The 43,908-nt window shown below is 50.9% G+C and carries 45 protein-coding genes, 2 tRNA genes and 1 other RNA gene; 22 read left to right on the forward strand and 26 right to left on the reverse strand.

Annotated elements, in window-relative coordinates; genetic code table 11:
- From ACG0Z5_RS19510 to ACG0Z5_RS19520, 3 genes are all read left to right on the forward strand, one after another.
- The coding region (locus tag ACG0Z5_RS19510) for a beta strand repeat-containing protein (RefSeq protein ID WP_394450335.1) at nucleotides 1-5,172 on the forward strand (5,172 nt) is incomplete at its 5' end.
- Nucleotides 5,173-5,317: 145 nt separating this feature from the next.
- Complete coding sequence (mdtG, locus tag ACG0Z5_RS19515; protein WP_394450337.1) at nucleotides 5,318-6,574, forward strand: multidrug efflux MFS transporter MdtG; 1,257 nt, start codon at nucleotides 5,318-5,320, stop codon at nucleotides 6,572-6,574.
- 94 nt (nucleotides 6,575-6,668) lie between these two features.
- The gene (locus tag ACG0Z5_RS19520; protein ID WP_319629932.1) at nucleotides 6,669-7,043 is read left to right on the forward strand and encodes a MysB family protein; all 375 of its coding nucleotides are present in this window, start codon (nucleotides 6,669-6,671) and stop codon (nucleotides 7,041-7,043) included.
- On the opposite strand, the gene ACG0Z5_RS19525 is transcribed toward ACG0Z5_RS19520, so the two are convergent.
- The 3 genes from ACG0Z5_RS19525 to mdoG form a co-directional block, all read right to left on the reverse strand.
- The gene (locus ACG0Z5_RS19525) at nucleotides 7,044-7,262 is read right to left on the reverse strand and encodes a YceK/YidQ family lipoprotein (RefSeq protein ID WP_394450415.1); all 219 of its coding nucleotides are present in this window, start codon (nucleotides 7,260-7,262) and stop codon (nucleotides 7,044-7,046) included.
- A gap of 93 nt (nucleotides 7,263-7,355) precedes the next feature.
- Nucleotides 7,356-9,884 carry a glucans biosynthesis glucosyltransferase MdoH gene (gene mdoH / locus ACG0Z5_RS19530; RefSeq protein WP_394450339.1) on the reverse strand — a complete coding sequence of 843 codons (2,529 nt, stop codon included), beginning with the start codon at nucleotides 9,882-9,884 and terminating at the stop codon, nucleotides 7,356-7,358.
- The gene (gene mdoG / locus ACG0Z5_RS19535) at nucleotides 9,877-11,430 is read right to left on the reverse strand and encodes a glucans biosynthesis protein MdoG (protein WP_394450341.1); all 1,554 of its coding nucleotides are present in this window, start codon (nucleotides 11,428-11,430) and stop codon (nucleotides 9,877-9,879) included. Before mdoG ends, mdoH begins: the two co-directional genes overlap by 8 nt.
- A gap of 251 nt (nucleotides 11,431-11,681) precedes the next feature.
- On the opposite strand from mdoG, the gene mdoC reads away from it, so the two are divergent.
- Nucleotides 11,682-12,842 (forward strand): glucans biosynthesis protein MdoC, encoded by a 1,161-nt coding sequence (mdoC, locus tag ACG0Z5_RS19540; protein ID WP_394450343.1) that lies wholly within the window; start codon nucleotides 11,682-11,684, stop codon nucleotides 12,840-12,842.
- A gap of 51 nt (nucleotides 12,843-12,893) precedes the next feature.
- Here mdoC and ACG0Z5_RS19545 read toward each other — a convergent pair whose 3' ends face one another.
- From ACG0Z5_RS19545 to csgB, 6 genes are all read right to left on the reverse strand, one after another.
- On the reverse strand, nucleotides 12,894-14,345 hold the full coding sequence (locus ACG0Z5_RS19545) for a phospholipase D family protein (RefSeq protein WP_394450345.1): 1,452 nt from the start codon (nucleotides 14,343-14,345) through the stop codon (nucleotides 12,894-12,896).
- A complete protein-coding gene (ymdB, locus tag ACG0Z5_RS19550) occupies nucleotides 14,314-14,844 on the reverse strand; it encodes an O-acetyl-ADP-ribose deacetylase (RefSeq protein ID WP_394450347.1) in 531 nt (176 codons plus the stop codon). The genes ACG0Z5_RS19545 and ymdB overlap by 32 nt, the downstream gene beginning before the upstream one ends.
- Before the next feature lie 73 nt (nucleotides 14,845-14,917).
- The gene (locus ACG0Z5_RS19555; protein ID WP_394450349.1) at nucleotides 14,918-15,241 is read right to left on the reverse strand and encodes a type 1 fimbrial protein; all 324 of its coding nucleotides are present in this window, start codon (nucleotides 15,239-15,241) and stop codon (nucleotides 14,918-14,920) included.
- Nucleotides 15,242-15,406: 165 nt separating this feature from the next.
- A complete protein-coding gene (gene csgC, locus ACG0Z5_RS19560; RefSeq protein WP_394450351.1) occupies nucleotides 15,407-15,736 on the reverse strand; it encodes a curli assembly chaperone CsgC in 330 nt (109 codons plus the stop codon).
- A gap of 60 nt (nucleotides 15,737-15,796) precedes the next feature.
- Nucleotides 15,797-16,273 (reverse strand): curlin, encoded by a 477-nt coding sequence (locus tag ACG0Z5_RS19565; RefSeq protein ID WP_394450353.1) that lies wholly within the window; start codon nucleotides 16,271-16,273, stop codon nucleotides 15,797-15,799.
- A gap of 39 nt (nucleotides 16,274-16,312) precedes the next feature.
- Nucleotides 16,313-16,771 (reverse strand): curli minor subunit CsgB, encoded by a 459-nt coding sequence (gene csgB, locus ACG0Z5_RS19570; RefSeq protein WP_394450355.1) that lies wholly within the window; start codon nucleotides 16,769-16,771, stop codon nucleotides 16,313-16,315.
- A gap of 716 nt (nucleotides 16,772-17,487) precedes the next feature.
- On the opposite strand from csgB, the gene csgD reads away from it, so the two are divergent.
- The 4 genes from csgD to csgG are packed head-to-tail and all read left to right on the forward strand — an operon-like array spanning nucleotide 17,488 to nucleotide 19,843.
- Complete coding sequence (gene csgD, locus ACG0Z5_RS19575; protein ID WP_394450357.1) at nucleotides 17,488-18,135, forward strand: biofilm master transcriptional regulator CsgD; 648 nt, start codon at nucleotides 17,488-17,490, stop codon at nucleotides 18,133-18,135.
- 17 nt (nucleotides 18,136-18,152) lie between these two features.
- On the forward strand, nucleotides 18,153-18,542 hold the full coding sequence (csgE, locus tag ACG0Z5_RS19580; RefSeq protein WP_394450359.1) for a curli production assembly/transport protein CsgE: 390 nt from the start codon (nucleotides 18,153-18,155) through the stop codon (nucleotides 18,540-18,542).
- 21 nt (nucleotides 18,543-18,563) lie between these two features.
- Entirely contained in the window at nucleotides 18,564-18,983 is a 420-nt protein-coding gene (csgF, locus tag ACG0Z5_RS19585; protein WP_394450361.1) for a curli production assembly/transport protein CsgF, read from the forward strand.
- Between the two features lie 26 nt (nucleotides 18,984-19,009).
- A complete protein-coding gene (gene csgG / locus ACG0Z5_RS19590) occupies nucleotides 19,010-19,843 on the forward strand; it encodes a curli production assembly/transport protein CsgG (protein ID WP_394450363.1) in 834 nt (277 codons plus the stop codon).
- 55 nt (nucleotides 19,844-19,898) lie between these two features.
- On the opposite strand, the gene ACG0Z5_RS19595 is transcribed toward csgG, so the two are convergent.
- The 4 genes from ACG0Z5_RS19595 to ghrA form a co-directional block, all read right to left on the reverse strand.
- Complete coding sequence (locus ACG0Z5_RS19595) at nucleotides 19,899-20,396, reverse strand: DUF1097 domain-containing protein (protein WP_394450365.1); 498 nt, start codon at nucleotides 20,394-20,396, stop codon at nucleotides 19,899-19,901.
- A 103-nt stretch (nucleotides 20,397-20,499) separates the two neighbouring features.
- Complete coding sequence (locus ACG0Z5_RS19600) at nucleotides 20,500-21,054, reverse strand: molecular chaperone (protein ID WP_394450367.1); 555 nt, start codon at nucleotides 21,052-21,054, stop codon at nucleotides 20,500-20,502.
- Nucleotides 21,055-21,075: 21 nt separating this feature from the next.
- Nucleotides 21,076-21,813 (reverse strand): phosphatase, encoded by a 738-nt coding sequence (locus ACG0Z5_RS19605; protein WP_394450369.1) that lies wholly within the window; start codon nucleotides 21,811-21,813, stop codon nucleotides 21,076-21,078.
- A gap of 85 nt (nucleotides 21,814-21,898) precedes the next feature.
- On the reverse strand, nucleotides 21,899-22,837 hold the full coding sequence (gene ghrA / locus ACG0Z5_RS19610; protein WP_394450371.1) for a glyoxylate/hydroxypyruvate reductase GhrA: 939 nt from the start codon (nucleotides 22,835-22,837) through the stop codon (nucleotides 21,899-21,901).
- 268 nt (nucleotides 22,838-23,105) lie between these two features.
- Here ghrA and ACG0Z5_RS19615 point away from each other — a divergent pair.
- Nucleotides 23,106-23,193, forward strand: a tRNA-Ser gene (locus ACG0Z5_RS19615).
- A gap of 137 nt (nucleotides 23,194-23,330) precedes the next feature.
- On the opposite strand, the gene ACG0Z5_RS19620 is transcribed toward ACG0Z5_RS19615, so the two are convergent.
- From ACG0Z5_RS19620 to ACG0Z5_RS19630, 3 genes are read right to left on the reverse strand one after another with little or no spacing between them, the layout of a single operon-like run.
- Nucleotides 23,331-24,638 carry a lactonase family protein gene (locus tag ACG0Z5_RS19620; RefSeq protein WP_394450373.1) on the reverse strand — a complete coding sequence of 436 codons (1,308 nt, stop codon included), beginning with the start codon at nucleotides 24,636-24,638 and terminating at the stop codon, nucleotides 23,331-23,333.
- 47 nt (nucleotides 24,639-24,685) lie between these two features.
- Nucleotides 24,686-25,246, reverse strand: a complete 561-nt coding sequence (locus ACG0Z5_RS19625; protein WP_394450375.1) for a carboxymuconolactone decarboxylase family protein — start codon at nucleotides 25,244-25,246, stop codon at nucleotides 24,686-24,688.
- A 29-nt stretch (nucleotides 25,247-25,275) separates the two neighbouring features.
- Nucleotides 25,276-26,700, reverse strand: a complete 1,425-nt coding sequence (locus ACG0Z5_RS19630) for a gamma-aminobutyraldehyde dehydrogenase (protein WP_394450377.1) — start codon at nucleotides 26,698-26,700, stop codon at nucleotides 25,276-25,278.
- A gap of 525 nt (nucleotides 26,701-27,225) precedes the next feature.
- Here ACG0Z5_RS19630 and ACG0Z5_RS19635 point away from each other — a divergent pair.
- A complete protein-coding gene (locus tag ACG0Z5_RS19635) occupies nucleotides 27,226-28,455 on the forward strand; it encodes a mechanosensitive ion channel family protein (RefSeq protein ID WP_394450379.1) in 1,230 nt (409 codons plus the stop codon).
- Nucleotides 28,456-28,493: 38 nt separating this feature from the next.
- Here the strand turns inward: ACG0Z5_RS19635 and ACG0Z5_RS19640 are convergent, their stop codons facing one another.
- The 10 genes from ACG0Z5_RS19640 to ccmA form a co-directional block, all read right to left on the reverse strand.
- Nucleotides 28,494-29,153, reverse strand: a complete 660-nt coding sequence (locus tag ACG0Z5_RS19640; protein ID WP_394450381.1) for a MarC family NAAT transporter — start codon at nucleotides 29,151-29,153, stop codon at nucleotides 28,494-28,496.
- A 65-nt stretch (nucleotides 29,154-29,218) separates the two neighbouring features.
- On the reverse strand, nucleotides 29,219-29,890 hold the full coding sequence (locus tag ACG0Z5_RS19645) for a tetratricopeptide repeat protein (protein ID WP_394450383.1): 672 nt from the start codon (nucleotides 29,888-29,890) through the stop codon (nucleotides 29,219-29,221).
- Nucleotides 29,887-30,357, reverse strand: coding sequence for a cytochrome c-type biogenesis protein CcmH (locus ACG0Z5_RS19650; RefSeq protein ID WP_394450385.1), 471 nt, complete (start codon nucleotides 30,355-30,357; stop codon nucleotides 29,887-29,889). Before ACG0Z5_RS19650 ends, ACG0Z5_RS19645 begins: the two co-directional genes overlap by 4 nt.
- Nucleotides 30,324-30,881, reverse strand: a complete 558-nt coding sequence (locus ACG0Z5_RS19655; protein WP_394450387.1) for a DsbE family thiol:disulfide interchange protein — start codon at nucleotides 30,879-30,881, stop codon at nucleotides 30,324-30,326. Before ACG0Z5_RS19655 ends, ACG0Z5_RS19650 begins: the two co-directional genes overlap by 34 nt.
- Nucleotides 30,871-32,814, reverse strand: coding sequence for a heme lyase CcmF/NrfE family subunit (locus ACG0Z5_RS19660; RefSeq protein WP_394450389.1), 1,944 nt, complete (start codon nucleotides 32,812-32,814; stop codon nucleotides 30,871-30,873). Before ACG0Z5_RS19660 ends, ACG0Z5_RS19655 begins: the two co-directional genes overlap by 11 nt.
- Nucleotides 32,811-33,287 carry a cytochrome c maturation protein CcmE gene (gene ccmE / locus ACG0Z5_RS19665; RefSeq protein ID WP_394450391.1) on the reverse strand — a complete coding sequence of 159 codons (477 nt, stop codon included), beginning with the start codon at nucleotides 33,285-33,287 and terminating at the stop codon, nucleotides 32,811-32,813. Before ccmE ends, ACG0Z5_RS19660 begins: the two co-directional genes overlap by 4 nt.
- Nucleotides 33,271-33,501: a heme exporter protein CcmD gene (ccmD, locus tag ACG0Z5_RS19670; protein WP_394450394.1), complete on the reverse strand. Its 231-nt coding sequence runs from the start codon at nucleotides 33,499-33,501 to the stop codon at nucleotides 33,271-33,273. Before ccmD ends, ccmE begins: the two co-directional genes overlap by 17 nt.
- The gene (locus ACG0Z5_RS19675; protein WP_394450396.1) at nucleotides 33,485-34,237 is read right to left on the reverse strand and encodes a heme ABC transporter permease; all 753 of its coding nucleotides are present in this window, start codon (nucleotides 34,235-34,237) and stop codon (nucleotides 33,485-33,487) included. The genes ccmD and ACG0Z5_RS19675 overlap by 17 nt, the downstream gene beginning before the upstream one ends.
- A 30-nt stretch (nucleotides 34,238-34,267) precedes the next feature.
- A complete protein-coding gene (ccmB, locus tag ACG0Z5_RS19680; protein WP_394450417.1) occupies nucleotides 34,268-34,927 on the reverse strand; it encodes a heme exporter protein CcmB in 660 nt (219 codons plus the stop codon).
- Entirely contained in the window at nucleotides 34,924-35,535 is a 612-nt protein-coding gene (gene ccmA, locus ACG0Z5_RS19685) for a cytochrome c biogenesis heme-transporting ATPase CcmA (protein WP_394450398.1), read from the reverse strand. Before ccmA ends, ccmB begins: the two co-directional genes overlap by 4 nt.
- Before the next feature lie 326 nt (nucleotides 35,536-35,861).
- Here ccmA and ACG0Z5_RS19690 point away from each other — a divergent pair, with 326 nt between their 5' ends.
- From ACG0Z5_RS19690 to ACG0Z5_RS19745, 12 genes are all read left to right on the forward strand, one after another.
- Nucleotides 35,862-36,581 carry a gluconate 2-dehydrogenase subunit 3 family protein gene (locus ACG0Z5_RS19690; RefSeq protein WP_394450400.1) on the forward strand — a complete coding sequence of 240 codons (720 nt, stop codon included), beginning with the start codon at nucleotides 35,862-35,864 and terminating at the stop codon, nucleotides 36,579-36,581.
- On the forward strand, nucleotides 36,582-38,360 hold the full coding sequence (locus ACG0Z5_RS19695) for a GMC family oxidoreductase (RefSeq protein WP_394450402.1): 1,779 nt from the start codon (nucleotides 36,582-36,584) through the stop codon (nucleotides 38,358-38,360).
- A gap of 20 nt (nucleotides 38,361-38,380) precedes the next feature.
- Nucleotides 38,381-39,643: a c-type cytochrome gene (locus tag ACG0Z5_RS19700; RefSeq protein ID WP_394450404.1), complete on the forward strand. Its 1,263-nt coding sequence runs from the start codon at nucleotides 38,381-38,383 to the stop codon at nucleotides 39,641-39,643.
- A gap of 74 nt (nucleotides 39,644-39,717) precedes the next feature.
- Nucleotides 39,718-40,356, forward strand: a complete 639-nt coding sequence (locus ACG0Z5_RS19705; protein ID WP_394450407.1) for a cytochrome P460 family protein — start codon at nucleotides 39,718-39,720, stop codon at nucleotides 40,354-40,356.
- A 48-nt stretch (nucleotides 40,357-40,404) separates the two neighbouring features.
- Nucleotides 40,405-40,755: a RidA family protein gene (locus ACG0Z5_RS19710; RefSeq protein WP_394450409.1), complete on the forward strand. Its 351-nt coding sequence runs from the start codon at nucleotides 40,405-40,407 to the stop codon at nucleotides 40,753-40,755.
- A 32-nt stretch (nucleotides 40,756-40,787) separates the two neighbouring features.
- Complete coding sequence (locus ACG0Z5_RS19715) at nucleotides 40,788-41,195, forward strand: cupin domain-containing protein (RefSeq protein ID WP_394450410.1); 408 nt, start codon at nucleotides 40,788-40,790, stop codon at nucleotides 41,193-41,195.
- Between the two features lie 319 nt (nucleotides 41,196-41,514).
- Nucleotides 41,515-41,658, forward strand: a complete 144-nt coding sequence (locus ACG0Z5_RS19720) for a DUF1471 domain-containing protein (RefSeq protein ID WP_394450420.1) — start codon at nucleotides 41,515-41,517, stop codon at nucleotides 41,656-41,658.
- Between the two features lie 74 nt (nucleotides 41,659-41,732).
- Entirely contained in the window at nucleotides 41,733-42,194 is a 462-nt protein-coding gene (gene msrB / locus ACG0Z5_RS19725; RefSeq protein WP_394450411.1) for a peptide-methionine (R)-S-oxide reductase MsrB, read from the forward strand.
- Nucleotides 42,184-42,678, forward strand: coding sequence for a peptide-methionine (S)-S-oxide reductase MsrA (msrA, locus tag ACG0Z5_RS19730; RefSeq protein WP_394450412.1), 495 nt, complete (start codon nucleotides 42,184-42,186; stop codon nucleotides 42,676-42,678). The genes msrB and msrA overlap by 11 nt, the downstream gene beginning before the upstream one ends.
- A gap of 97 nt (nucleotides 42,679-42,775) precedes the next feature.
- Nucleotides 42,776-43,336 (forward strand): TetR/AcrR family transcriptional regulator, encoded by a 561-nt coding sequence (locus ACG0Z5_RS19735; RefSeq protein WP_394450414.1) that lies wholly within the window; start codon nucleotides 42,776-42,778, stop codon nucleotides 43,334-43,336.
- A gap of 154 nt (nucleotides 43,337-43,490) precedes the next feature.
- Nucleotides 43,491-43,578, forward strand: a tRNA-Ser gene (locus ACG0Z5_RS19740).
- 45 nt (nucleotides 43,579-43,623) lie between these two features.
- A non-coding RNA gene (locus ACG0Z5_RS19745) (RtT sRNA) lies at nucleotides 43,624-43,836 on the forward strand.
- The last annotated feature ends 72 nt before the right edge of the window (nucleotides 43,837-43,908 follow it).

Below are 43,908 nucleotides of genomic sequence, written 5' to 3' on the forward strand. Positions count from 1 at the left end.
AGCAACGGCCTGGTTACCGTCGGCCTCAGCAGCCTTAAAGCCGGTGACAGCCTGGTCACCGCCACCATTAACGGCAGCAGCCAGACGGTTAACACCACCTTTATCGCCGACGCCTCCACCGCTCAGGGCACCCTGACCGTGACGGCAGACGGCGCAGTGGCAAATGGCACGGCAACCAACAGCGTCGAACTGACGGTGACCGATGCCAACGGTAACCCACTGGAAAATGTGGTGGCTACCTTCGCGGCGGATAACAGTGCCAGCGTTACCGACAGTGTGACCACCAATGCGAGCGGTGTCGCTAAGGCTACGCTGACCAGCCTCCGGGCTGGCACCGCCACGGTAACGGCCAGCGCGCAAGGTTTGATACAAACCGTACCGACCACCTTTATCGCTGATGCCGCAACCGCACAAATCGCCAGTGGCGCCATGACGGTGGTGGCGAACCACGCTGCGACAGATGGCGTGGCGACAAACAGTGTCCAGGTGGTGGTGACCGATGCTAATGGCAACCGCCTGAACGGGCAGTCGGTCAGCTTTAAAGCTGACAATGGTGCCACTATTGCAGCGAGCGGAATGAGCGACGGCAACGGCGAAATTACTCTGCCGATAACCAGTACCACTGCCGGTGACAGCCTGGTAACGGCCACAATTAACGGCAGCAGTCAGAGTGTCACTGTCAGCTTTGAAGCGGATGGTAATACGGCACGAATCGCTGATGGAGCGCTGGTGATGGTCGACAACGACGCACTGGCCAATGGCAGTGATACCAACACCGTGCGTGCAACCGTCACCGATGCTGCAGGTAACCCGGTTAGCGGGATATCGGTAAGCTTCAGTGCAACTCATAGTGCCACCATCACGGCAAGTGGCGTAACAGATGCAAATGGTGAGGTGACTGCCACCCTGATGAGCACCACGGCTGGCACCAGCACCATCACGGCGACGGTCAACGGTGTCAGTCAGCATGTTGATGCGCGCTTTGTGGCAGATGCCAGCACGGCACAGCTTGCTGCGGGTGATTTCACGGTGGCAAGTGATGGTGCGGTGGCTAACAACGTCTCGGCAAACCAGGTTAAGGTGCGGGTGACGGATACCAATGGCAATGCACTGGCAGCGCAGACGGTCAGTTTCAGCGCCGGAAATAGTGCGAAGATCGCCGCCAGCGGTCAGACCGGAACAGATGGCACTCTGATCCTCCCGGTCACCAGCACAGTGGCGGGTGACAGCCTGATCACGGCATCAATAAATGGCAGCAATCTGAGTGTCACGGTGCACTTTGTTTATGACAGAACCACGGCGAATGTTTTCGAGCTGACGGCGCAGAGTGACAACGCCCTCGCCAATGGCAGTGCCGCAAACACCGTGAAAGTGGTGGTGAAAGATGCGTACGGCAACCTGGCCACGGGGATGGATGTGACGATGAGCGCCAGCAATGGTGCATCCGTGACCCCGGGAGGCGTCACCGATGAGAACGGGGAATACCTGGCATCGGTAACCAGTCTGGTGGCTGGAGCCAGTGTCATTACCGCGCAGACCAACGGGCAGAGTAAATCACTCTCCGTGACCTTCATCCCGGATAACGGCACCGCGCAGATTGTCGCGGGCAGCATGACCGTCACCAAAGACAACGCGCCGGCGAATGGCACCGACAACAACAGCGTGCAACTGACCGTCACGGATGCCAATGGCAATCCGCTGTCAGGGCAGACCGTGAGCTTTATGGCGGATAACGGGGCCACCATTGCGGCCACCGCTGACACCGGGCCTGACGGCACCCTGACCCTGCCGATCACCAGTAAGGTCGCAGGCAGCAGTAAGATCACCGCCTCGATCAACGGCAGCAGCCAGAGTGTGACCGTCACCTTCCACGCTGACGCAGCCACGGCGACAGTGAGCGCGCTGACGGTGGATGCGGACAGCGCCCTCGCCAACGGCACGGCCACTAACTCGGTGAAAGCGAGGGTGCTGGATGCCCAAGGGAACCCGGTGCCGGATATGACCGTGACGTTCAGTGCCGATAACGGCGCGACCATCGCGGCCACCGGCGTGACAGGGCCTGATGGCACCGTCACGGTAAGTCTGACTAACGTGACCGCTGGCGTCAGTCATGTGACGGCCACCGTGAATGGCAACAGCCAGAGCGTGCCGGTCACCTTTGTGGCGGATGCCAGCACCGCGCAGATTGTCGCGGGCAGCATGACCGTCACCAAAGACAACGCGCCGGCGAATGGCACCGACAACAACAGCGTGCAACTGACCGTCACGGATGCCAATGGCAATCCGCTGTCAGGGCAGACCGTGAGCTTTACGGCGGATAACGGGGCCACCATTGCGGCCACCGCTGACACCGGGTCTGACGGCACCCTGACCCTGCCGATCACCAGTAAGGTCGCAGGCAGCAGTAAGATCACCGCCTCGATCAACGGCAGCAGCCAGAGTGTGACCGTCACCTTCCGCGCTGACACAGCCACGGCGACAGTGAGCGCGCTGACGGTGGACGGGGACAACGCCCTCGCCAACGGCACGGCCACTAACTCGGTGAAAGCGGGGGTGCAGGATGCCCAGGGGAACCCGGTGCCGGATATGACCGTGACGTTCAGTGCCGATAACGGCGCGACCATGGCGGCAACCGGCGTGACAGGGCCTGATGGCACCGTCACGGTAAGTCTGACCAACGTGACCGCTGGCGTCAGTCATGTGACGGCCACCGTGAATGGCAACAGCCAGAGCGTATCGGTCACCTTTGTGGCGGATAACGGCACCGCGCAGATTGTCGCGGGCAGCATGACCGTCACCAAAGACAACGCGCCGGCGAATGGCACCGACAACAACAGCGTGCAGCTGACCGTCACGGATGCCAATGGCAATCCGCTGTCAGGGCAGACCGTGAGCTTTACGGCGGATAACGGGGCCACCATTGCGGCCACCGCTGACACCGGGTCTGACGGCACCCTGACCCTGCCGATCACCAGTAAGATCGCAGGCAGCAGTAAGATCACCGCCTCGATCAACGGCAGCAGCCAGGGTGTGACCGTCACCTTCCACGCTGACGCGGCCACGGCGACAGTGAGCGCGCTGACGGTGGACGGGGACAACGCCCTCGCCAACGGCACGGCCACTAACTCGGTGAAAGCGATGGTGCAGGATGCCCAGGGTAACCCGGTGCCGGATATGACCGTGACGTTCAGTGCCGATAACGGCGCAACCATCGCGGCCACCGGCGTGACAGGACCTGATGGCACCGTCACAGTAAGTCTGACCAACGTGACCGCAGGCGTCAGTAATGTGACGGCGACCGTGAATGGCAACAGCCAGAGCGTATCGGTCACCTTTGTGGCGGATGCCAGCACCGCGCAGATTGTCGCGGGCAGCATGACCGTCACCAAAGACAACGCGCCGGCGAATGGCACCGACAACAACAGCGTGCAGCTGACCGTCACGGATGCCAATGGCAATCCGCTGTCAGGGCAGACCGTGAGCTTTACGGCGGATAACGGAGCCACCATTGCGGCCACCGCTGACACCGGGCCTGACGGCACCCTGACCCTGCCGATCACCAGTAAGGTCGCAGGCAGCAGTCAAATCACCGCCTCGATCAACGGCAGCAGCCAGAGTGTGACCGTCACTTTCCACGCTGACGCGGCCACGGCGACAGTGAGCGCGCTGACGGTGGACGCGGACAGCGCCCTCGCCAACGGCACGGCCACTAACTCGGTGAAAGCGGGGGTGCAGGATGTCCAGGGTAACCCGGTGCCGGATATGACCGTGACGTTCAGTGCCGATAACGGCGCGACCATCGCGGCAACCGGCGTTACCGGGCCTGATGGCACCGTCACAGTAAGTCTGACCAACGTGACCGCTGGCGTCAGTAATGTGACGGCGACCGTGAATGGCAACAGCCAGAGCGTATCGGTTACCTTTGTGGCGGATAACGGCACCGCGCAGATTGCCGCGGGCAGCATGACCGTCACCAAAGACAACGCCCCGGCGAATGGCACCGACAACAACAGCGTGCAACTGACCGTCACGGATGCCAATGGCAATCCGGTGCCTGATATGACCGTGACGTTCAGCGCTGATAACGGCGCGACCATTCCGGCAACCGGCGTGACAGGGCTTGATGGCACAGTTACGGTAAGTCTGACTAACGTGACCGCTGGCGTCAGTAATGTCACGGCCACCGTGAAGGGTAACAGCCAGAGTGTGCCAGCCACCTTTGTGGCTGATGCCAGCACGGCTATCATTGTTGACGGGGCGATGAGCGTTGTCGCTGACGGCGCCATCACCGATGGTACAGCCAGCAACAGCGTAAATGTGACTGTTACCGATGCTAACGGTAACCTGGTCCCGGGTGTGAAGGTCAACTTTGCGGCAGATAATGACGCGGTGATTGCAGCCAGCGGGGTGACAGATGCCAATGGTTCATTAACCATGACCCTGACCAGCACCCATGCTGGCGGTGGGGTGAGCAACGTCACTGCATCGCTGGACAGTGGTACACCCGCGCAGACCGTGCAGGTGAACTTTGTGGGTAAAATCGCCCTCCGGTCATTTGGTTTCGATAATGGTACGGTTAATCAGCCGGGAGGTCAGCCAACGGGCGGCTTAACCGCAGCGGTGATCGATAGCTATAATGGCAATCCTGTTGCGAACGAGTCTGTTGAATTTACGCTGACTAACGGGGCCACATTCACGGATGGGGAAGGAACGACGCAGACTATCACCAGTGATGCTGACGGGTTGGCAAAAGTAGCAGGTGTCATCCTGCCCAACGTAAGTAATTCAACTTCGTCGTTCAAATATGATATTTCAGCAAACATTGACCAGGTCAGCGCTACGATCACCGCCCAGGCTACCGGGCTGGTCATGTACCCACTAAAAAATAATCAACCGGCAGGAGCAACAGGTACCGATAGGGATCAAATTTATATGAAATATATTGATACTAATGGTAATTTTTTAAGGGGTATAAAGACATATGCATCTGTTAATACAGATACTGCCATCTTGCAATATACAAGCAATGGAACATCAGATTTTACGAAAACGAATGGAGGTGGGGTAGTGTCTGTTTATGTAGGCTCTTCTGTTCCAGGTGATGTTGTTATCACGGGTTCTCTTAATGCAGATTTTAGCGATCCGCTAAAACTAACTTTGACATTTCAATAACATTGACTGACCAAAAGCCCCGGATAAAACCGGGGCTTTTACTTTTGTATCGCCGTCGCGGATTGCAGTCATGAAGTAGCAGGCGCATAATTAGCCTGCTTACGACTTCATTTTGAACATCCCTTACGCCATTACGCGGAACCCTATGCACGCCTCAGATGCCCCCATAAACTGGAAACGGAATCTCACTATTGCCTGGATTGGCTGCTTTCTCACCGGTGCGGCATTCAGCCTGGTGATGCCCTTCCTGCCGCTGTACGTCGAACAGCTTGGTGTCACCGGTCACAGCGCGCTGAATATGTGGTCCGGGCTGGTGTTCAGCATTACCTTTCTTTTTTCCGCCGTTGCGTCGCCATTCTGGGGCGGTCTGGCCGATCGCAAAGGGCGAAAAATCATGCTGCTGCGCTCTGCGCTGGGCATGTCGATTGTGATGGTGTTGATGGGCATGGCGCAGGACATCTGGCAATTTTTGGTGCTGCGCGCCGTGCTGGGGTTACTCGGCGGCTTTGTGCCTAACGCTAACGCGCTGATTGCCACCCAAATTCCACGCCATAAAAGCGGCTGGGCACTCGGGACGCTTTCGACCGGTGCGGTCAGCGGGGCGCTGTTAGGTCCGCTGGCGGGCGGCCTGTTGGCTGACAGCTACGGCCTGCGCCCGGTGTTCTTTATCACTGCCAGCGTGCTGTTTCTGTGCTTCCTGCTGACGCTGCTGCTGATCCGCGAACAGTTCGTGCCGGTGCCAAAAAAAGAGATGTTGCATGCTAAAGACGTTTTCTCGTCGCTGAAAAGCCCGAAGCTGGTGCTGTGCCTGTTTGTAACCTCGATGATTATTCAGGTCGCCACCGGCTCGATTGCGCCGATCCTGACGCTGTACGTGCGTGAGCTGGCGGGTAACGTCAGTAACATCGCCTTTATCAGTGGGATGATTGCCTCAGTGCCCGGCGTGGCTGCCCTGCTTAGCGCCCCACGGCTTGGCAAGTTAGGCGACAGAATTGGCCCGGAAAAAATCCTGATCGTCGCGCTGATTGTCTCAGTGTTACTGCTGGTGCCGATGGCGTTTGTTCAAACCCCGTGGCAGCTTGGCGTCCTGCGTTTCCTGCTGGGTGCCGCGGACGGCGCCCTGCTGCCGGTGGTGCAAACGCTGCTGGTCTACAACTCAACCAATCAGATTGCCGGGCGCATTTTCAGTTATAACCAGTCGTTCCGTGATATTGGCAACGTCACCGGGCCGCTGATCGGCGCCTCGGTGTCGGCCAGTTACGGCTTTCGCGCGGTGTTCTTCGTGACCGCTGGCGTAGTGTTGTTTAACGCCGTGTATACGGCATTCAGTCTGCGCCGCACGCGCCGGGCCCCCCTCCCCTCCCCCGACGGAGAAAATGACGATACCCCTGTCGTTAATTAATTCATCCGGATGATTTTTGGCCCTTGGTCCTTGCATATCCGAAACTTCGTCTATTCTTTTCCTGAAAACCACGTCAAACCGCAGGGAGAATGAGATGACCATGTACGCCACGCTCGACGAAGCTATTGATGCGGCACGCGAAGAGTTTATCGCCAACAGCCCCAACGCCGGGGAAGATGAACTGAGCGTTCAACAATTCAACCTGCAAAAATACATCCTGCAGGATGGGGACATTATGTGGCAGGCGGAATTCTTTGCCGATGAAGGTGATGAGGGGGAATGCCTGCCGATGCTCAGTGGAGAAGGCGCGCAGAGCGTCTTTGACGGGGATTTCGACGAGATAGAGCTGACCACAGAGTGGATCGAAGAAAATACGCTCCATGAATGGGATGAAGGCGAATTTCAACTCGAACCGCCGCTGGACACTGAAGAGGGCCAGACGGCAGCCGACGAGTGGGATGAACGCTGATTACTCGTATGGGCCGTGATGGGCGTCAATCGGCAGCAATAGCGTGTCGAACACCAGCGAAAACGGCAGGTCGAGGATAGTAATATAGCGCCAGGCTGAATCACGCACGTCCCACTGCACGCCGGGGTAATACTGATTCCCATGTCCCTGCCCCGGAATGGTTCGGCTGATTATACTGCCGCAGCCGCTGAGCATCAGCGCCATCAGGCCGAGGGCCATCGCTCTTACCAGATGCTTGTTCATCAAAACCTCATATAAAAAAATACCGGCCAACTGACCGGTATTTTATTTTCACGCAGCGTTTGGCCGCAATTACTTCGCTTTCAACGCCATTGGGTTCAGCGTGATATTCGCGTAATGGCTGACCCACGAAGAGTAGCGCTCCGGGGAGGACCAGACGCGATAGTGCATCCGCGACAGCGTCACCGGGTCGCTCAACAGCACCAGACGACGATCGCGTGTCAGTTTGTCCGGGGTGTCGTTAAGCGCCTGCTCAACGTGACGATCATGGGCAATCTCCAGCACATCACTTGCGCGGTGACGCGCAGTGGCCATTGCGGTCGCCAGGGCGTTAAATGACGGGTTAAATACCGCGTGCATAAAGCCATCATCCAGCGAACGGGTGCGGTTCAGCGCCACATACCTGTCGGTGTCTTTCAGAACCTGCGGCGGAGAATACTCTTCCGGGATCAGGAACAGTTTCCAGCGTTTGGTGCGCAGACCGACGGTCGAACGGCTGGAAATCACCGAGACGAACGGCGACAGGATCAGCGAGAACACAATCGGTGCCAGCCAGAACAGGAAGCGCAGATCCAGCCATGCCATGCCAGCCGCCCACACCAGACCCAGCAGCAGCTGAGAGCCGTGGCGCATGAAGGCTTCACCCCAAGGAGTAGAGTCATCATCACGCTGCGGGGAGTTCCACACCACTTCCCAACCGAGGAATGCACTGACCACGAACACGGTATGGAACAGCATACGTACCGGGGCCAGCAGGACTGAGAACAGCACTTCCAGCAGCAGAGAAAGCGTAACGCGGAAGAAGCCGCCAAACTCTTTCGAGCCTTTGCACCAGATAAGAATGATGCTCAGCAGCTTCGGCAGGAACAGCAGCACCATCGTCGAGGCAAACAGCGCAATCGCCAGTTCAGGACGCCACTGCGGCCAAACCGGGAAAAGCTGACGCGGTTGCAGGAAGTACTGCGGCTCGGTGAGCGCATGAACGACCTGCAGCGCGGTAGACAACGCCAGGAACATAAACCACAGCGGAGCCGACAGATAGGACATCACGCCGGTCAGGAACACCGCCCGGTGTACCGGGTGCATCCCTTTCACCAGGAACAGACGGAAGTTCATCAGGTTACCGTGGCACCAGCGACGGTCACGCTTCAGTTCATCCAGCAGGTTCGGCGGCAGCTCTTCATACGATCCCGGCAGGTCATAGGCAATCCACACCCCCCATCCGGCTCGACGCATCAGCGCCGCTTCCACGAAGTCGTGGGAGAGGATAGATCCGGCGAAGGAGCCTTCACCCGGCAGCGGAGCCAGCGCACAGTGCTCAATGAACGGCTTCACGCGGATAATGGCGTTGTGACCCCAGTAATGGGACTCACCCAACTGCCAGAAGTGCAGACCAGCGGTAAACAGCGGGCCGTACACACGGGTCGCAAACTGCTGGCAACGCGCGTACAGCGTGTCCATTCCGGACGCTTTCGGCGAAGACTGGATGATCCCGGCGTTCGGATTGGCTTCCATCAGACGCACCAGACCGCACAGGCAGTCCCCGGTCATCACGGAGTCTGCATCCAGCACCACCATGTAGCTGTACTGGTTGCCCCAACGGCGGCAGAAGTCATCAATGTTTCCGCTTTTACGCTTCACACGACGGCGACGACGACGGTAGAAAATCTGCCCTTCGCCCTGCACTTCTGCAATCAGCTCCATCCACGCTTTCTGCTCACGCATACAGATATCAGGATCGTAGCTGTCGCTGAGAATGTAGACGTCGAAGTGCTTGTGGTTGCCGGTGGCTTTCACCGATTCCCAGGTCGCACGCAGACCCGCAAATACGCGGTCAACGTCTTCATTACAGATAGGCATGATAAGCGCGGTGCGATGCTCAGGATTCAGCTCCTCGTCACCGACGGTAGACGCAGAAATACTGTATTTATCGCGGCCAATCAGCAATTGCAGGAAGCCCATCAACGCGGTCCAGAATCCGGCGGAGACCCAACAGAACAGGATAGCAAACAGGATGAGGATCCCGGTTTGCAGAACGTACGGCAGGAGCTGCATAAAGGAAACCAGCAGATCCTGACCGCGCATGTCCATTGGGTTAACCAGCGCCCAGCCCTGGTACGGCAGAATGGTTTTCATGTACCAGGTGGCGACCACGGTCTGCACCAGCGTCAGCAGCAACAGGATGTAACGACGGATGGTCCCGACGGTACGCCATTTGGCTTCATGCTCACGCTCTTCCTGGGTCAGACGCGACAGATAACGCGGCTGAACCTCACGGCCCAGCATTCTGTCCCAGAAGCGCCCAATCGGGTTGGTCCGCCACGGATCGGGGAACATAGATGAACGCGTCGCCTTCGGCATGGCTTCGAGCTGAGTGCGTCCTTCCGCGTCTTTGATCAACTGCCCTTCAGCCAGCGAATCCGGCCACGCCTGCTCCAGGCGCGCTTTTACCGAGCCGAGCGGGGAATCATCTTCACGCGCGATCGGGGTATGTTCAGTATCCAGCGCCTGATGCAGAGCACGAAAATCAGTGGTCGGCAATGCCGCTTTCTCAGCATCTGAGAGCGGCATCGCATCGATATACTCGTTTATCTTATTCATTGGCAGGTAGCTGATAGCTCCAGGTTTCACTCAGCGTCTGATCGCCATTGACCAGCGCCGCACGCATGTCGGTGGTCTTCTTCACATCTTTGACTTTCAAACGCATCGTCAGACGCCAGCCTTTGGTGACCGGGTTGTAGCGAACGTTGCTGTCCACGATTTCCCCGTTGTCACCGATACTGGTCTGCGCGGTCACTGGCGTATCCTGCGGCAGCTTTTTCATGTCTGCGCCAGCGAAGTCAACGACGAACGCAATCGAGCCATCAGGTTGACGAATCAGGTTCGACTGCTTCACATCACCCGTTGAACGACGCGTCTGCATCACATACGCGCTTTCCGGGGCGTGCAGTTTGTCTTCGTCACGGCTGAAGGTGATGGTGTAGTTGAACTTCATCTCTTTCCCGGCGTCCGGCAGCTGGTCCGGGGTCCAGTAAGCGACGATGTTATCGTTGGTTTCGTCGTTGGTTGGAATTTCCACCAGTTCGACTTTACCTTTACCCCAATCGCCCTTCGGCGTGACCCATGCGCTTGGACGCTGGTCATAACGATCGTCGAGATCTTCAAAACGAGAGAACTGACGGCCGCGCTGCAGCAGACCAAAGCCCTGTGGATTTTCAGTCGCGTAGCTGCTGACCGCCAGGTGTTTCGGGTTGTTCAACGGACGCCAGATCCACTCCCCATTCCCCGCCAGAATCGACAGACCGTTAGAGTCGTGCAGTTCAGGACGGAAGTTGGTGGTTGGAGACGGCTGATTTGGCCCGAACAGGAACATGCTGGTCAGCGGGGCAACGCCCAGCTTGCCGACTTTATCGCGCAGGTAAACCTTCGACTGTACGTCGACCACGGTATCGCGGCCAGGCATGACCACAAAGCGATAGGCACCTGCCGCACGTGGGGAATCCAGCAGTGCATAAATAGTCAGACGTTTATCGGTTGGTTTTGGACGCTCAATCCAGAACTCACGAAAACGCGGGAACTCTTCGCCGGATGGCAAAGCCGTATCGATAGCAAGACCACGCGCAGACAGGCCATAGGTCTGGCCCTGACCGAGAACGCGGAAATAGCTGGCTCCGAGCATGCTGACAATTTCGTCGTTTTTATCTTTGCTGTTGATCGGATACAGCACTTTAAAGCCGGCAAAACCCAGATCCTTGACGGTGTCCTTATCATGCTTGACGTCGCCAAAATTGAAGTAGTCCGGGCTGTACTTAATCTTTTTCACCGAGGTGGCGGTCACTTCATTGATGGCGACCGGCGTATCGAAATACATCCCCTGATGGTAGAACTCGAGCTTAAATGGTGTCTTGACCTTGCTCCAGTAAGCTTTGTCGTGGTTGAACTGAATCTGTTGATAGTCCGCATATTTCATGTCGCGGAATACGGAGGGCAGGTTACTTTTTGGCGCTTCGTAGCCCTTGCCAGCGAGCGCTTTCGCTTCCTTCGCTACATCATCAATACTGAACGCCCATGCAGATGAAGTACACAGGGACAACATTACGGCTGCGCCTAACCAACGCAGTTTCATCATCTGTGGTTTATTTTTCATAATTAGTAAGCACTTCCCCCTTTGTGTGCTTAAATCGATCCGATCCATTTTAATGGAAACTCAGGCAATCCGACAACATAATCCCCATTTTGTTCGGCTCGGTGGCCTAGGGTTTAAACAACACGCCGTACCTGACTGCACTTTGCGTGCGACTCCTAAAGACAGGTTCCCGGACTTCGTGTAGGGTTGCTCGAATTTAACCGTTATCAATCTGACCGATAAGACGATTAGTCTGAGAATTCATTGACTTTATGAATAATGTACCTGCTCAACGCGAATATTTCCTCGACTCCATCCGCGCGTGGCTGATGCTGTTAGGGATCCCTTTTCACATCTCGCTGATCTACTCCAGCCACACCTGGCACGTTAATAGCGTGGAACCCTCCTGGTGGCTGACGCTGTTCAACGACTTTATCCATTCCTTCCGTATGCAGGTGTTTTTCGTCATCTCCGGCTACTTCTCCTATATGCTGTTTTTACGCTATCCGATGAAGAAGTGGTGGAAGGTGCGCGTCGAGCGCGTCGGTATCCCGATGTTGACCGCCATCCCGCTGCTGACGTTGCCGCAGTTTCTGATGCTCCAGTATGTGGAAGGTAAGGCCGACAACTGGCATACGCTGACCGGCTATCAAAAATACAACACCCTCGCATGGGAACTGGTGTCGCACCTGTGGTTCCTGCTGGTGCTGGTAGTGCTGACCACCCTGGGTCTGGCGCTGTTCCAGTGGATCAAAAAGCGTCAGAAAGCCTCGATTGTCGCATTCTTTAATAACGTGTCGATGCTGCAGCTGTCGGGCTTGTTCCTCGCGTTGGGCGTGTTGTACGCCATTATTCGCCGCACCCTGTTCATCCTCTACCCGCCCATCCTCAGCGACGGACTGTTTAACTTTGTGGTGATGCAAACCCTGTTCTACCTGCCGTTCTTTATTCTTGGGGCGCAGGCGTTCGTTAATCCACATCTGAAAAATCTGTTCACCACCCCATCGCCGGGATGCATGGCGGGCGCGGTGCTGGGCTTCATCGCCTATCGCCTGAATCAGCAGTATGGCTCAGGCGATGCCTGGATGTACGAAACGGAATACGTTATTACGATGGCGCTGGGCCTGTGGATGGTGAATGTGGTGTTTGCCTTCGGCCACCGGATGCTGAATTTTAAATCCAGCCGCGTGACCTATTTCGTTAACGCTTCGCTGTTTATTTATCTGGTCCACCACCCGCTTACCCTGCTGTACGGGGCGTGGATCGCTCCGGTTATCCACTCCAACCTGCTCGGTTTTATCACCGGCCTGGTGTTTGTGGTCGGCATTGCCGTTATCCTGTATGAGCTGCACCTGCGCGTGCCGCTGCTGCGTTTCCTGTTCTCGGGTAAACCCCAGACCCCGCCTAAGACTACGCAACCGTCAGCACAGTAACACCTTTAGTCGGGCTGCGGCGTGAAATGCAGCCCGACACGCTTTTCCGACCTACAGCAGCCACTCCACCGGTAGCACGTACGCCACCAGCACCAGGACGCGTTGCCAGAATTTCGCCATCGGCTCCCGTTTCAGCACGGTTTCTTTTCCGTCTTCCCGATCAATCCAGTGAATTTTCCCCCAGCGCGTTAAGCGCAATTGCCAGGCGGCATCCCGCTGGCTGCGAACAAAACGATGGTGGATCCGTTGGGCGAGACTTTCACTGTCGATAACCAGGCCCATCTCTGTATTCAGCAACGCCGAGCGCTGATCAAAATTAAACGAGCCAATGAAGACCTTTTTACCATCGACGCTAAACGTTTTGGCATGCAGGCTGGAGCCAGAGTTACCGGTCAACCCGCGATCGCGTAGACCTTGCCGTGGGTGATGGGTCGGTTTGAGTTCATACAGTTCCACCCCATGACGCAGCAGCTTTTTACGCCAGCGCGCGTAACCGGCATGGACAACGGCCACGTCGTTGGCCGCCAGCGAGTTGGTCAGGATCGCCACCTTGACGCCTTTCCGCACCAGTTGCAGGATCAGCGCCACGCCCGCGCGCCCAGGCACGAAATAGGACGAAATAATATCGATATTGGTTTCCGGCGTACCCATTACGCTGCGTAAACGTTCTGGCAGCATCGTGCGCCGGGCGGCTTTGCCCTGCCCTTTACGCGGGTCGTCGCTGAGCAGTTTGGTCTGCGCACGGACAAAGGGTAAATTGCCCTGCGCCAGTCGCTGCGACACCTCCGTCGCCGCCATCTTTTCAAGGTAGCGTTCCGCGGCGGCCTGCTGCTGTTCATCAAAGTTCAGCATCGACACCGGTGAGGCTGCAGAGCCCTCCTCCGACAAAACATGTTCAAGCCTGGCGACGCAGTCACTCTGCCAGTAGCGCTCAAAATCCTCTTCAACGTCTTTGACCACCGGGCCAATGGCCAGCACGTCGAGGTCGGTAAACAGCGGCTCCTCACCTATCCCGAAATAGGCATCGCCCACATTACGCCCACCGATGATCGTCGCCTCGCCGTCTGCACTGAAGCTTTTGTTGTGCATTCGCCGGTTAAGCCGCGCAAAATCAGTCAGATATCCCAGCATTCTTAGGGTACGAAAAGAGAATGGATTAAACAGCCGCACCTCTATGTTCGGATGCGTATCCAGCACCCGCAACGTGTCATCCAGCCCACTGGTATTATTGTCATCAAGCAGTAAACGCACGGCGACGCCTCTGTTCGCTGCGTCCAGTAGTGCCTGAAACAGCAACCGGCCGGAAACATCGTTTTCCCAGATATAGTATTGAACATCGAGAGTACGCTGCGCCCGAGCCGCCAGCTGATAGCGAGCGGCAAAGGCTTCGAGACTGTTTTCAAGCGTGTGCAGACCGCAAACGGTCGACGGGGCGTGGTCTGATGACACCAGCGTCGGACGCAGGTGGGGTTCAGTTTCCTTGCTGACTTTGTAATCGAGCATACAAATGCGCGCTGTCCTCATCAAAACATACGAAAGTGACCTGTTCAGGTAACGCGTGGCTTTCCAGCCAGCGCTGAACGGTCGTAAAGGCAATTTCTGCGGCGGCGGCTTTCGGATAGCCATAAACGCCGGTACTGATAGCCGGGAAAGCGATTGTACGATAGCCGTTGGCTTCCGCCAGTTGCAGACTATTGCGATACGCATCCTGCAACAGTGTCGCCTCATGCTGATCGCCGCCACGCCACACCGGCCCAACGGTATGGATAACCGCCTTGGCTTTCAGATTTCCCGCCTCGGTAATGACCGCATGGCCGGGCGGGCACTCCCCCTGCTGCAGGCGTACTTTTTTACAGGCTTCAAGTAACGTCGGACCGGCTGCACGATGAATAGCGCCGTCGACACCGCCGCCGCCCATCAATGACGGATTGGCAGCGTTGACGATAACGTCAACATCAAGGGTGGTGATATCGGCCTGAAGAGTCTGGATTCTCGCGGTCATAAATTTCTCCTGCCGGACGTTCACTCTGTTCAAGTTTAGTCAAAGCAGGAGAAAGCGTTGATCCATAAAGACGTTAACGGTAATTAACCGTCACAACACCGAGTGTTTTCTGAGGATTGATGTAGCGCATACTGACCGTAGCCATATCGTTGTTAACGAGCTTCCCTGCGGTAGCCTGCTGGTATGAAATTGTTGAGGTCTGCATCTTTCCTTCTCGATGGCAGCTCAGGGAAATCTGCTCGGAACGGGTAGCGATATTACAGGGATCTTCCACAATCGATCCGACGAAATGGATAACACCCCCATTCACTTGGGTAGAAGCCGCTGTCGCCGCCCCCGTTAACAGGGCCGATGACAGACAAAGGGCAAAGCAAAACGTCTTAGTTAAGGTTTTCATCGCGTAGCTCCGAGGAAGAAAAACATCATCCTTGAGACTGTTAAATACGCACGCTGCCCATGCACCGTGCGAACAACGACATCACGACACCGTAAAACCCATCACTTAAAAGTAATCATGCCCGTGAATTAATGCCAATCGCACCACTCAAAAGACACTTAACCGCTAGGTTCTTTCCGTATTAGGCCACTGGGCTGTAAGATTCAGCGCCTGACCATCCGTCAGCGTGACCACCACTTTTACCGTGTCGTTCTGCGAAATATTTAACTGCATCCGTGAGAGATCTATCGGCTGATTAGCGGGTAAACTTAAAATTTTACTTTGTTGAATATTGCTGCTGCCCCCTTCACCCTGACGCGTCGTATGAATACTGACCCGACACTGGCAAGGCTCTGTCACCGTAACCTGTGGCGTGATGGTGTACATTTCGCCCTGGTGAGTGACATTAAAGGCAATGCTGTTGGTCAAGGCGACTGCGATAAGTAAGCTATTCATGATGTCCTCCCATAAAAAAACAGGGCAACTGGCCCTGTTTTTTATCGTTCGAAAACCAGATTAATGCTGGTAAACGTTCGCCCAGTTTGCAGAGCCGTTCTGTGTCACGTTCACGATGGAGCTGTCTGCGGTCTGATTCACGTTAGCAGAGTTGCCGCCGCCCCAACCAAACAGGTTAGACTGGCTGACGTTAATGGTAGAGTTGTCACCCGTTTGCAGGTTGCTCGACGCGTTACCAAAGCCGGTTTGGCTCACATTAATGTCACTGTTATAAGCGCTGCTCTGGGTTGCCGTAGCAAGGTTATTGAAGCCTTGCTGGCTGATGTTAACATCGCCGTATTTAGAGCCACTTTGATCTACGCTGGCGCCGTTATTGCCACCCGCCTGGTAAATATTCACCGTTTCGTTGCTGGAATTTTGTGGAAGGGTTGGACCTCCGCCACCATGTCCACCACCATGACCGCCACCAAAACTATCGGCAAACGCACTACCCGAAATCATTACTGCAGTGAATACAGCTAAGGTAATCAGTTTCATAAAACCCCCATTGGCTTGATAGAATTCGTCAAATATTCGTTAACGTGTAATAACACGCACGGCCATTTGCGATGAGTTTTGCACAATAACTGTTTTACTACCTACGGACTGCTGCTGTGAAATATTGGCATAATTACCCGAACCTCTTTGGATAATAATCCCCGTATTCCCATAGCCTGATTGGCTAATATCTGCATCATTACTACTTCCGGCCTGATCTACGTAGGCCAGATTGTACCCACCGGATTGCGAAACATCCGCCTGATTGCTATTACCTCGTTGAGAAATAACCGCAATTTGGTGATTGCCATCCTGTTGAGCATTCGTGCCATTCCCGTAACCTTGCTGTCCAACAATAGCGGCTTGATTAGCAAGATTAGCGTTCAGGCCATTGGCTACCAGATTATATTCTGGGCTTGCCAGATCATAACCCGATGCAGCTACTAATCCAGGTATCGCCAGCAGTGATAACGACAGAAAATACACTTTCTTGTTCATCTTCCACCCGCTTGAATCCTGGTTGCGTGTTGCACTGTTAAATAACGCCGAGGTACTTGTTAATGCGGCGTTACGATGAACAGTATGTTGCTGACCAAAATTAAAAGGTGTCACCCGCAAGGTTGATTTTATTTTTTTCGGATCATTCCTAAGTATGAGAATTAAGCTATCTATCAGTCTTTAAATGAGATTATTATCAGAACATACAGGGAAAACTGGATAAGCTTATAAATCAATGCGTTTAAGCAAAGACAGAAAAACCAAGCCCTCGGATGTGGATCGCGATCTCATTTACCTAACATTTCTTCAGGATAAAACCGTTACAAACACAGAAACTATTTATCCATCAATTACATTCAAATGATTGGCAATATATCTCAATAATTTCATTGAGATACGTGATTTGTGTGATTTACTAATTTGACGCAATGATATTTACATGTACAACTTTATCATCACTTCTAAATGATTTATGAAGCCAGTATTTACATTTTAATATTCCATTTTACATTCTGTTACAGTGTTTGATCTTGCTTAAAGTTTAGTAATGACTAGATTGAAAACAGCAGCACCGAATATTGTTTTATTGACTTTTACCCATCTTGGGTTTTCGACTTTACGTATACACAGCAATGCAGCCTCAATCAGTACTTCTGGAATCACGTATATTTTTGCGTGGAAACTGATAGCTGCTATAAAAACGTTGGAGTTTCATCATGTTAAATGAAGTCCATAGTTTAGGCAGTACGCTCGTCCTTGTCACCAAGCCGTCTTTGCAAGCCAGTGCGCTTTTACAATATTTAAAATCGACACTGGATATTTCAGGAAAAGTGCAGAATATTCATCGTATTATCGAAGAACCGTTGCCTGACAGCATCATGATCTTCGATATGATGGAGGCGGATAAAAGGCTGATCACCCACTGGCAGGAAAATTTAGGCCGGAAAAACAATGGGATGAAACTGGTACTACTAAATACACCAGAAGAATACCCGTTTAAGGACATAGAAAACTGGCCGCATATCAACGGTGTCTTTTATAACAACGAAACTGAATCACGTTTAATCGAAGGATTAAACATGATTATGCAGGGCGAATGTTACTTTTCGCATAAGCTCGCGAGTTATTTGATTACCCATTCAGGCAACTACCGTTACAACAATGCAGAAAGCGCAATGCTGACGCAGCGAGAACGGGAAATCCTGAATAAACTGCGCGTCGGCGCGTCTAATGTCGAAATTGCGCGCTCGTTGTTCATTAGCGAAAACACCGTCAAAACCCATCTATACAACCTTTTCAAGAAACTAGCCGTTAAAAACCGGACCCAAGCTGTTTCCTGGGCGAATGATAATCTCAGGCGTTAAGTAAACAGGCAAACACTATGAAACGTTCCCTGTGCTGGCTTGCAGCTGCAAACCTGCTCCTGCTTGCGTCCTCTTCACATGCCGGAGAGGTCGAAATACCGGGTATCGTGGCCGATCACACCGTCTCGTCGGTTGGACATGATTTTTATCGTGCCTTTACCGACAAATGGGCCAGCAGTACCCGCGAAAATTTATCGATAAATGAACGACCCAGCGCTCGCTGGGGTAGCTGGATAACGATAACGGTCAATCAGGATATTATATTTCAGACCTTTTTATTCCCGATAAAACGGGAATTTGATAAGACCGTAGACGCAGCACTACAGATTACTCAGGAAGGTATCAATAAACGTCAAATCGACCAGGCATTATTAAAAACGGACGATCTGGCACACGATGAATTTTAAACATAGAGGGTGGAGGCAATCATGCGTATCGCCTGTACTGTCGTTTTGCTCGCTTTGATTACACCAGCAAGTTGGGCCGGTAATATGGTTTTCCAGTTCGTTAACCCTAATTTCGGTGGAAACCCGAATAACGGCGCTTTCTTGCTAAATGAGGCCCAGGCGCAGAACTCCTATAAAGCGCCCGGAGGCAGTGACGATTTTGGTTATAACGCGCCGTCGGCACTGGATAACTTTACGTCAGCGATTCAGTCTCAGCTTTTGAGCGGTCTGTTAGGAAACGTCGCCACCGGAAAACCCGGACGCCTCGTGACCAACGACTTTATTGTCGATATTCAGAACAGTAATGGCCTGCTCACGCTGAACGTGACCGACAGAAGTACCGGGAAAACCTCAACAATTCAGGTATCCGGGGTGCAACAGACATCAACGAGTGACCAATAATCACAGACCTCAACAGGACTATAATTATGAAGCGTTTATTTGTACTTCTGGTGGTCATCGTGCTCAGTGGCTGTCTGACCGCCCCGCCGAAAGAGGCGGCAAAACCGACGTTAATGCCACGGGCGCAGAGTTATCGTGACCTGACGCACCTGCCTTCCCCGCAGGGTAAGCTGTATGTTTCGGTCTACAATATTCAGGATGAAACCGGGCAGTTTAAACCCTATCCGGCCAGTAACTTCTCAACTGCCGTGCCACAAAGTGCGACAGCGATGCTGGTGACGGCGTTGAAAGATTCCAAATGGTTTATTCCGCTGGAACGTCAGGGATTACAAAACCTGCTTAATGAACGCAAAATCATTCGTGCAGCGCAGGAAAATGGCACCGTTGGCGTTAATAACCGCGCACCGTTACAGTCGTTAAGCTCGGCGAATATTATTATTGAAGGATCGATTATCGGCTATGAAAGTAACGTCAAATCCGGCGGTGCCGGGGCGCGTTATTTCGGTATCGGAGCCGATGCCCAATACCAGCTTGACCAGATTGCGGTTAACCTGCGTGTGGTTAACGTCAGCACCGGCGAAGTGCTGGCATCAGTGAATACCAGTAAGACAATATTGTCTTATGAAGTTCAGGCCGGGGTATTCCGCTTCATTGATTACCAGCGGCTGCTGGAAGGTGAAATTGGGTATACCTCGAATGAACCGGTGATGCTGTGTCTGATGTCAGCCATTGAAACGGGCGTGATTTATCTGATAAACGATGGTATCGATCGTGGCTTGTGGAACCTGCAAAGTTCCGGCGAGGTGAACAATCCAATCCTCGCAAAATACCGCGATATGGCTTCACCGCCGGAATCCTGATACCGATTCGGCAAAAAAAAGCGTAGCCACTTAGCTACGCTTTTTTATTTCTGATTTAGTTTTCGGGGTTCATCTTCACGGCATTATCAGCCGGTTGACGCCGGGCACTCCAGGCCGCCAGCCACAGTCCGCTGTTCTTCATCGCATAGCCAAAAACCAGCCCTACCAGCAGCGAAGGCACCACCAGTTTCCAGTCGCCCTGCCCCGCAAACGTGGCACAGGCGCCAATAAAGGTGCCCGGTACAAACGACAGCAGCATCTGCTTCGCCTGTAAACACATCAGGAACGCGACCACGCCGGTCATCATATAACCGAGGATCTCCAGATGCGGCGCCAGCGCGCTGCCGTGGATAATCACCATCGCCCACACCACGCCGCTCATCACGGTGGCAGAAGCAATAGCCAGCCCTTTCAGCCCACCCTGCGGACAGGCAAAGTAAGCGGTACAGCCGAGAAAGCCCGCCCAGCTGAGCAGGCCGAGAGACACGGCAACCCATCCCCAGAGACCGGAGAGAATGCCTGTTGTCAGCGCGAGAGAGAGAAGTATGTTCATGCCGCGCATCATAGCAGATGCGCGGCTAGCAGATGAGATCGGACGCACAATTTTTGCAACAGCTATCTATTCGTTACATTTACATTGTGATGTAAATCACCTTTTACTGTTCGTCGTCTTCCGAGATTTCGTCCCACATCGCGGAAATCGCTTCGCGGGTAATGGTCGACAGCGTACGCCAGAATGCGGTAGTGGCGTGAGCATCCAGCTTACCGAGGAAGGTGCCGACCCAAGGCAGCAGGTAATCGGCAAACAGGGTATCTACCGCTTCATTCTCATCGTCAGCGGCGTTATCTTCCAGCCAGGACGCCGCCAGCAGCAGCGTGCCGATGTGGTCGGCTGGCGTATCGCTCAGTGGCATTCCGCGTGAAGAGAGGAAGCTGCGTACATCGGCTTCCGTCGCCCCTTCAACCCAGGCGCTACGATAAGGGGAAACGCTACACTCTTCGCCGACAAACAGCGCGTTGTAATCCGTTGCCACCTGCTGCATATCGCAGCTCTTTTGCAGACGTTCCAGCAACTCGTCCTGCTCCAGCGGCCAGCTCGCCGCCAGCTTGCCATCACGAATCAGCGTAAACAGCGGCACCAGCAGCGGATCCTGCGGTTGACGATAGTACAAAGAGCCCAGCACGCGGCAGAGGATTGAAAACTCGTTCATTCATTTATTCCATTGAGACAATTAAAGTTCAGCAAATTCAGCAATCGGCGGCACGCCGCGCGATTCGAGGAAATTCAGGAACCGACGCGGGGTGACATTAAGGATCCGCTCTTCGGGGAAATCGACCGCATCCAGAATTTTTCGGCACTCGGTAAAATCACCCAGTGTAAACGCGGTATGAGAATCTGAGCCTAACGCCACCCAACCTCCGGCATCACGCACCGCGGCGGCTACCGCCCGGCAGTTATCTTCGCTGCCCAGGCGCGAAGAGATGAAAGAGGAGTTATTAATTTCCAGCGCCACGTGGTGTTTCGCCGCGGCTTGCGCCACTGCGTTGATATCAATCGGGAATTTCGGGTTACCCGGATGGCTTATCATGTGCACATTGCCGCTGGCGATCGCGGCAATCATCGCTTCGGTATGGGTGGCTTTATCCTGCGGCGGAAACACCGGTTCGTGGAACCCGGCAATGATAAAATCCAGAGAGGTCAGCATCGGCCCGGTGCAATCAATTTCGCCGAGCGTATTTTTGATGTTGGACTCAATGCCACGCAAAATCCCCACCCCATCGACCATCCGCGGCCAGATACGCATATTGACGAAGTGCCAATAGTGCGGAGCGTCGGCCATATCAGGCCCGTGATCGGTAATGGCAAACAGCTTGATACCTTTGCGTTTCGCTTCGGCGATATAGTCATGAAGGGTGCTGTAAGCGTGGGTGCTGGCGACGGTGTGCATATGCAGGTCAACAGGATACATCACATTCTCCTCTCTCTTTTAAAGCCAAGCATAGCAGGAATGCCTGGTCTTTATTAGCGAAAAACCCGGCACCGCCGGGTTGAACTCAGTATCCGCGTGACCTGTCGACCTGCCCGGTGACGGCTTCCCCGTTCTCCAGCCCAGTGATGGTTTTACCAATATAGGCAATGGCTTCCTGCGGACGCGTCACTGCTGCAATGTGCGGGGTCATCGCCACGCGAGGATGGCGCCAGAGCGGGCTTTCTACCGGCAGTGGTTCGCGGCTGAACACGTCCAGCATCGCGCCTTTCAGCTTGCCATTTTCCAGGGCGCGCAGCAGGTCATCTTCATTAACATGCACCCCGCGCGCGAGGTTCAGCAGATAGCTGTGATCCTGTAGTTGCTCGAGCAGCGAATGATTAATGATACCGACGGTCTCTGCGGTATTCGGCAGCAGGTTAATCAGCACCCGCGTTTCACGCAGGAACTCGCCCAGTTCGTCGCTACCAGCAAAACTCTTCACGTGCGGCCAGTTTTTAGGGCTCCGGCTCCAGACCCGCACCGGGAAGCCCCACGCCAACAGGCTTTCAGCGACTTTACTGCCCAGCACGCCCGCGCCCATGATGCCGATGGTAAATTCTTCGCGGGTATATTCGTCCAGCGGCTGCCAGCGCGTTTCTTGCTTCAGCGCCTGGTAATCATCAAAGCGACGGAACCAGTGCAGCACCTGGCTGACCGCATATTCCTGCATTTGCAGACCCATGCCGGTGTCCTCGAGACGGAACAACGGAATCGACTGTGGCAGCATTTCCGGGTGTGCTTGCAGCTTGCTGAGAATGGAGTCCACCCCGGCGCCGAGTGCAAATACGGCTTTCAGGTCGCGGCCTTGCAGCATCTCGACGGGGGGATGCCACACCAGCGCGTAATCGGCCCTTTCGTTGTCACCGCGCTTCCATTCCCGGACGCGGGCCCCCGGCAGTTGTTTCTCCAGGGCAGCTATCCACCACGCGGCATCAAAAGTGGGATGGTAAAAAATAATCTCCATACTGCTCTCCTTTTATAATGCGCCTTTCTTTAATCAGGGCGTATGCGCTTCGATTGCGTGTTGTTTTATATCGGTTTGTCAGCATAGCAAATTTCAGCGGGCTGTCAGCGTTTAAGCGGATGATGAGAAAAAAAGCGGATCGCGGTTAATCCGAAAGCAGGTTGGATGAAGTTTGGCTAATCGCGTGGATTTTTAAAAAAGTTGATTGACGCAAGTTACGCTTTTCCCTACATTAGCGCCCGTCCCAGCAACACTGGGAAGACAATATGGTGAGGTGTCCGAGTGGCTGAAGGAGCACGCCTGGAAAGTGTGTATACGGCAACGTATCGGGGGTTCGAATCCCCCCCTCACCGCCATATTCAAGATGAAAGCTCGTACGAAAGTACGGGCTTTTTTTCGTCTGGCGCCCGGCGGCGCTACGCTTGCCGCGCCTACGGGTTTTGTAGGCCTGGTCAGCGTAGCGCCACCAGGCAACAAACATCACCGCATAATGCTATTTATTATAAGGAATAGTGACGATTCCAAATGAATGGATTAAAGCACTCCCTGGATACTCGCCCACTTTCGTTAAGTCGCCACTCTGGTGATCTATCTTAAACACAAAGGCTTTACCCGTATTACCACTAAGAACATTCACGTAATTTCCATCAGCACTCAAATCCATGTCGAGGAAATACTCATCATATTTTGCATCCTGATAATCAACTTGTTTTTTCAGTTTGATGCTGCCATCACTGTTTACAGTGTAGGTGGAGATACTTGAGGTCAGTGGATTTGTTGTCCAGGCATATTTCCCATTTTTGGATGCGGTGACCCAACATACAGCCTGCTCTCCTCCCCAAATATCATCACCGGCGAGAACATCCGGCGAGACCATCGTCAGCTTACCTTCCTTGTCTATATTATACGAGGTAACGGAACCGGTCTGGCCCTGGAAACGTTGAAGGAATGGATATTTTTTCTTCTGTTCTGCTGTAGAGTTATAGAAATTACGTGCGCTATCAATAAAACGCGTTTCCGTGACCAGCAGGGTAAAATTACCGTTTTCACCTTTGGTGATTTTTGTGCCAATAGGTAACGCGAAGAAACGATTTTTATTTGCTTGCGGCGAGTAGATCATCGAAACAGGCTGGTCTGATAATTCACCATCAGTACCAATAGCATACGAACGGACCAGGCCTGTCGTAATTTCAACTATAATTAAATATTTGCCATCAGGTGTCACTTCTATACTTGCCGGGCGGCCCGAGAGTACCCGCACGGAATCCGGCATGGCCTTCAAGACACCCTTGTCATCAATAGTATAGCCTTTAATATTGCCCTCTGAAGGATCATCAACTTTCTTCCCCATGCTGGCAACATAAACATAGTTTTTATAAGAGGCAATACCGTTCGGTTTGATATCTCCGGCAGCAATTTTATTGACCACCTTCAATGACAGGTCATCCTGAACCCGCAACGAAGTCAGCGTACCGTCACCGGCATTAACCACAAGCACATTTTTATTGTCGGCAGAACGCCACAAACCATAGGCGGCAGCCAGTGGATCAATACCATCTTTAAACGTATGGCCAGATTTTGGATCATAAGGCAAGCCAAACAGCTCCACTAGCCCCGTTCCTTTACCGCCTGTTTTAAACTCACCAATCTTAGACAATGTTCCATCTGAATATTGGGTATAGCCAACAACTGAGTTTTCATCTGCATTATTGGTAGCAACGTACACTCCACCAGTAACATCTTTTGCTGCAACAGAGAATGAAACCGCCAGGAATACGGTACTTAATATGAATTTCTTCATTTTATAGTTCCTAAAAGTAGTTTATTAAAAATTGATTCAGAAAACGGTTAGTTCATGGGAGGTTCCGAAATTTTACCTTGAGCCATAAATATTCGTGACCAGACATCCATTAAGATCACCACATTAGTGAGCTCTTCAATCTCCGGGGAGGTGAATTTTAATGTTAGGAGTTGGTCATAATCAGCTTGTATCTCATTGTGCTGCAGTGTCGACAAAGACTCTGCATATTTCAATGCGGCTTTTTCTTTGCCAGAGAACAAGTTGCTCTGTGGCCAGGTTGACAAACTGGCTACTTTGGAAGGTGAGATACCTAACGTCTCCGTCTGCTTGGTGTGCAAAATAACACAATAATTACACTGATCTATTTGGCCAATTCTTAATCTCACTAACTCCGCGAGATCTTTATCAAGATGATGGAGAGTAGTAGAGTCTGAGCCATAAGCATGAGCTAACTCAGTCGGAATTGTCAGATATTCCGTCTGATTGGATGATAAGCGCGTATTTTTAAAGATAACGTCATCATAGTTTCGCTCCGTGATGTCGTCCTTAGCGTAGGCGTATTGCTGCGCTGTTAACAACGAAAGCGACAAAAAGAGAAATTTAAACATCATCATTCCTTTAGTTGTAATTGGGAGAGTCAGTGCTTGATCATCACATGGCGGATGGTGGTGTAATCCTCAAGCCCATAGACGGACATATCTTTGCCGTAACCGGATAATTTCATTCCACCGTGCGGCATCTCACTAACCAGTAAAAAGTGGGTGTTCACCCAGGTACAACCATATTGAAGCTGAGCACTTAAGCGATGCGCCCTGCCCACATCTCCGGTCCAGACGGAAGAAGCCAGCCCATACTCTGACTCATTCGCCCATGTGAGCACCTGCTCTTCTGTATCGAAGGGAGTGATACTGACCACAGGTCCAAACACTTCATGACGGACGATATCGTCTTCTTGTCGTGCCCCGGCAAGTAAGGTTGGTAGATAAAAATAGCCGTCGCGTTCTGCTTTGCTGCCGCCTGCGACTACTGTGATATGTTCAAGCTGTTTGGCTTTCTCTACCACATCACTCACCCGCTGCAAATGAGCCAGTGAGGTGAGAGGCCCCATTTCCGTCTGGCTATCCTGCGGTTCACCCATTTTTATATTGCGGATAGCAACACCGAGCTTTTCAACCAACTCATCATAAATATGGCGTTGTGCATAAATCCGGCATGCCGCAGTGCAGTCCTGGCCTGCATTATAAAATCCGAATGCACGTATCCCCTCAACCACTTCATCAATATTGGCATCATCGAAAACCAGTACCGCTGATTTTCCACCTAACTCCATATGATTGCGTTTTACCGTAGTGGCCGTGTGGCTGATAATATGAACTCCGGTGGCAACGGACCCGGTCAGCGAGACCATACGGACTTTCTCATGACCAGTGAGTACATCACCGATTATCTGACCGCGACCAAAGACAACATTCACCACGCCAGCAGGCAGAATATCCTTTGCCAGTTCCGCAAATTTTAACGTTGTCAATGGGGTTATTTCGGAAGGCTTTATGACGATGCAATTACCCGCCGCAATGGCCGGGGCTATTTTCCATGCTGCCATCATCAATGGGTAATTCCAGGGAGAGATGGAAGCAACGACCCCTACGGGATCCCGGCGAATCATGGATGTATAACCTTCCAGATATTCGCCCGCTGCCATGCCATTTTGACAACGTGCCGCACCGGCAAAAAAGCGAAAAATGTCGGCAGCAGCCGGAATTTCATCGTTAATCACCTGGTGTAAAGGCTTACCACAGTTCTGTGATTCAATACGGGCAAGTTCATCCGTGTGTTGTTCAATAGTGTCTGCGAGCTTTAACAAATATTCTGCACGGACTTTAGGGGATGTTTTTCCCCAGTGGTTAAATGCCTGTTCAGCCGCCAGTACTGCTTGATCAATTTGTGTTGGTGAAGCTTCTGTTAATTCAAATAACAACGCCCCCGTAGCGGGATTATAAATAGGTTGAGCTTCACCTTCCCCTGCGAGCATTTCTCCGTTGATCAGTTGACTTTCCTTCATCGCTTTCTCCACAAATAGTTAAGTAATAGCAAATCGTTTCTTTAAATCAGCGTCACACCTTAAAAGTGAATTGCATAATTTAGGTGTACATAATAAATAGCAACACCTATCTGTTTAGTAAATAACAATAAACAGAATACACAACCGCGAAATTATAAAAAACAGATAGTAATTAGCATTTTATTCAATGAGGTGTTTTTTTGTCATATTAATATGATTTAAGTTTTTAAACAAAAACCATGGAAACCCTCAAGGAAATTAACAGACAAGAAAAAATTAAAATGATGTTATGAGGAAAACTAAAACCAACAATGCTCACAGAGTAAAAAACCAAATTATTATCCACACTACCGGACAATTAAAAACAAATTCGGCAAAATGCATACTTGAGAAGATTATCCACTCCCAAAGCAAGAACACTTTAAATTTTAAACGTTGCAAATGAACAGCGGATTTGCTTAACTGATTATCGCTACCCTAATATCCCCCACCCTTCTCAATGACTCATGATTTAAAGGATGTAATATGATGATGGTTCGAGAGTGGTTTAGTCATAACTTGAGTGTCGCAGAGTCACTTTCAGTATTTGGGGTGTTTATAGGTGGTATCCTCATCTTTTTCATCTTCAAGTTTTTTATTTCACGCCATATTGTCAAAAAAATCATGGGATGTGAAAGTTGTCACAGTGACGATATCAATCAAAAAACTCGGGTATACAATAAGATTGCATTAATTGCGGGATTAGTGACAACTCTGGTGCTGGCAAAATATTTACCTTATGTTCCTCCTGCCGTGTTTAGCATCATCGAGCCACTCGTCAGTAGTTTGCTCATCGCGACAGTCGGTTGGTTTATCCTGAATACTCTCGATACGTTTTATATTAACTACACATTACGTGTAAAAAAAACGAACCTGTCGATTAAAGGCTATGTGCAACTCGCAAAAATACTTGTTTTTACTGGAACAGTAATACTAATTATAGCAACGCTTGCAGACAAATCGCCTTTTATAATCTTGTCCAGTCTTGGTGCTGTCGCCGCGATTATCCTGTTTTTGTTTCAACACACCCTGATTTCATTAGTGGCAAACTTGCAAGTATCTTCTTCCAACGCGATTCGTCTTGGTGACTGGGTTGAAATCCCTCACCTCAATATTGATGGGATCGTTACTGACCTGGCGCTGCATACGACAACGATACAAAACTGGGATAATACCGTATCCAGAGTCCCCACTAAGTCTTTCATTACAGAACACTTTACTAACTGGCAGCCGATGTTTACCTCAGGTGGCAGACGAATTAAGCGCTCTTTGTTTATTGACCAAAAAAGTGTCCATTTCATCACTGATGAGATGATTTTATCACTAGAGAAACTGTCTCAATTGACCCATGTCTCTTTTTTAGCGTTCGATAAGAAGCAACAACTCATCAGTAACTTAAGCCTGTTTAGGGAATTTATTGTTCAGTATTTGAAAAATCGTCCTGACATTCGTCAGGACATGCTGGTTATGGTACGTCAAGGATCTCCGGGTTCAGAAGGATTACCCATCGAGATCTATTGCTTTACATCAAAAGTGAGCTGGATAGAACATGAAAGAATTCAGTCGGAGATTTTTGAATTTCTGATCCCGATAACGCAATTTTTCTCCCTCCGTATCTACCAAAAGCTCTCAACTGAAGATCTTGTTAATGTTTTAACGACACCACGTGAAATCATTGATGTCAACAGAATGAATCATGAGAATGAATTGCAATAATGTGCCAGGATTTCAATTCGCGAAAATGAAAAAATCTTTTATCGCGCTAGCAATTCGGCTCCTCCATTGATAACAAACTGAACCCCCATGGCGACCAGCAAAAATCCCATTAACCGAGAAATTGCTTCGATGCCGCTATGACCCAACCGACGCATGATGACACCCGAGCCTTTTAGGCAGATCCACAACAGCAGCGATACCAATGCGAAGGTGATGGGTGGAGAGACCAAAAGTACCCATTCAGGAAACCCTGAGTTCATATTCATGGTTGTGGCGGTACTAATGATGACAGCAATAGTCCCCGGGCCTGCGGTCGTCGGCATCGCTAATGGTACGAAGGCAATACTACTGCCCCGCGCTTGCTCCAGCTCTTTCGATTTACACTTTGCTTCGTTTGATTCATGTACTGGCTCTTGAGGAAAAAGCATTTTGAAACCAATAAATGCGACGATCAATCCCCCTGTGATACGTAAGCCCGGAATAGAAATTCCGAATGTATGCATCACAAGTTGTCCGCCGTAATAGGCCACAAGCATGATAATAAAAACATAGAGTGCTGCCATTTTCGACTCTTGTTGGCGCCGGGCATAACTCATGTCCTCTGATATCCCAAGAAATACCGCAACGGTGATCAGTGGGTTTGCAAGGGGTAATATAACAGCCAGACCAAAACCAATAGACTTTAACAGTTCAATCATACAATCCTCTCAACGTTATCAGTCACATTTACTTTTACAAAAAGATATATTTCATCACCAGGGAATTATTTGGCACGGTCTAATGATGAAATCATACTTTGAATAAACTCTCGACGTTTATCCTCCGCAGGAAGCTGTAACAAAATACGCCTGAACCACTGCGTGGCGTCTCGACTATCATGTTTGCTTAAAGCTGCGTAGGCCAGTTGACTCATAATTTGAATATTATCCCGATCGTTTGAAAGTAATTGGGTGAGAATAGCGGTCGCCTGCTCGATATTAGACGCCACTCCGGTTTGTATTAATGCTGCAGAGTATTTCAGTGAAATATCGATTTCGGAAGGCTCCAACTTCCAGGCACGATAAAATGCGGCTAACGCTTCGGTATTATTCCCTATTTTCTCCTGCATGCGGCCTAATAGTTCCCATCCGTGGGCATTAAGTGGGTCGTCCTGCAAGCGTGTTCGTAATGCCAGCGCTACGTTGCGCTGTTGGCTATCATCCAGATTAACGTTCGGTGCCAGCAAGGATGGGGCCTTCGCCACCGCATCCTGCCATTCAATAACCTGTCGGATTCCAGTGGTATGCCAAAACAATATCGCCGTCACCAGCAACATGATAAATATCGCGCTGAATGCTGGCCCTTTATGCGATAAAACGGGTGTCCTCACACCGCGTAGCAAAAATCCGCACGTTATTGACAGGCTAATAATAGCGGTGATGATTAATCCAGTCATGGCATTGGATCCTTTTTATCACCAGAATGGACAGATTCAGCATCTCCAGAGTATCGTTGCGATTGCGATCGACGGAAGATCAATATCCCCCCAGCAAGCAATATGGCAAAAGGGACTAACCAGAGAATAATTGTTGAACCGGTAACAGGAGGCTGATAACTCACAAATTCACCGTAGCGAACCGTCATATATTCAATAATTTGTTGTCGGCTCTTACCCTGCTGCTGTAATTCGAACACTTTTATTCGCATATCGTCCGCAATCATCGCATCGGAATCGGCAATACTGCTGTTTTGACATTTCGGACAGCGCAACGATTGCGTTATTTCCCGCCACTGCATCTCCTGCGCATTATCGCGAAATGGCAGAAGGTCTATTTTAGCAAATAGCGGGCTGCAGTTTAGCGCCATCAGTAGGGTAAGCATCAAACGGATCATTTTTTCCCCTCCTCCTGAAAATGTTTCCATCGTGGCTCTATCTCCTTTTGCCAAACTTCTGGCGTTAGATTTCCCGTATGGCGGTACTGAATGATGCCTTTACCATCAATTAGAAACGTTTCCGGTGCGCCATAGACCCCAAAATCAAAACCAGCACTTCCCGTGGGATCGTATAAATTAAGGAGGTAAGGCGAGCCGAGGCTATGAAGCCATGCCTGCGCTTTGTCGCGTGTATCCTTATAATTGATGCCCACAATACGCACGCCCTGCTTTGCCAGAGTGTTGAGATACTGATGCTCAGCCCGGCAAGTCGGGCACCATGTCGCCCAAAAATTAATGAGCCAGGGTTGCCCATCTCTAAAGCGCGCCTGTGACACCGGACTCTGTTTTTCATCCAATGAGCCGATATACAACACCGGCACTGGAGTACCAATCAGCGCGGACTCCAGGCGTCGCGGATCATCGCCCTGCGCATTTTTCAGCAGTTGCCACCCTAAAAAAACGGTCAACCCTATGAACAGCATCAGCGGTATAAACAACAGGTTAGGTTTCATTTTGTTGCTCCCCCCTCTGGACTATGCGGCGGCGATAGCGTGGGTCCAGCGCACAGAGTAATCCGGCGAGCGCCATCATCAGCCCGCCTCCCCAGATCCAGTGTTGAAGCGGTTTATAATGAAGGCGTAACGTCCAACTGCCATCGCTGAGTTTTTCCCCCAGGGCAGCATAAAGGTCATAAGCCAAACCACGGTCAATGGCCGCTTCGGTAATCACTGCACGGCTATTGCGATAAAATCGCTTTTGCGGATTGAGTATTGCGCGCATTTTCCCCTTTTGACTCACAATAATCCGGGCGTTTTCTGCCTGGTAGTTTGCCCCTTGTTCGGTGTCGACACGCTGCAACGTAAAGTCAAATTTACGCACCGTAACCTTCGTACCGACCTGCATTTTGACGTCACGCTCGGCACTGTAATTCTGGCTAAACGTTATCCCCATCAACACAACCGCCACACCAGTATGCCCGAGTAACATCCCGCAAATACTCAGAGAGAGACGCCCAGGCCCTGAGATTGCCCGCCATAATGCAACACCGGTGAGCATAAAAATCCACAGTGAAAGCGTGACGCCAACCGTGCTTATCGGCATGACCGTTCCCTGCCAGCCCAATGGGATAACGACCCCGCCGACAAGTGAAATCAGCAACACAACGATGAAAACCGGCCATGCCTTTTTCTTTTCGTCGCGGCCCCAACGGATTAAAGGACCTATTCCTAACAACACACCAAGTGGCACAGCCAGTAATGTAAACATCAGGTTGAAAAACGGGGCACCGACAGAAATAGAGCCGAGTCCCACTAACTTGTGGACCAGTGGCAAAAGCGTGCCCAGCAAAACAACCGCCAGAGCTGTGACTAAGAGGAGATTGTTACTTGCCAGCAGCGTTTCGCGTGACCAGAGTGAGAAGTGGCCTTGACGCCACAATCGGTGACCCCGCAAGGCAAATAATAGAAGTGAGCTTCCGATAACCAGTGACATAAAAATCAAGACTGCCAATCCACGAGTAGGATCGGAGGCAAATGCGTGGACGGAAACTAATATCCCGGAACGTACCAGAAACGTTCCAAGTAAACTCAGTGTGAAAGCCGCAATGGCCAGCAATACAGACCATGCCTGAAATATGCCGCGTTTTTCCGTCACACTTAACGAGTGCAGTAATGCCGTGCCTGCCAGCCATGGTAGCAACGAGGCATTTTCAACAGGATCCCAGAACCACCAGCCTCCCCAACCGAGTTCGTAGTAAGCCCATGCAGACCCTAAAACAATACCAATGGTCAAAAAGCTCCACGCCATCTGGACCCAAGGGCGGAGCCATCTTACCCATTGTGTTGTCTTCACCTCACCCAGTAGTAAGGCAATGGCAAACGCAAATGGCACAGCAAAGCCTACATATCCCATGTAGAGCAACGGAGGATGCAGTATCAAGCCGGGGTCTTGCAAGAGCGGGTTAAGTTCTCTTCCCTCGACGGGGAAATCAGGCAACGTGCGTACGAAGGGGTTGGAAGTCAAAATAATAAATAACAGAAAACCCGCATTGATAATCGCCATCACGCCCAACATACGGGAAACCTGAGCAACTAACAGACGACCGCTACAAAATGCTACGGCGCACGTCCAGCCAGAAAGTAACCAGACCCAGAGTAGAATCGATCCTTCGTGGGCCCCCCATGCCGCCGCAATGCGATAATAAACGGGTAATTGGCTATTACTGTTTTGTGCGACGTAACGTACTGTGAAGTCGTTAGTAACCAGGGAATAAATTAACACGGCAAACGCCAGCGTTATTAAAATCGACATCAACGCTGTCAATATTCTGGTCGAATGAAGAATATTGTGCTGTGGATGTCGAATACCCCAAAATGGCCAGATGCTCAATACCACTGCAATAGCCGCTGCCAGGCAGAGAAAATAATTGCCTATTTCCGGTGTCATGGCGTTATGCTTCCTTGTTGTAATGATTGACGCGCTTTTTCTGTCAACCCGTCGGTAATGTCAGGCGGGGTATAATTTTCATCGTGTTTGGCCAACACTTGCTGCGCCGTAATCACACCGTTGCCTTTAAAAACACCTTGCGCTACAACACCCTGACCTTCACGGAATAAATCTGGCAGGATCCCGGTATAATTCACCTGGACACTGTTTTTCCCGTCATACACCCGAAAAGTGATATTCAGCGTGTGCAAATCACGCTTAATCGTGCCGGGCATCACCAGCCCACCAATGCGGAGCTGTTCTCCTGGGGAGGGCTTTTGTTGCGTTTCGTGTTTGCCGAACAAAATTTCTGTCGGAGTATAAAATAAATCAATACCCGAACGCAGAGCATAAAGAACTAAAGCCAAGGTCACCGCTACGCCCGCCAAAATGCCGCAGACGGTGAGTAAGCGTAATTTACGGCGTGGTGACATAGTGATTCTCCACTTTGTCCTTGCTGAGTGACTGCCGTCGGCGTAAGCGATTCTGCTGATTATTGATGTTTTTTAATAATGCGCGCCTGCTGATCATTATCGACATCAGCAAACCCAACAGCAGCAATATTGACACTCCCAGGGATCCCCATACATATTTGGCATATTCGCCCATGGCAAAAAAAGCCTGCCAACTATCAAACGCCAGGTTCATATTTCCTCCCTTCCTTTGCTGCTAGCGTTATGACCCACTCTCTCCGCTGTTCCATTTGCAAAATCAGATAACGCAGATTCATTAAAATGAAGGTAATAGCCAGCATCATGAATCCGATAATGCTCACTCGCAGGGGATAGCGCATTGCGGGAGCCAGTGTTTGCTGCAACTGTGTTGATTGCTGATGCAAGGTGTTCCACCATTCGACGGAATAATGAATGACAGGCAGATTGATACAGCCAATGAGCACCAGCAATCCCGCCGCACGAGCTCCCAGGCGACGATCGTCAAATGCGTGATAGAGTGTGATAATTCCCACGTAAATTAACAGCAAGATAAGTTCGGACGTTAATCTAGCATCCCATATCCACCAGGTTCCCCACATGGGTTTACCCCATAACGATCCTGTCACTAGCGCAATTAAGGTAAAGATGCCGCCGACCGGCGCAATAGCCATAGCCGACAGATCGGCCATTTTGATTTGCCAGACTACGCCGATAAATGCCGACACTGCCATAATGCTGTATAGCATCAGGGACAATATTGCCGAAGGGACGTGAATGTACATGATGCGATAGGCCTCCCCCTGCTGATAATCCGCCGGTGCAATAGCCAATCCCCAGATCATAGAAATAACCATGAGCAAAACGCTCAAGGGAACAAATAACCACAGTAATCGCCCACAAAGCGTATACAGATTGTGAGGAACTGCCATCGAATGGAGCCATTTCCACATGATTAATTCATCTCCATTATGATTAGCGTATCAGGACGCATGAATACGTAAGGCAGCAGCAGTCATAAAGGGAGATATTGTCAGACTCGCGGTCAATATCGCGCCCATAAAACTCAATTGGCTTCCCACGGGATAGCCCATTTCATACCGCCCTATCGCGCCAACTGCCAGGATAAGCACAGGGATAATCATCGGTAGGACCAATAAACTGAGTAACACCCCGCCCCGGCGCAGTGAGACTGTCAATGCTGCACAAGGAGCTGCCAGTAAACTCAATGTCGGTGTCCCAACCAATAACGTCAAAAACAACAATCCGGTATTTTTCACCGACATTCCCAGCAACAATCCAACAATCGGCGATAACAGCAGCAGCGGCAACCCAGTGACCAGCCAATTAACAACGATTTTTACTAAGACAATGACGGACAACGGTATGGGGAGAAGTCGGAGCTGATCCAGGGAACCATCCCGCCAGTCATCCTGAAATAATCCTCCCATTGTCAATAACATGGCCAATAGCGCAGCAACCCAGCATACGCCGGGCGCGATACGCGCAAGCATCACCATATCTGGCCCAATCGCGAGTGGAAACAGCACGATTACCGTCAAAAAAAACCACAGCGAATTGACCTGCTCAGACAGATTGCGTGATGCCAGCGTCAACTCCCGGACAAAAAGTCCACGCATCAGTGCAGTTCCAAATTCAACAACTGCACACGATTATGCGGAAACTGAACAGGTTGATGCGTGGTGAAAATGACTATCCCACCCCGGTCAGCATGGATGAGCATCTGCTGGGCCAATAGCGTACAACCGGTGCTGTCCAGCGCGGTAAATGGCTCATCGAGCACACACAACCGCGCATCGCTCAGCCAAAGTCTGGCTAACGCTACACGCCGTTGCTGACCCGCAGAAAGCGCGGCAACGGGGACATCTTCGTAGCCCCCAAGTGCTACCTTTTCCAGTGCCTGCCAACGTGCTGCCCGTGTCGTTGTAGGATGATAAAACTTCAGGTTTTCTTCCGCCGTTAACGTCATTTTCATCCCACTCTGATGGCCTACCCACAACACATTTTTCAGCATGATATTATTTGTATTGGTTTGAGAACCTTCCCAACGAATTGTCCCTGATGTTGCATTCAGTAAACCGATTATTACTTTTAGTAATGTGGACTTTCCCGAACCGTTATCTCCCGCAATTTGTAGCATATCGCCAGCATCCAGTTTAAAGGAAATTGAATCAAGTATTTTAAATTCACACTTTTCATATTTGATACTTTCAATTTCAAGCATGAACATTCACAACCCACGTTAATATTCCCCTCGGCAAAAGCTAGCACCGCAAAAACAGCCTGTAAATTAAAACCATTAGAAAAACAAAAGCAAAATAATCAATATCTGTTAAATATTCTCATTACACAGACCGCAACAGCCACACCATGCCGCAATCACGGGGATACACAGATTATTTACCCACAAAAACCAATGAAAAGAGAGCTAGACACCTTTGAAAATAAAATTGACAATATTTTTAGATGGTTTAGCTTTGATTTATTGATGGTCAACCTTTTGCCTTGAATGGCGACATTGGGATTAAAGTAATATTGATATTACTTGGTGACACTATGCCGAAAGATAAAGAAAAACCACAAACAACGCGAAGAGATTTTTTGCGTAAATCATTGTCATTAATACCATTAACTATCGTTGCACCGAGTGTGATGACATCAGCTTCCGCAGCAACTGGATCTGAAGGGGTAGTTAATGATTACATGCCGAATTTTTTTAATAACAGTGAGTGGGATTTTATACTCGCGGCTGTCGATCGCTTAATCCCCGTAGATGAGAATGGTCCCGGGGGTGTCAGCGAAGGGGTGCCAATATTTATCGATAAGCAAATGGAAATGCCGTATGGCTGGGGGCAATTATGGTACATGCATCCACCGTTTGTTTCCGCAATTCCTGAATTGGGATATCAGTCACATTTCGTCCCTCGCGAAATTTATCGACAGGGGATAAAAATGCTCAACAACCATTGCATAAAAAAATATGGAAAACCGTTCCATCTGCTTAATATAGCCGAACAGGACAATATTCTGCGCGAGGCTGAAAAAGACGCTATCCAGGATGGCAATATCAATAGCAAGCTTTTTTTCACCCAGTTGTTAGAAAATACCAAAGAAGGCTATTTAGCCGATCCTGTCCACGGAGGAAATCAAACCCTTGCATCGTGGAAATTAATTGGTTTCCCGGGTGCCAGAGCTGATTATCTGGATACCGTACATCGTCCCGGACAACCTTATCCCTATGGTCCAGTCAGTATTTCTCGTAAAAGGGGCACATAAATGAATAAGAAAACAAACCCCTCTGTTGATGTGGTCATTGTTGGATTTGGTTGGACAGGCTCCTTGATGGCAATGGAATTAGCAGACAGTGGTCTTTCCATTTTGGCATTGGAGCGTGGAGAGGATCGAGACACTTACCCTGATTTTGCGTATCCGCGTATCGCCGATGAATTAACTTACGCAGTACGGTTAAAGTTATTTCAAAATGCCGCAAAGGAGACCGTCTCAGTACGTCATAACTCTGCACAAACCGCGTTACCTTATCGCCGTTTTGGTTCATTTCTCCCAGGCGATGGTGTCGGTGGTGCCGGAACTCACTGGAATGGCATGCTTTGGCGACCTCTGGAAGCGGATATCAAAATGCGTTCCACGGTCATCGAAAAATATGGTGCCGATTTTATCCCGGACGACATGACGTTACAGGACTACCCTTTCACCTATGCCGAGATGGAACCTTGGTTTGATAAGTTCGAAAAAATCGTGGGTGCCGCAGGTCAGGCGGGCAATATCAACGGAAACCTCCAGCCAGGTGGTAATCCTTTCGAAGCCCCCCGGAAAAACGGCTATCCCACCAAACCACTGCAACGCCTGTATAGCGGAGAGTTATTTGCGAAAGCCGCTGAAAACCTCGGCTACAATCCTTTCCCCTGCCCGGCAGCGAACACGAGCGAACCGTGGATCAATCCTTATAACGTGCAGTTAGGCGTGTGTAATTATTGCGGCTACTGCGAACGTTTCGGTTGCTTCTGCTATGCCAAAGGTTCGCCACAAAGCTGTGTACTACCGGCTTTACGCCAGCGCAAAAACTTTGAACTACGAACCCAGGCCCACGTTATTCGAATTAATACAGACAGTTGTGGAACCACCGCAACCGGCGTTACCTATATTGACGCGCAGGGGAATGAAATAGAACAACCGGCAGACCTGGTTATCCTCAGTGCCTTCCAGTTACACAACGTCCGATTGTTGTTGTTGTCAGGGATTGGCAAACCTTACGACCCGGTCACAGGCGAAGGGGTAGTGGGGAAAAACTATGCCTATCAAATGACCGGTGGAGTCAGTCTGTTTTTCGACAAGGAACACATTTTCAATCCCTTTGCCGCAACAGGAGCGACTTCGACGTTCATTGATAATTTCAATTCAGAAAACTTTGATCATTCCGCCCTTGGGTTTATTGGTGGTGCAACCATTTCTCAGACCATTACAGGCGGGCGACCTATTCAGCAAATGTCGTTACCAAAAGGGACTCCGCAATGGGGTAGCGCTTGGAAATCATCCATCAAAGAACATTACCTGCACACCATTGGCATTGGCTCTTCAGGCTCGGTCATGCCCTATCGTCAATGTTATTTGGATCTTGATCCAACCTATAAAGATGCGTACGGCCAACCGCTGCTGAGAATGACGTTCGACTGGCAACAGAATGAACTGAAAATGACCCAATTCATTAAAGGAAAAACCGAGGGCATCGCCAAAGAGATGAACCCTTCAAGCTATCAGCTTGGCTTTAAGAATATGGAGAGTCACTACGATGTTCGCCCTTATCAATCCACGCATACAACGGGCGGCGCCATCATGGGGGACAACCCTCAGAACAGTGTCGTTAATAAATATTTGCAGTGTTGGGACGTGCCGAATCTGTTTGTCACCGGAGCAAGCTGTTTTCCGCAAAATCTTGCATACAACCCGACAGGGATCGTTTGTGCAACCACGTTATTTTCCGCTAACGAAATCCGGACGCGCTATTTGAATAATCCGGGTGCATTGGTTCAGGCATAGATAAGGAAATAATGATGAGAATGATGCTGTATCCCTTTGCCTGTGTTTGCGCCATGGTTCTATGTTCGCAGGCCGCTTATGCAGACGAAGAAGCCTCTATCGAACATGGGCGTTATCTGGCAACCGCCGCTGACTGCGGTGCGTGTCATACCATTGATGATACCAAACCCTTTGCGGGTGGGCTAAAAATAGGCAGCCCCGTAGGCAATATCTACTCCACTAACATTACCCCGGATAAGAAAACGGGTATTGGGGATTACCGTTACGAGGACTTTGAGCGTGCGGTAAGGCAAGGTATTGCAAAAGACGGCAGCATTCTTTACCCGGCCATGCCCTACCCGTCTTACTCTCGACTGAGCGACAACGATGTCCGTGATCTGTTTGCTTACTTCAAGAATGGTGTACAGCCTCAGGTTAATCCAAATCACGCGACCGATATTCCCTGGCCGCTGAACATGCGCTGGCCGCTTCATATCTGGAAATGGCTCTTTGCCAGCGATTCAGCAGAAAAGCCTAAATCAACGGATCCACAATGGTTGCGCGGGGCCTATCTCGTTCAATCTCTGGGCCACTGTGGTGCTTGCCACACTCCGAGAGGGGTGGCGTTTCAGGAAAAAGCACTGGATCACACCGACTCGGACTACCTGACCGGGGGCAAAATTGATAATTGGTATGCTCCAGCGCTGACGGGTGACTACGTCTTTGGTTTAGGTAAGTGGTCACAGCAAGATATCGTCGATTTTCTGGATACCGGGAAAAACGCCCACACAACCGCCTTTGGCCCGATGAAAGAAGTCATCACCAAAAGTACCCATCAGATGACGGACGAAGACCTGAATGCAATCGCTGTGTACCTTAAATCCCTTCCAGGGAAAAAGAATGACACCGTACTGATTGACGAGCCAACAACAGCACAAGCATTAGCGAAGGGTGATACCCGTGCTACCGGGGCGCAAACCTACGTTGATAGCTGTGCAGCTTGCCATCGCAGCGATGGGAAAGGCTATAGCGGGATCTTCCCGCCGCTTGCTCATAACCCAGCATTACTCAGCGATGACCCTTCCTCGGTGATAAGCATGATCCTCCTGGGTGGTGCTCAGCCTGTCACCGAGAGCGACATCACGGGAATTACTATGCCCGACTTTGCCGGTCAACTGAGTAATAAACAGGTCGCAGAAGTCGCCACCTTTATTCGTAACAGCTGGGGAAACCATGCGTCTCCGGTCACGGAGAAAGATGTCAAAAAGATTCGGGAAAGCATCATGTCATCACAGAAAAAATGATCTCCCGGAAGCAGCAGTAACTCGACTTCGTCGATGAGTGGTAAGGGTTATATTCACTTAATACAGAGGTAAGGATGAGAAATAAATATGTATTGATACTCGCCCTGGCGCTATTTTCCCAGGCAACAACCGTTTTCGCCGTTAGTAAAATGGACGCGCCTACTGATAATGAGCAAATCGTCAGAGCACACTTTCAGACAGATGGTTCGGTTAATCTTCCGAAGGATTTTCACCACTGGGTTCATGTGGGGACGTTTGTGAAAGAAAGCGGCAATAATCTTTTCGATAACAGTAAAATTGTCGCGCCACTCATTGCCAACACCTATATCGAACCAAGCGCATATCGACACTATATGGCCACAGGGAATTGGGCCGATGGTTCACAGATTGTGAAAGAGTTCACTGATGCTGAAAATGGTGAAAACTGCGATAAAGTTTCACACGTCTGCAAAACGCCATTCGGTACGGCGATATTCCAGGAAAGCTACACCGGCTACGGCTACATGGTCAAAGATAAAAAACGGTTCCCTGACGTGGCAGGTAACTGGGCATTTTTCACTACCGGAAATGTGAAACCCCCTTACCCTGAAACCGCAAAAGTAGAACCCGTGTCGAAGTGTTTAGCGTGTCATATCACGCATGCCAGCGATCAGGATTATGTTTTCGCTGCACAAAAAATCGGACTCGACAGAACCAGCCCTAATAATCCGTAATCAGTTGATTAGCATTATCATTCTCAATTATTTAACCTGGGAGACACCATGTTAATAAAACGTATCGACACCAGCTCGCGAATGAGTCAGGCATCGCAACTCGGGAACTTACTCGTATTGTCAGGCCAGGTTTCAGAAGGCGTTGACGTAACAGCGCAGACGGAAAGTCTTTTCCACAATATTGATGCTCTTTTGCAAAAAGCGGGTACCCATAAGTCCAACATTCTTTATGCCAACATATTCCTGACAGACATGAACACGTATGACGCTTTTAATGCTGTCTGGGATCAATGGATTGACGTGGATAACCAGCAATCACCTTCACGCTCAGCTATTCAGGTAGTTCGTCTGGCTAAACCTGAGTGGTTGGTTGAAGTGCAAGTTTTTGTTGGTGTTTGATTGATAATTCCCCTTATATAAGGAAACGTGCAATGAAAAATGAAACATACCCGAAAGAAACCGTTGCGTTAAATGATGACGAAATCTCCACCGAGTTGGCGGCGATTAATATGGCTGATATCGTCGTTCCCGAAGGGGCTAAACCGCTTCTTGAACGCCGTATGCGCTGTCGCGTACTTGAATGTCACCCCGGGAAGATCATTGCCCTTCATTCACACAAGAATCGCCCGGCGCTACTGTACGTGCTTCAGGGATCGGGTGAGGAACACAGCAACCAGCACACTGGGGTTCGTATCTGGAAAGAAGGCGATTGCTTCGCTGAATTTAACGATACCGAACATTGGATCAAAAACCGTTCTGATGTTGTACCACTTCGTGTTTTGACCTTTGACCTCATTGATGACGGCCCGACAACCGAAACCTGTAAAAGCGGTTGCTAAGCAATTTAGCCTGTCACAGGCATGAATCGCTGTGGCATAAAGCCTGAAACGATTGAGAGTTATCGCTTTTGATAGGGGAATCGAATCCTCATACCGATTACGCGGTAACTCTCTCTTTACCCTACCCTTCCCGTCATCACCTCAGGCCTAATCATGATACCAACAGGGAGTGCGTCATATATTTCTACTCAGGCACCACCCATTTTAGGTGCTATTTATCACTTTTTTCTGCAGAGGGTATTTTTTGCACTTGCACACCTACCTACTAGTTGATAGTCTTGGTTTCAGCAACACATAAAAACGAGTACGGGTTGGGGCTATTTCCGCAAGCGGTGCATCAACACCTGATGACCTCAACACTCTTTTGATGGCTAAAGCGGAACAAAAAGGGGCATCCGGTTACCGCATCACCAGCGTGAGTAATATGTCTCCTTACTCCGGTACAGCCACCTTGTATCGCTGAAAACGACACCGGTCACCGATGCCAGATATGCGCCGGTGACGTTCCAAAACAGAATCTGAACAAGAGGCCACACCATGAGCAAAAATTATTGTAAGGATCTTCAAGCGGTTAAAAACCTGTCGGAAGTGCAGTTCAACGTTACACAGAAAAGTGCCACCGAGCGTCCCTTTACAGGTGAGTACGACAAACATTTCGAAGAGGGTCTTTATGTCGATATCGTCTCCGGCGAGCCGCTGTTTTCATCGCACGACAAGTTTGATTCTGGTTGCGGATGGCCCGCTTTCAGCCAGCCACTGGAAGATAATGTCCGTAATTTGAGTGACCGCAGCCACGGCATGATCCGCACCGAAGTTCGCTCCCGTCATGCTGATAGTCATCTGGGACATGTTTTCCCGGACGGGCCAAAGGACAAAGGTGGGCTGCGCTATTGTATTAACTCTGCCTCACTGCGCTTTATCCCGGTAAATCGTCTGGCTCAGGAAGGCTATGAAGAATACGCTACATTGTTTGAAACAGGAGGTCAGCATGAAAACTGAAACTGCAATTCTGGCGGGCGGTTGTTTCTGGGGTATGCAAGAACTATTGCGTCACCTGGAGGGGGTTATCACCACCGAAGTAGGTTATATCGGCGGACGCAATGATAACCCTACCTATGGGTACCATCCAGGACATGCCGAAGCGGTGAAAGTGGTTTTTGACCCTGCCCGGCTGAGTTTTCGAACATTGCTGAAGCAATTTTTTCAAATACATGACCCTAGTACGATACGTCGCCAGGGTAATGATATTGGTTCCAGTTACCGCTCTTCCATCTTCTGGACCACGGAGGAGCAGAGGCAAGAAGCCATTCGGCTGATAGAGCAGATGGATGCATCGGGTATCTGGCCAGGGGTGATAGTGACTGAAGTGGAAAAGGCCAGTGAGTTTTGGCTTGCCGAGCCGGAGCATCAGGATTATCTGCAGCACCATCCGAACGGTTACACCTGCCATTTTGCCCGTCCCGAATGGCAGCTTCCTGAATAATTCTGCTATCCTACCCCCCACGTCCGGCGACCTTAATGTTTCCGGACGTATTTGCGATTAACAGAACCACTGACACACCGTTGCCCGGAGAAAAGTTATGTCCACCTACGATAGCCTCCTTGACCTGGCTGATACCCTTATCCAGGAAAATGGCTACCAGGGATTCAGTTATGCTGACCTGGCAACAGGGCTGGGGATCCGCAAGGCCAGTATTCACTATCATTTCCCAACCAAAACCGATCTGGGCATTGCTTATTGTGAACGCAAAGAGACGCGGCTCCTGCAGATGGAAGAGAAACTGCTAGTGCTCCCCGCTGGGAAAGCCCGCCTCGAGGCGTACATTGATGCTTTCGCGTACTGCGCGCAATCGGGGCAAATGTGTGGCGTCCATGCCATGTTGTCTGACTGCAATATGTTCGAACCGGCTCTGCAGGAAGCGGTAAGTCGGCTGGCACAAACGGACCTGCGGATCATCGCTGATATTTTGCAGACAGGACGAGACAGCTGTGAACTGGCATTCAGCAGTGATCCCACGGATCTTGCGATTATCATTAATTGCGCCGTTAAGGGCGCGCTGATGTTCAACCGTCTCCCGCCGCATAACGCTTCCGAGCGCACGAAGTTAGCCGTACAACAGCTGGTGAGTTGTCGCCTCTAAGTATGTATTTTCAGGGATTAGCTCATTCGCCTGTGGGCAGACGCTCAATGCTTAACCGAACGCATCAAAATCAAGAAAATATCCTTGACCGTTTTCATCCAAATCCCTATAGTACCGCCCCGTTGCCCCCGAGAGGTCAGGCAGCGAACAATATGGTGAGGTGTCCGAGTGGCTGAAGGAGCACGCCTGGAAAGTGTGTATACGGCAACGTATCGGGGGTTCGAATCCCCCCCTCACCGCCATATTCGAGATGAAAGCTCGTACGAAAGTACGGGCTTTTTTCTTTTATATTCTCCCGACAAGGGGGGATGAGAATCCCCGACCGGGGTTCGACAACTGGCGCCAGCCAGTTGGACAGACCGGACGCTTGCGGACGGGCTGCCCGCAGGGTGAGCGTAGCGAATCACAAAAAACGCCGGGAGCGTTTTTGAACAACGCTTGCGTTGGCCCCAAAGGGGCGAGGCCCATGGATGGGCCGAGTAATCCCCCCCTCACCGCCATATTCGAGATGAAAGCTCGTACGAAAGTACGGGCTTTTTTCTTTTATATTCTCCCGACAAGGGGGGATGAGA

It is taken from the genome of Scandinavium sp. M-37 (genome assembly GCF_043558715.1).
In the GTDB taxonomy this organism is placed as follows: Bacteria; Pseudomonadota; Gammaproteobacteria; order Enterobacterales; family Enterobacteriaceae; genus Scandinavium; species Scandinavium vulneris_A.

What these genes read in the sequence shown, in the direction of transcription:
- mdtG (WP_394450337.1), top strand. Translation starts at nt 5,318, where the DNA reads ATGCACGCCTCAGATGCCCCCATAAACTGGAAACGGAATCTCACTATT.
- ACG0Z5_RS19520 (WP_319629932.1), top strand. Translation starts at nt 6,669, where the DNA reads ATGACCATGTACGCCACGCTCGACGAAGCTATTGATGCGGCACGCGAA.
- ACG0Z5_RS19525 (WP_394450415.1), bottom strand. Translation starts at nt 7,262, where the DNA reads ATGGCCCTCGGCCTGATGGCGCTGATGCTCAGCGGCTGCGGCAGTATA.
- mdoH (WP_394450339.1), bottom strand. Translation starts at nt 9,884, where the DNA reads ATGAATAAGATAAACGAGTATATCGATGCGATGCCGCTCTCAGATGCT.
- mdoG (WP_394450341.1), bottom strand. Translation starts at nt 11,430, where the DNA reads ATGAAAAATAAACCACAGATGATGAAACTGCGTTGGTTAGGCGCAGCC.
- mdoC (WP_394450343.1), top strand. Translation starts at nt 11,682, where the DNA reads ATGAATAATGTACCTGCTCAACGCGAATATTTCCTCGACTCCATCCGC.
- ACG0Z5_RS19545 (WP_394450345.1), bottom strand. Translation starts at nt 14,345, where the DNA reads ATGCTCGATTACAAAGTCAGCAAGGAAACTGAACCCCACCTGCGTCCG.
- ymdB (WP_394450347.1), bottom strand. Translation starts at nt 14,844, where the DNA reads ATGACCGCGAGAATCCAGACTCTTCAGGCCGATATCACCACCCTTGAT.
- ACG0Z5_RS19555 (WP_394450349.1), bottom strand. Translation starts at nt 15,241, where the DNA reads ATGAAAACCTTAACTAAGACGTTTTGCTTTGCCCTTTGTCTGTCATCG.
- csgC (WP_394450351.1), bottom strand. Translation starts at nt 15,736, where the DNA reads ATGAATAGCTTACTTATCGCAGTCGCCTTGACCAACAGCATTGCCTTT.
- ACG0Z5_RS19565 (WP_394450353.1), bottom strand. Translation starts at nt 16,273, where the DNA reads ATGAAACTGATTACCTTAGCTGTATTCACTGCAGTAATGATTTCGGGT.
- csgB (WP_394450355.1), bottom strand. Translation starts at nt 16,771, where the DNA reads ATGAACAAGAAAGTGTATTTTCTGTCGTTATCACTGCTGGCGATACCT.
- csgD (WP_394450357.1), top strand. Translation starts at nt 17,488, where the DNA reads ATGTTAAATGAAGTCCATAGTTTAGGCAGTACGCTCGTCCTTGTCACC.
- csgE (WP_394450359.1), top strand. Translation starts at nt 18,153, where the DNA reads ATGAAACGTTCCCTGTGCTGGCTTGCAGCTGCAAACCTGCTCCTGCTT.
- csgF (WP_394450361.1), top strand. Translation starts at nt 18,564, where the DNA reads ATGCGTATCGCCTGTACTGTCGTTTTGCTCGCTTTGATTACACCAGCA.
- csgG (WP_394450363.1), top strand. Translation starts at nt 19,010, where the DNA reads ATGAAGCGTTTATTTGTACTTCTGGTGGTCATCGTGCTCAGTGGCTGT.
- ACG0Z5_RS19595 (WP_394450365.1), bottom strand. Translation starts at nt 20,396, where the DNA reads ATGAACATACTTCTCTCTCTCGCGCTGACAACAGGCATTCTCTCCGGT.
- ACG0Z5_RS19600 (WP_394450367.1), bottom strand. Translation starts at nt 21,054, where the DNA reads ATGAACGAGTTTTCAATCCTCTGCCGCGTGCTGGGCTCTTTGTACTAT.
- ACG0Z5_RS19605 (WP_394450369.1), bottom strand. Translation starts at nt 21,813, where the DNA reads ATGTATCCTGTTGACCTGCATATGCACACCGTCGCCAGCACCCACGCT.
- ghrA (WP_394450371.1), bottom strand. Translation starts at nt 22,837, where the DNA reads ATGGAGATTATTTTTTACCATCCCACTTTTGATGCCGCGTGGTGGATA.
- ACG0Z5_RS19620 (WP_394450373.1), bottom strand. Translation starts at nt 24,638, where the DNA reads ATGAAGAAATTCATATTAAGTACCGTATTCCTGGCGGTTTCATTCTCT.
- ACG0Z5_RS19625 (WP_394450375.1), bottom strand. Translation starts at nt 25,246, where the DNA reads ATGTTTAAATTTCTCTTTTTGTCGCTTTCGTTGTTAACAGCGCAGCAA.
- ACG0Z5_RS19630 (WP_394450377.1), bottom strand. Translation starts at nt 26,700, where the DNA reads ATGAAGGAAAGTCAACTGATCAACGGAGAAATGCTCGCAGGGGAAGGT.
- ACG0Z5_RS19635 (WP_394450379.1), top strand. Translation starts at nt 27,226, where the DNA reads ATGATGATGGTTCGAGAGTGGTTTAGTCATAACTTGAGTGTCGCAGAG.
- ACG0Z5_RS19640 (WP_394450381.1), bottom strand. Translation starts at nt 29,153, where the DNA reads ATGATTGAACTGTTAAAGTCTATTGGTTTTGGTCTGGCTGTTATATTA.
- ACG0Z5_RS19645 (WP_394450383.1), bottom strand. Translation starts at nt 29,890, where the DNA reads ATGACTGGATTAATCATCACCGCTATTATTAGCCTGTCAATAACGTGC.
- ACG0Z5_RS19650 (WP_394450385.1), bottom strand. Translation starts at nt 30,357, where the DNA reads ATGGAAACATTTTCAGGAGGAGGGGAAAAAATGATCCGTTTGATGCTT.
- ACG0Z5_RS19655 (WP_394450387.1), bottom strand. Translation starts at nt 30,881, where the DNA reads ATGAAACCTAACCTGTTGTTTATACCGCTGATGCTGTTCATAGGGTTG.
- ACG0Z5_RS19660 (WP_394450389.1), bottom strand. Translation starts at nt 32,814, where the DNA reads ATGACACCGGAAATAGGCAATTATTTTCTCTGCCTGGCAGCGGCTATT.
- ccmE (WP_394450391.1), bottom strand. Translation starts at nt 33,287, where the DNA reads ATGTCACCACGCCGTAAATTACGCTTACTCACCGTCTGCGGCATTTTG.
- ccmD (WP_394450394.1), bottom strand. Translation starts at nt 33,501, where the DNA reads ATGAACCTGGCGTTTGATAGTTGGCAGGCTTTTTTTGCCATGGGCGAA.
- ACG0Z5_RS19675 (WP_394450396.1), bottom strand. Translation starts at nt 34,237, where the DNA reads ATGTGGAAATGGCTCCATTCGATGGCAGTTCCTCACAATCTGTATACG.
- ccmA (WP_394450398.1), bottom strand. Translation starts at nt 35,535, where the DNA reads ATGTTCATGCTTGAAATTGAAAGTATCAAATATGAAAAGTGTGAATTT.
- ACG0Z5_RS19690 (WP_394450400.1), top strand. Translation starts at nt 35,862, where the DNA reads ATGCCGAAAGATAAAGAAAAACCACAAACAACGCGAAGAGATTTTTTG.
- ACG0Z5_RS19695 (WP_394450402.1), top strand. Translation starts at nt 36,582, where the DNA reads ATGAATAAGAAAACAAACCCCTCTGTTGATGTGGTCATTGTTGGATTT.
- ACG0Z5_RS19700 (WP_394450404.1), top strand. Translation starts at nt 38,381, where the DNA reads ATGATGCTGTATCCCTTTGCCTGTGTTTGCGCCATGGTTCTATGTTCG.
- ACG0Z5_RS19705 (WP_394450407.1), top strand. Translation starts at nt 39,718, where the DNA reads ATGAGAAATAAATATGTATTGATACTCGCCCTGGCGCTATTTTCCCAG.
- ACG0Z5_RS19710 (WP_394450409.1), top strand. Translation starts at nt 40,405, where the DNA reads ATGTTAATAAAACGTATCGACACCAGCTCGCGAATGAGTCAGGCATCG.
- ACG0Z5_RS19715 (WP_394450410.1), top strand. Translation starts at nt 40,788, where the DNA reads ATGAAAAATGAAACATACCCGAAAGAAACCGTTGCGTTAAATGATGAC.
- msrB (WP_394450411.1), top strand. Translation starts at nt 41,733, where the DNA reads ATGAGCAAAAATTATTGTAAGGATCTTCAAGCGGTTAAAAACCTGTCG.
- msrA (WP_394450412.1), top strand. Translation starts at nt 42,184, where the DNA reads ATGAAAACTGAAACTGCAATTCTGGCGGGCGGTTGTTTCTGGGGTATG.
- ACG0Z5_RS19735 (WP_394450414.1), top strand. Translation starts at nt 42,776, where the DNA reads ATGTCCACCTACGATAGCCTCCTTGACCTGGCTGATACCCTTATCCAG.